The 56,943-nt window shown below is 74.4% G+C and carries 49 protein-coding genes and 3 tRNA genes (2 of these 52 only partly in view); 32 read left to right on the forward strand and 20 right to left on the reverse strand.

The features are described from left to right. The 10 genes from ABIE39_RS09060 to ABIE39_RS09105 form a co-directional block, all read left to right on the forward strand. Nucleotides 1-237, forward strand: the end of a protein-coding gene (locus ABIE39_RS09060; RefSeq protein ID WP_175008364.1) for an acyl-CoA thioester hydrolase/BAAT C-terminal domain-containing protein. 1,362 nt of this gene lie to the left of the window's left edge; the window shows 237 of its 1,599 coding nt (coding positions 1,363-1,599); its start codon lies beyond the left edge, outside the window; it ends in the stop codon at nucleotides 235-237. An 86-nt stretch (nucleotides 238-323) separates the two neighbouring features. Further along, complete coding sequence (locus ABIE39_RS09065) at nucleotides 324-1,982, forward strand: outer membrane protein assembly factor BamB family protein (protein WP_354051419.1); 1,659 nt, start codon at nucleotides 324-326, stop codon at nucleotides 1,980-1,982. Nucleotides 1,983-2,147: 165 nt separating this feature from the next. Next, on the forward strand, nucleotides 2,148-4,364 hold the full coding sequence (locus ABIE39_RS09070; RefSeq protein ID WP_354051421.1) for a DUF7937 domain-containing protein: 2,217 nt from the start codon (nucleotides 2,148-2,150) through the stop codon (nucleotides 4,362-4,364). A gap of 258 nt (nucleotides 4,365-4,622) precedes the next feature. Further along, nucleotides 4,623-6,404: a 2-isopropylmalate synthase gene (gene leuA, locus ABIE39_RS09075; RefSeq protein WP_354051423.1), complete on the forward strand. Its 1,782-nt coding sequence runs from the start codon at nucleotides 4,623-4,625 to the stop codon at nucleotides 6,402-6,404. 120 nt (nucleotides 6,405-6,524) lie between these two features. Further along, the gene (locus ABIE39_RS09080; protein WP_354051425.1) at nucleotides 6,525-7,646 is read left to right on the forward strand and encodes an ABC transporter permease; all 1,122 of its coding nucleotides are present in this window, start codon (nucleotides 6,525-6,527) and stop codon (nucleotides 7,644-7,646) included. Next, complete coding sequence (locus ABIE39_RS09085; RefSeq protein ID WP_175008368.1) at nucleotides 7,643-8,353, forward strand: ATP-binding cassette domain-containing protein; 711 nt, start codon at nucleotides 7,643-7,645, stop codon at nucleotides 8,351-8,353. The genes ABIE39_RS09080 and ABIE39_RS09085 overlap by 4 nt, the downstream gene beginning before the upstream one ends. 120 nt (nucleotides 8,354-8,473) lie before the next feature. Continuing rightward, complete coding sequence (locus ABIE39_RS09090) at nucleotides 8,474-9,046, forward strand: TetR family transcriptional regulator (protein ID WP_175008369.1); 573 nt, start codon at nucleotides 8,474-8,476, stop codon at nucleotides 9,044-9,046. A gap of 57 nt (nucleotides 9,047-9,103) precedes the next feature. Continuing rightward, nucleotides 9,104-9,922, forward strand: a complete 819-nt coding sequence (gene recO, locus ABIE39_RS09095; RefSeq protein WP_354051427.1) for a DNA repair protein RecO — start codon at nucleotides 9,104-9,106, stop codon at nucleotides 9,920-9,922. Next, entirely contained in the window at nucleotides 9,922-10,734 is an 813-nt protein-coding gene (locus tag ABIE39_RS09100) for an isoprenyl transferase (protein WP_175008371.1), read from the forward strand. The genes recO and ABIE39_RS09100 overlap by 1 nt, the downstream gene beginning before the upstream one ends. 68 nt (nucleotides 10,735-10,802) lie before the next feature. Then, complete coding sequence (locus ABIE39_RS09105; RefSeq protein WP_354051429.1) at nucleotides 10,803-11,180, forward strand: VOC family protein; 378 nt, start codon at nucleotides 10,803-10,805, stop codon at nucleotides 11,178-11,180. 29 nt (nucleotides 11,181-11,209) lie between these two features. On the opposite strand, the gene ABIE39_RS09110 is transcribed toward ABIE39_RS09105, so the two are convergent. From ABIE39_RS09110 to ABIE39_RS09135, 6 genes are read right to left on the reverse strand one after another with little or no spacing between them, the layout of a single operon-like run. Then, on the reverse strand, nucleotides 11,210-11,887 hold the full coding sequence (locus ABIE39_RS09110) for an alpha/beta fold hydrolase (protein ID WP_175008373.1): 678 nt from the start codon (nucleotides 11,885-11,887) through the stop codon (nucleotides 11,210-11,212). 30 nt (nucleotides 11,888-11,917) lie between these two features. Then, nucleotides 11,918-12,526 carry a DedA family protein gene (locus tag ABIE39_RS09115; RefSeq protein ID WP_354051431.1) on the reverse strand — a complete coding sequence of 203 codons (609 nt, stop codon included), beginning with the start codon at nucleotides 12,524-12,526 and terminating at the stop codon, nucleotides 11,918-11,920. Nucleotides 12,527-12,529: 3 nt separating this feature from the next. Next, nucleotides 12,530-12,922: a Fur family transcriptional regulator gene (locus ABIE39_RS09120; protein WP_209829688.1), complete on the reverse strand. Its 393-nt coding sequence runs from the start codon at nucleotides 12,920-12,922 to the stop codon at nucleotides 12,530-12,532. Beyond that, nucleotides 12,919-13,887, reverse strand: coding sequence for a metal ABC transporter permease (locus tag ABIE39_RS09125; RefSeq protein WP_209829663.1), 969 nt, complete (start codon nucleotides 13,885-13,887; stop codon nucleotides 12,919-12,921). The genes ABIE39_RS09120 and ABIE39_RS09125 overlap by 4 nt, the downstream gene beginning before the upstream one ends. Then, entirely contained in the window at nucleotides 13,884-14,714 is an 831-nt protein-coding gene (locus ABIE39_RS09130) for a metal ABC transporter ATP-binding protein (RefSeq protein ID WP_209829662.1), read from the reverse strand. Before ABIE39_RS09130 ends, ABIE39_RS09125 begins: the two co-directional genes overlap by 4 nt. Then, a complete protein-coding gene (locus ABIE39_RS09135) occupies nucleotides 14,711-15,700 on the reverse strand; it encodes a metal ABC transporter substrate-binding protein (protein ID WP_354051433.1) in 990 nt (329 codons plus the stop codon). The genes ABIE39_RS09130 and ABIE39_RS09135 overlap by 4 nt, the downstream gene beginning before the upstream one ends. A gap of 155 nt (nucleotides 15,701-15,855) precedes the next feature. Here ABIE39_RS09135 and ABIE39_RS09140 point away from each other — a divergent pair, with 155 nt between their 5' ends. Continuing rightward, entirely contained in the window at nucleotides 15,856-17,259 is a 1,404-nt protein-coding gene (locus ABIE39_RS09140; protein ID WP_085387713.1) for a glycine--tRNA ligase, read from the forward strand. Nucleotides 17,260-17,369: 110 nt separating this feature from the next. Here the strand turns inward: ABIE39_RS09140 and ABIE39_RS09145 are convergent, their stop codons facing one another. After that, a complete protein-coding gene (locus ABIE39_RS09145; RefSeq protein ID WP_021483859.1) occupies nucleotides 17,370-17,528 on the reverse strand; it encodes a hypothetical protein in 159 nt (52 codons plus the stop codon). A 117-nt stretch (nucleotides 17,529-17,645) separates the two neighbouring features. On the opposite strand from ABIE39_RS09145, the gene dusB reads away from it, so the two are divergent. Further along, nucleotides 17,646-18,881, forward strand: a complete 1,236-nt coding sequence (gene dusB / locus ABIE39_RS09150; RefSeq protein ID WP_354051435.1) for a tRNA dihydrouridine synthase DusB — start codon at nucleotides 17,646-17,648, stop codon at nucleotides 18,879-18,881. A 114-nt stretch (nucleotides 18,882-18,995) separates the two neighbouring features. On the opposite strand, the gene ABIE39_RS09155 is transcribed toward dusB, so the two are convergent. Together ABIE39_RS09155 and ABIE39_RS09160 are read right to left on the reverse strand one after the other, a co-directional pair. Then, nucleotides 18,996-20,849, reverse strand: coding sequence for a glycoside hydrolase family 13 protein (locus tag ABIE39_RS09155; RefSeq protein WP_354051437.1), 1,854 nt, complete (start codon nucleotides 20,847-20,849; stop codon nucleotides 18,996-18,998). Between the two features lie 172 nt (nucleotides 20,850-21,021). After that, the gene (locus tag ABIE39_RS09160; RefSeq protein WP_186810386.1) at nucleotides 21,022-22,098 is read right to left on the reverse strand and encodes a substrate-binding domain-containing protein; all 1,077 of its coding nucleotides are present in this window, start codon (nucleotides 22,096-22,098) and stop codon (nucleotides 21,022-21,024) included. A gap of 264 nt (nucleotides 22,099-22,362) precedes the next feature. Between ABIE39_RS09160 and ABIE39_RS09165 the strand changes: the two genes are divergently transcribed. The 4 genes from ABIE39_RS09165 to ABIE39_RS09180 all read left to right on the forward strand — a co-directional run bounded on the left by ABIE39_RS09165 (nucleotide 22,363) and on the right by ABIE39_RS09180 (nucleotide 28,160). Beyond that, entirely contained in the window at nucleotides 22,363-23,595 is a 1,233-nt protein-coding gene (locus ABIE39_RS09165) for an extracellular solute-binding protein (protein ID WP_175008379.1), read from the forward strand. Nucleotides 23,596-23,745: 150 nt separating this feature from the next. Then, nucleotides 23,746-25,392, forward strand: a complete 1,647-nt coding sequence (locus ABIE39_RS09170; RefSeq protein ID WP_074809725.1) for an ABC transporter permease subunit — start codon at nucleotides 23,746-23,748, stop codon at nucleotides 25,390-25,392. Between the two features lies 1 nt (nucleotide 25,393). Next, nucleotides 25,394-26,305, forward strand: coding sequence for a sugar ABC transporter permease (locus tag ABIE39_RS09175; protein ID WP_175008380.1), 912 nt, complete (start codon nucleotides 25,394-25,396; stop codon nucleotides 26,303-26,305). Nucleotides 26,306-26,309: 4 nt separating this feature from the next. Further along, nucleotides 26,310-28,160, forward strand: coding sequence for a glycoside hydrolase family 13 protein (locus ABIE39_RS09180; RefSeq protein ID WP_354051440.1), 1,851 nt, complete (start codon nucleotides 26,310-26,312; stop codon nucleotides 28,158-28,160). 8 nt (nucleotides 28,161-28,168) lie between these two features. On the opposite strand, the gene ABIE39_RS09185 is transcribed toward ABIE39_RS09180, so the two are convergent. Further along, a complete protein-coding gene (locus ABIE39_RS09185; protein ID WP_009862091.1) occupies nucleotides 28,169-28,600 on the reverse strand; it encodes a hypothetical protein in 432 nt (143 codons plus the stop codon). Nucleotides 28,601-28,713: 113 nt separating this feature from the next. Between ABIE39_RS09185 and ABIE39_RS09190 the strand changes: the two genes are divergently transcribed. Next, nucleotides 28,714-30,003: a deoxyguanosinetriphosphate triphosphohydrolase gene (locus ABIE39_RS09190; RefSeq protein WP_255437102.1), complete on the forward strand. Its 1,290-nt coding sequence runs from the start codon at nucleotides 28,714-28,716 to the stop codon at nucleotides 30,001-30,003. Between the two features lie 21 nt (nucleotides 30,004-30,024). On the opposite strand, the gene ABIE39_RS09195 is transcribed toward ABIE39_RS09190, so the two are convergent. Then, nucleotides 30,025-30,477 (reverse strand): VOC family protein, encoded by a 453-nt coding sequence (locus ABIE39_RS09195; protein ID WP_175008383.1) that lies wholly within the window; start codon nucleotides 30,475-30,477, stop codon nucleotides 30,025-30,027. 97 nt (nucleotides 30,478-30,574) lie between these two features. Here ABIE39_RS09195 and ABIE39_RS09200 point away from each other — a divergent pair, with 97 nt between their 5' ends. Then, entirely contained in the window at nucleotides 30,575-31,537 is a 963-nt protein-coding gene (locus ABIE39_RS09200) for an AraC family transcriptional regulator (RefSeq protein WP_354051442.1), read from the forward strand. A gap of 9 nt (nucleotides 31,538-31,546) precedes the next feature. After that, nucleotides 31,547-33,493 carry a DNA primase gene (gene dnaG / locus ABIE39_RS09205; protein WP_257419182.1) on the forward strand — a complete coding sequence of 649 codons (1,947 nt, stop codon included), beginning with the start codon at nucleotides 31,547-31,549 and terminating at the stop codon, nucleotides 33,491-33,493. A 158-nt stretch (nucleotides 33,494-33,651) separates the two neighbouring features. Here the strand turns inward: dnaG and ABIE39_RS09210 are convergent. Further along, nucleotides 33,652-33,724 (reverse strand) — tRNA-Asn (locus ABIE39_RS09210). A 55-nt stretch (nucleotides 33,725-33,779) separates the two neighbouring features. After that, nucleotides 33,780-34,295, reverse strand: coding sequence for a hypothetical protein (locus tag ABIE39_RS09215; protein ID WP_175008386.1), 516 nt, complete (start codon nucleotides 34,293-34,295; stop codon nucleotides 33,780-33,782). Between the two features lie 58 nt (nucleotides 34,296-34,353). On the opposite strand from ABIE39_RS09215, the gene ABIE39_RS09220 reads away from it, so the two are divergent. Continuing rightward, nucleotides 34,354-34,427 (forward strand) — tRNA-Ile (locus tag ABIE39_RS09220). 51 nt (nucleotides 34,428-34,478) lie between these two features. Then, entirely contained in the window at nucleotides 34,479-34,838 is a 360-nt protein-coding gene (locus ABIE39_RS09225; protein ID WP_175008387.1) for a DUF488 family protein, N3 subclade, read from the forward strand. On the opposite strand, the gene ABIE39_RS09230 is transcribed toward ABIE39_RS09225, so the two are convergent. Continuing rightward, nucleotides 34,811-35,932: an acyltransferase family protein gene (locus ABIE39_RS09230; protein WP_354051445.1), complete on the reverse strand. Its 1,122-nt coding sequence runs from the start codon at nucleotides 35,930-35,932 to the stop codon at nucleotides 34,811-34,813. The two genes, ABIE39_RS09225 and ABIE39_RS09230, sit on opposite strands and share 28 nt — an antisense overlap. 142 nt (nucleotides 35,933-36,074) lie before the next feature. Between ABIE39_RS09230 and ABIE39_RS09235 the strand changes: the two genes are divergently transcribed. The 3 genes from ABIE39_RS09235 (at nucleotide 36,075) to ABIE39_RS09245 (ending at nucleotide 38,103) form a co-directional block, all read left to right on the forward strand. Further along, nucleotides 36,075-36,881 (forward strand): DUF1206 domain-containing protein, encoded by an 807-nt coding sequence (locus ABIE39_RS09235; RefSeq protein WP_255437085.1) that lies wholly within the window; start codon nucleotides 36,075-36,077, stop codon nucleotides 36,879-36,881. A gap of 67 nt (nucleotides 36,882-36,948) precedes the next feature. Next, nucleotides 36,949-37,434: a peptide deformylase gene (def, locus tag ABIE39_RS09240; RefSeq protein ID WP_074809896.1), complete on the forward strand. Its 486-nt coding sequence runs from the start codon at nucleotides 36,949-36,951 to the stop codon at nucleotides 37,432-37,434. Between the two features lie 168 nt (nucleotides 37,435-37,602). Continuing rightward, a complete protein-coding gene (locus tag ABIE39_RS09245) occupies nucleotides 37,603-38,103 on the forward strand; it encodes a DUF3145 domain-containing protein (RefSeq protein WP_021481145.1) in 501 nt (166 codons plus the stop codon). A gap of 112 nt (nucleotides 38,104-38,215) precedes the next feature. On the opposite strand, the gene ABIE39_RS09250 is transcribed toward ABIE39_RS09245, so the two are convergent. The 5 genes from ABIE39_RS09250 to ABIE39_RS09270 all read right to left on the reverse strand — a co-directional run bounded on the left by ABIE39_RS09250 (nucleotide 38,216) and on the right by ABIE39_RS09270 (nucleotide 43,292). Then, nucleotides 38,216-39,460: a beta-ketoacyl-[acyl-carrier-protein] synthase family protein gene (locus ABIE39_RS09250; protein WP_354051447.1), complete on the reverse strand. Its 1,245-nt coding sequence runs from the start codon at nucleotides 39,458-39,460 to the stop codon at nucleotides 38,216-38,218. A 98-nt stretch (nucleotides 39,461-39,558) separates the two neighbouring features. Next, nucleotides 39,559-39,807 (reverse strand): acyl carrier protein, encoded by a 249-nt coding sequence (locus tag ABIE39_RS09255; RefSeq protein WP_021482065.1) that lies wholly within the window; start codon nucleotides 39,805-39,807, stop codon nucleotides 39,559-39,561. Between the two features lie 164 nt (nucleotides 39,808-39,971). After that, nucleotides 39,972-40,979, reverse strand: coding sequence for a beta-ketoacyl-ACP synthase 3 (locus ABIE39_RS09260; protein WP_175008390.1), 1,008 nt, complete (start codon nucleotides 40,977-40,979; stop codon nucleotides 39,972-39,974). Further along, entirely contained in the window at nucleotides 40,976-41,962 is a 987-nt protein-coding gene (locus tag ABIE39_RS09265; RefSeq protein ID WP_175008391.1) for an acyltransferase domain-containing protein, read from the reverse strand. The genes ABIE39_RS09260 and ABIE39_RS09265 overlap by 4 nt, the downstream gene beginning before the upstream one ends. Nucleotides 41,963-42,092: 130 nt before the next feature. Then, nucleotides 42,093-43,292: a PucR family transcriptional regulator gene (locus ABIE39_RS09270; RefSeq protein ID WP_074809664.1), complete on the reverse strand. Its 1,200-nt coding sequence runs from the start codon at nucleotides 43,290-43,292 to the stop codon at nucleotides 42,093-42,095. 119 nt (nucleotides 43,293-43,411) lie between these two features. Here ABIE39_RS09270 and ABIE39_RS09275 point away from each other — a divergent pair, with 119 nt between their 5' ends. Next, complete coding sequence (locus ABIE39_RS09275) at nucleotides 43,412-44,098, forward strand: hypothetical protein (protein WP_354051450.1); 687 nt, start codon at nucleotides 43,412-43,414, stop codon at nucleotides 44,096-44,098. Nucleotides 44,099-44,183: 85 nt separating this feature from the next. Here ABIE39_RS09275 and aceE read toward each other — a convergent pair whose 3' ends face one another. Continuing rightward, complete coding sequence (gene aceE / locus ABIE39_RS09280) at nucleotides 44,184-46,946, reverse strand: pyruvate dehydrogenase (acetyl-transferring), homodimeric type (protein WP_354051452.1); 2,763 nt, start codon at nucleotides 46,944-46,946, stop codon at nucleotides 44,184-44,186. A 430-nt stretch (nucleotides 46,947-47,376) separates the two neighbouring features. On the opposite strand from aceE, the gene ABIE39_RS09285 reads away from it, so the two are divergent. The 7 genes from ABIE39_RS09285 to ABIE39_RS09315 all read left to right on the forward strand — a co-directional run. Continuing rightward, entirely contained in the window at nucleotides 47,377-47,790 is a 414-nt protein-coding gene (locus tag ABIE39_RS09285) for a DUF3052 domain-containing protein (protein ID WP_076405501.1), read from the forward strand. Beyond that, the gene (locus ABIE39_RS09290) at nucleotides 47,774-48,271 is read left to right on the forward strand and encodes a redoxin domain-containing protein (protein ID WP_175008392.1); all 498 of its coding nucleotides are present in this window, start codon (nucleotides 47,774-47,776) and stop codon (nucleotides 48,269-48,271) included. Before ABIE39_RS09285 ends, ABIE39_RS09290 begins: the two co-directional genes overlap by 17 nt. Before the next feature lie 69 nt (nucleotides 48,272-48,340). Continuing rightward, nucleotides 48,341-48,417, forward strand: a tRNA-Val gene (locus ABIE39_RS09295). A gap of 139 nt (nucleotides 48,418-48,556) precedes the next feature. After that, nucleotides 48,557-52,285, forward strand: coding sequence for a DUF4132 domain-containing protein (locus ABIE39_RS09300; RefSeq protein WP_354051454.1), 3,729 nt, complete (start codon nucleotides 48,557-48,559; stop codon nucleotides 52,283-52,285). A gap of 36 nt (nucleotides 52,286-52,321) precedes the next feature. Continuing rightward, nucleotides 52,322-53,743 (forward strand): YihY/virulence factor BrkB family protein, encoded by a 1,422-nt coding sequence (locus tag ABIE39_RS09305; RefSeq protein WP_354051456.1) that lies wholly within the window; start codon nucleotides 52,322-52,324, stop codon nucleotides 53,741-53,743. Beyond that, on the forward strand, nucleotides 53,740-54,873 hold the full coding sequence (locus tag ABIE39_RS09310) for an ATP-binding protein (protein ID WP_114554138.1): 1,134 nt from the start codon (nucleotides 53,740-53,742) through the stop codon (nucleotides 54,871-54,873). The genes ABIE39_RS09305 and ABIE39_RS09310 overlap by 4 nt, the downstream gene beginning before the upstream one ends. Beyond that, nucleotides 54,864-56,943 carry the 5' portion of a DUF5682 family protein gene (locus ABIE39_RS09315; protein ID WP_354051458.1) on the forward strand. Its footprint extends 428 nt past the window's final position, so only the first 2,080 of its 2,508 coding nucleotides appear in the window; the start codon lies at nucleotides 54,864-54,866; the stop codon falls past the right edge of the window. Before ABIE39_RS09310 ends, ABIE39_RS09315 begins: the two co-directional genes overlap by 10 nt.

Below are 56,943 nucleotides of genomic sequence, written 5' to 3' on the forward strand. Positions count from 1 at the left end.
GCGACGCTCGTCGCGGGCGCTCTGCTGGTGAACCGGGCGGCCGAGGTCCGCTCCGCACGCCGCGCGCACGACGAGCGCCGGGGCACCGACCAGGTGGTCGCCGCGGAGGAGGGCGCGAGCGCGCTGCAGGTCGCGCGGGGCGTGACCCCGCGCGTCATGCTGTGGTGCGTCGTCGCGGGCGCCACGGTCCTGCTCGTCATCCTCGCGTACTGGGGCGTCTACCAGCTCGGCATCTGACCGCGCCGGTGCGCCGTCGTCCGGGCCGAGGCGGTCGTGCCGCCGCTCGCCCGGCGCGGCCCGGTGGGCGTGCGTATCGTGGACGGGTGAGGCGCCGTCGGCTCGCGCAGGACCGGGCGGCTCGTGCCGGGCACGCCACCCACGAGCCGACGACGGACGGTGCCGGGACGGCGACCGGCGGCTTCGAGCTCCTGCCGGCCGAGCTACGGACCGACGACCGGTTCGACGCCGCCCTCGATGCCGCGCTCGGCGGCTCCGCCGAGGCCCCCTCCCGTCCTGCGCGCGACGAGCCACGACCCCGGGACGACGCCACGACGACCGCCGTCCGGGGACGGCACCCCGGCCGGGCGGCCCGCGACGTGCTGCCGCTGCCGCGCGGAGAGCGCGCGAGCCGAGGCACGCCCGCGGCGTCCGCCGAGCCCCGTCCGCCGCGGTCCGACATCCGCCGGCCGCCCCGGTCCGCCGAGGTCGGCGAGCCCCCGGACGGGCGCGCGACGCGGCGACCCTGGTACCTGCACCCGGTCCCGTGGGTGGCGCTCGCGGTCGCCGTCGCGTTCGCCGGCTCCGTCGCCTTCACCGCGTCGACGGAGGACGCGCGACCCGTCGACGTCACCGCGCTCGCGGGAGGGCTGCGCCCGCTCGACGACTCGCCGGAGCCGCGCTGGACGGTCCCCGTCGAGCCCGGCACCGAGGTCGTCCCCGCGGTCGGCGCCGTCGTGACCGTCGACGGGGCGCTCACCGCGTACTCCGTCGCGGACGGGACGGTCCTCTGGCGGTCCGAGCGCCTCGGCGACCGCGCCACGTGCCTGCCGGCCTCGGGCGAGCCCGCGCGCGAGGTGGTCGTGTGCGCCGTCCCGACGGGGTGGCGCGAGCAGGTGGCCCGGCTCACGACCGTGCGCGCGACGACCGGCGAGGTCGTGGGGGAGCGCACGGCCGAGACGGCCGGGCGCCTGTCCGTGGTGCCGGTCGGCGCGACGGACGTCGTGCGGGCGTGGTGGCGAGGCGACGAGGTGGTGGTCGTGCGCGAGGACGCCGCGACGGGAGAGGTCCGGTGGGAGCGGTCGCTCGCGCACGACGGTCTCGGGAGCGGCGGCGACGTCGTGCTCGACGTGCGCCGCGGCGTCGTGGACGTCCTCGCGCCGGGCGTGGCGGCGGCGCTCACGGAGGACGGCCTGTCGCTCGTCGAGGACGACGTGTGGACCATCGTCCGGCTCCAGGACGGGCGCTACGTCGGCAACGAGTACGGCCGCGGCACCGCCACGGTGTTCACCGCCACGGGCGAGCCTGCGTTCCGGATCTCCGGCCGCGTGCTCGAGGCGCCCCTGTCGGACGGGTCTGCGCCGGGCGTGATCGTCACCAACACGTTCGGGAGCATCGTGGGCGTGGACGCCGCGACCGGCTCGGAGCTCTGGTCGCTGCCGGGCACCGGGATCCGCGCCGTCGCGCGCGTCGACGGGCGCGTCGTCGTCCAGACGGACTCGGCCTACCGCAGCGTCGACGCCCGCACGGGCGCGGAGGCGTGGGCGGTCACGCTCGAGGACGGTGGGCCTGGGCCGGTGCTCACCGACGGCCGGTCCCTGTTCGTCACGGAGCGGCAGCGCCGCCAGCCGGGGCTCGTGTCGATCGCGCTCGACGACGGGGCGGTCGAGTGGCGGTGGACGCTGCCGGAGGGCACGTACGACGTGCTCGCGGTCGAGGGCCGGCTCTTCCTGCTCGGGACCGGCGGGCTGACGGCCGTCTCGTGAGGCGGTGGGGGCGCGACGCCCTGCGCCGCCGTCGGCACCGTCCGGATGGTGGTTCCGGGCCGCGTGGGCGCTTGAGCCGCACGTGATGAACCGGTAGAAACGGTCGGGGCCCCTCGGCCCGGCGTGCGTGCGACCGGCACCGCGCGACAGCGTAGGGAGTGCACGATGACCAACCAGACAGAGCCGGCCGAGGACCCGCAGCCCGGTGCTGCGGGCACCGGGCCGACCCCGGCGCCCCAGGGCGCCGCGGCGGGTGACGGGGACTCCACGGCCGAGCGCGCACCGCACGGTGCGACGGGCTCGGCAGGGTCGGACCCGGACGCGGCGGGCGCCGCGCGGGCCGGGGAGAGCGACCAGGGCTCGGCGCGCGAGACCGCCGGCGCCACGACCGCGACCGCCACGGCGTCGCCCTTCGCCGGGATCCCCGTGAGCGACTACGTGCGCGACGGCGTCGCCGCGCTGCTCCTGCTCGTCTCCCTGGCGCTGCCGTGGGACGTGTCGAGCCGCGCGTCGGACAAGATCGAGGTCGTCCTGCTGACGATCCTCTCGCTGCTGACGCTCGCGCTGCCGTACCTCGCACGCACGGGCGTGCTCCCGACGACGTGGACCGTGCACACCACCCGCAAGGTCCGCCTGCTCGCCAACGCGCCGTACGTGCTGCTCGTGCTCGTCTACCTCGTCGTCGACGTCGTGGGCGGCGGCGACCTCGCCGACGGCTGGGGCGGGATCGGCTCCGCCGCCGCGCTCGGGCTCGCGGGCGCGCTCCTCGCGGCGCAGCCGCGCGAGAGCGAGCTCGGGCCGCAGGACCAGGACCGCGCGGTCACCGACCGGTGGCTCCAGGCGCTCCTCGCGCTCGCGGCGCTCCTCGCCCTCACCGTGCTGCTCACGGTGATCCTCACCGCCGCCGGCACGCGCCTCGGCGGCGCCCTGTTCGTGCTGCTGGTGATCGTGGCCGCGGTGTTCGTCCTCGCGCTCGCCGGGCTGCCGACGTACGGCACGTGGCGCCGGTCCGAGGCCGCGCGCCTCACGCTCGTCGGGCTGGGCGTCATGCTCGCCGTCGGGTTCGTCCTCGGCTCGGGCAACAACGGGCTCGTGACGATCGAGAGCACGCACGGCGGCCGGTTCGGGCTCGTGCTCGTCCCGGCGCTCGCGGCCGTCGCCGCGGCGCCCGCCGTGCACCGCGCGATGGCCGCGGCGGACCCGGTGACCACCTGGGTGCGCGTGGCCGTCAACGTCCTCGACCTCGTGCTCGTCGTCGCGGGCTACGTCGCCGTGAGCGCCGTGCTCACCCTGGCCGACGGCGCACGCGGCGTCCCGGTCGTCCTCGCCGTGATCGTCGGGGTCCTCGCCGCGGCCGTCGCGTTCGTCGCCCGCCGCTCGCTCGTGCGCGACGCCGCGACCGGGCGTCCGCTCGCGCTCGGCGGCGCCGGCGTCGTCGCGCTGCTCGGTATCGTCCTGCTCGTCGTGACGTCGAACCGTGTCGTGCTGGGCGGCGGCGTGGAGCACGTGCTGCTCGCGTTCGGCCTCCCGCTGCTCGTCGTCGGGGCACTGACCGTCCCGCGCGAGGTCCGTGCGTACTTCGCCGAGCACCGTCCCGTGCCTGCGGCGACCGGTGCCGAGGCGGCACGCGCCTACGTGTGGCAGCCGCCCGCGCCGAAGCCGCCCAAGCCGGCCCGGCCCGCGCCCGCCCCGTCGGGTCCGCCGACCGGCGCGCACCCGACGACCGGGCACACGGGTCCCTACCCGGGCGCGGGCGCCTACCCGGCCACCGGACCGACGGGCGCCTACCCGCCGGCCGGGCACACCGGGCCGGTCCCGACGCAGCAGGCCCCGGACCGCCGGTTCGCCGCGGGGTCCGACGCGACCGAGGTGCTGCCGGTCCAGCCGGTCGAGCCGGAGCGCAGCGGGTCCGCCGCGCGTCCCGGTCTCACGCCCGACGAGGGCCCGTCGACCGCGGTGCTGCCCGCCTACCAGGAGGAGCAGCCGGGCACCGGCCCGCAGCCGACCGCCCAGCAGCCCGGACAGGGGTACCAGCAGCAGGGCTACGGCCAGCAGCAGGGGTACCCGACCTCCGGGGCTGGCCAGCAGGGCTACGCGCCGCAGGGCTACGACCAGCAGGGCTACGGTCAGCAGGGGTACGCCCAGCAGCCCGCGGCGCAGCAGCCGTCGTACGCGCCCCCGGCCCAGCCGGCGGGCTTCACCGCGGCGCAGGCGCTCGACCCGGGCACGCCGCTCGAGGTCCTGGCGCAGATCGTCCAGGACGCCCCGCACCTGCGGCCCCAGGTCGCGGCCAACCCGTCGACGTACCCGGCGCTGCTCGAGTGGCTCGGCAACCTCGGCGACCCCGCGGTCGACGCGGCGCTGCGCTCGCGGCGCGGCTGACGCACCCCGACGCCCGGCCGGTCCTCCGCGCGAGGGCCGGCCGGGCGTTCCTCGCCCGCGGCGCGGCCGGGTGCCCCGGACGGCGTGCCCGAGGAGCGGACGTCCCGGGCGCGCCGGCGACGGAGGAGTACAGTGGCGTCGTGCACCTGATGCGGCGGCTCCTCCTTCGTTGCCGCGGCGAGGCCCTCTAGCCGGTTCCTCGTCGCGGTGGTTGGTGTGCCGGCTGACACCGATCAGGACGACCCCGAAGGACCGACGATGAACGCCTCCGCCCCCGCCTCGACGCACACCGCTACGGACCCGAACCCGCAGCAGCCGTCGGGCATGCCGATCCACAAGTACCTGCCGTTCCACCGGCAGATCGACGTCTCCCTGCCCGACCGCACGTGGCCGGACAAGCGCATCGAGACCGCGCCCCGCTGGTGCGCCGTCGACCTGCGCGACGGCAACCAGGCCCTCATCGAGCCCATGAACGCGGAGCGGAAGCTGCGCATGTTCGAGCTGCTCGTCGAGATGGGCTACAAGGAGATCGAGGTCGGTTTCCCCTCGGCCTCGCAGACCGACTTCGACTTCGTGCGGATGCTCATCGAGGAGGACCGCATCCCGGACGACGTCGTCATCCAGGTCCTCACGCAGTCCCGCGAGCACCTCATCGCGCGCACGTACGAGGCGATCAAGGGCGCGAAGCAGGCGATCGTCCACCTCTACAACTCGACGTCCGTCCTGCAGCGCGAGGTCGTGTTCCGCTCGGACGAGGACGGCATCATCGCGATCGCCGTCGACGGCGCGCGGCTGTGCAAGAAGTTCGAGGAGACGGTCCCCGAGACGACGGTCTACTACGAGTACTCGCCCGAGTCGTACACCGGCACGGAGCTCGAGTTCGCGGCCCGCATCTGCAACGAGGTGCTCGAGGTCTTCGAGCCCCGCCCCGACCGCAAGGTCATCATCAACCTGCCCGCCACGGTCGAGATGGCGACGCCGAACGTCTACGCCGACTCGATCGAGTGGATGAACCGGCACCTGCACCACCGCGAGAACGTCGTGCTGTCGCTGCACCCGCACAACGACCGCGGCACGGCGGTCGCGGCCGCCGAGCTCGGCTACCAGGCCGGGGCCGACCGCATCGAGGGCTGCCTGTTCGGCAACGGCGAGCGCACCGGCAACGTCTGCCTCGTCACCCTCGGCATGAACCTGTTCAGCCAGGGCGTGGACCCGCAGATCGACTTCTCCGACATCGACCACGTGCGCCGCACGGTGGAGTACTGCAACCAGCTCGGCGTCCCCGAGCGGCACCCCTACGCGGGCGACCTGGTCTTCACGGCGTTCTCCGGCTCGCACCAGGACGCCATCAAGAAGGGCTTCGACGCGATGGCCGTCCGAGCGGAGGCGGAGGGCGCCACGGTGGACGACATCACGTGGGCCGTCCCGTACCTGCCGATCGACCCCAAGGACGTCGGCCGCTCGTACGAGGCCGTGATCCGCGTCAACTCGCAGTCCGGGAAGGGCGGCATCTCCTACCTGCTGAAGTCCGAGCGCCACCTCGACCTGCCGCGTCGCCTGCAGATCGAGTTCTCGCAGTCCGTGCAGCAGCACACCGACGCGCACGGCACCGAGGTGACGGGCGAGGACATCTGGCGCATCTTCTCGGACGAGTACCTGCCCGTCGAGCCCGGTTCCGGCCTGGAGCCGTGGGGCCGGCTCAAGCTGCGCTCCACGCGCGCGTCGTCGAGCGAGGACGGCCCGGACACCCTGAGCGTCGACGTCGTCGACCGCGGCGAGGAGCTGACGCTCGAGGGCACGGGCAACGGCCCGGTCGCCGCTTTCGTCGACGCGATCGCCCAGGTGGGGGTCGACGTCCGCGTCCTGGACTACGCGGAGCACGCGCTCTCGGAGGGCGGTGACGCGACGGCTGCGGCGTACGTCGAGTGCCAGGTGGGCGACGACGTCCTGTGGGGCGTCGGGATCGACCCGTCGATCACGACGGCCTCGCTCAAGGCCATCGTGTCCGCCGTGAACCGCTCGGAGCGCGCCCAGGGCTGACCGCTGCCACGCCGACCTCGCCGACGGCCCGGACGACCTCGTCGTCCGGGCCGTCGGCGTTTTGTCGACGCAGTGTTGGTAAGATACCGACGCACTGTCGACAACATTGGAAGGCTCCTCATGTTCCTCGCGTTGCGCGAGCTCGTCTTCGCGCGCACCCGCTTCCTGCTCATGGGCGGTGTCGTCGCGCTCGTCGCGGTCCTCGTCGTCCTGCTCTCCGGGCTGTCCGCCGGCCTCGTCAACGACGGCGTCTCCGGCCTCAAGCGCACGCCCGTCACCGACTTCGCGTTCGACGAGGGCACCGGGACCGACGCCGCGTTCACCCGGTCCGTCATCGAGACGGACCAGGTCGGCACCATGGCCGAGCAGCCGGGCGTGCTCGAGGCCGCGCCGTACGGCCTGCTCCTGGCGAACGCGCACCAGGAGGACGGCTCACCTGTCGACCTCACCCTCGTCGGCGTCGAGCCCGGCTCGTTCGTCGCGCCCACCGCCGTGGCGGAGGGGAGCCTGGTCGGTGCGGAGGACGGGATCGTCGTCTCCGCGACCGCCGCCGACGACGGGCTCGCCGTCGGGGACACCGTGGCCCTCGCGCGGCCCGAGCGCACGCTCACGGTCGTGGGCGTCCTCGAGGACCAGCACACGTTCGGCCACGTCGACGTCGCGTACCTCCCGCTCGGCACGTGGCAGGAGCTGCTCGCCGGTGCCGAGGAGCCGGGAGCCGACGTCCCGGACGTCGCCACCGCGGTCGCGCTCCGCACCGATCCCGGCTCGTTCGACCGCGAGGCTGCCGACGCGGCGTCGGGCACGGTGACGCGCACGCTCACCGAGTCCTTCGACGCGTCGCCCGGATACACGGCCGAGACCGCCACCCTCCTGCTCATCCAGGTGTTCCTCTACGCGATCTCCGCGCTCGTCGTGGGCGCGTTCTTCACCGTGTGGGTCATCCAGCGGCGGCACGAGATCGCCGTCATGCGCGCCATGGGGGCGCGGCGTCGCTTCCTGCTCGCCGACTCGCTCGGCCAGGCGGCCGTGCTCCTGCTCGCCTCGATCGGCCTGGGCTTCGCCCTCGGCATCGCGGCGGGCGCGGGCCTCGGTGCCACCCCGATGCCGTTCGCGCTCCAGGCGCCCGACCTCGTCCTGGCCGGCGTCCTGCTCTTCGTCCTCGGGATGGCCGGAGCGGCCGTCGCCGTCGCGCGCATCACCTCCGTCGACCCCCTGACCGCCCTGGGAGGGCAGCGATGAGCACCACCACCCCCGCCACGCCCGTGCTCGAGATCGACCGCGCCACCGTCCGCCACGGCGACGGCGACACCACGGTCGTCGCGCTCGACGAGGTCAGCCTGAGCGTCGCCGCGGGCGAGCTCGTCGGTGTCGTCGGGCCGTCGGGCTCCGGCAAGTCGAGCCTGCTCGCGGTGGCCGGTGCGCTCACGGCGCCGGAGTCCGGGACCGTCCGCCTCGAAGGGGTCGACCTCGGCGCGACGAGCGAGCGTGAGCGTGCGCGCCTGCGGCGCGAGCGCATCGGGTTCGTCTTCCAGTCCGGCAACCTCCTGCCGGCGCTCACGAGCGTCGACCAGCTCCGGCTCGCGCTGCGGATCGCGGGCATCGACGAGCGCGACGCGCGCGCCCGCGACCCCCGAGAGCTCCTGGAGTCCGTGTCCATGAGCCACCGTGCCGACCGTCGTCCGGACCAGCTCTCGGGCGGCGAGCGGCAGCGCGTGGGCATCGCCCGCGCGCTGGTCGCGAGCCCGGCGCTCCTGCTCGTCGACGAGCCCACGGCCGCGCTGGACCGGGCGCGCAGCCACGAGGTCGTGAGCCTCCTGGCCCGCGAGGTCGAGGCCTACGGTGCCGCGGCGCTCATGGTCACGCACGACCACGACGTGCTCGAGCACTGCCACCGGGTCGTCGAGATGGTCGACGGCCGGCTCGGCCTGCCCGCCGTCACGGGCTGACGCCGGTGGGCGGCTCCGGGAGAGCCGCCCACGCGCCCCCGGTCGGGCATGATGGTCCGGCCGGGGGCCGTCGTGCTCCCGGGGGAGTGCTCCGAGAGCGCTCCGGGAAGGAGGACCATCGTGCCCAAGATCGCCGCCCCGACGGTGGCCGAGCACCGCGCCGCGCAGCTCCGGGCCCTGCTCGACGCCGCGCGCGACCTCATCCGCGAGGACGGGAGCGGGCTCACCCTCGCCGCCGTCGCGGCGCGTGCCGGGCTCGCCCGGTCGAGCGTCTACCAGTACTTCCGGTCGCGCGAGGAGCTCCTCGACGCGGTGGTCGCGGACGTCGTGCCGCGCTGGTCGGCGCGCATCACGGCGGCCGTCGCGACGGCCGCGTCCCCGGAGGGCGCGATCGTCGCCTACGCGCGCGAGAACCTGCTCCTCGTCGCCGAGGGCGAGCACGCGGTCGTCGCCGCGCTGCGCGCCGAGGCGAGCCGGGAGGCGCTCGCCGAGCAGAGCGCGGCGATGCACGCGACGATCCTCGTCCCGCTCGTCGAGGCGCTGGAGCAGCTCGGCGTCCCCGACGCCGCGCGCTCCGCGGAGCTCGTCAACGCGGTGGTGCTCGCCGCGGCGCGCCAGGTGGAGGCCGGCGAGGACGCGGAGACGACGCTGGCCCGGGTGCGCGCCGTCCTCGGGTGCCTCGCGCCGGCGTGACCACCGCCGTCGGCGGGTGGTGCGCGCCGTGTCGGCGGCGTGACGGACAATAGGGGCGTGGTGCTGTACCGAGACGACGCGATCGTGCTGCGCGCCCAGAAGCTGGGCGAGGCGGACCGCATCGTCACCCTCCTGACGCGCGAGCACGGGAAGGTGCGCGCCGTCGGCAAGGGCGTGCGCCGCACGTCGTCCCGGTTCGGCGCACGGCTCGAGCCGTTCATGGTCGTGGACGTCCAGCTCTACGCGGGCCGGTCGCTGGACACGGTGACGCAGGCGGAGACGATCGGCCCCTACGCGCGCCGGATCTGCGAGGACTACGGCCTGTACACGGCGGGCGCCGCGATGCTCGAGACCGCGGAGCGCCTCGTCGCCGACGAGCGCGAGCCTGCCGTGCAGCAGTACTGGCTGCTCGCGGGCGCGCTGCGGGCGCTGTCCGAGCACGCGCACGCGCCGGGGCTCGTGCTCGACTCCTACCTCCTGCGCGCGCTCGCCGTCGCGGGCTGGGCGCCGTCGTTCGTCGACTGCGCGCGCTGCGGGGAGCCGGGCCCGCACCACGCCTTCGCCGTCGCGCAGGGCGGGGCCGTGTGCTCGCGCTGCCGCCCGCCGGGCTCGACGGCGCCCGCCCCCCAGACCTTCGCCCTGCTCGCCGCGCTGCTCGCGGGGGAGTGGGACGCGGCCGACACGTCGGACGCCCGGCACCGCAAGGAAGCGAGCGGCCTCGTGGCCGCCTACAGCCAATACCACCTGGAGAGAACGTTGCGATCACTGCGCATGGTGGAGCGGGACGCCCCCGCTCCGCACGTCCCCGCCGCCCCGCACGCCGACGAGGCCGCTGCCTCCACGGACCCGCGCGCCGGTGCCGGGGCGGACGCCTGATGGCGCGGCGCACGTACCAGCCGCCGTTCCCGCACCCCAGCGGTGCCCGGCCCCCGGCGATCCCGGCGCAGTTCGTGCCGAACCACGTGGCCGTCGTCATGGACGGCAACGGCCGCTGGGCCAACGCGCGCGGGCTGCCGCGCACCGCGGGTCACGAGGCCGGCGAGGCGGCGCTGCTCGACGTCGTCGCGGGCGCGATCGAGATCGGCGTCAAGCACGTGTCCGCGTACGCGTTCTCGACCGAGAACTGGAAGCGCTCGCCCGACGAGGTCCGCTTCCTCATGGGCTTCAACCGCGACGTCATCCGGCGTCGCCGCGACGAGATGGACTCGTGGGGCGTGCGCGTGCGGTGGGCGGGGCGCCGTCCGCGGCTGTGGGCGTCCGTGATCAAGGAGCTCGAGGTCGCGGAGGAGCAGACGAGGCAGAACGACGTCTGCACGCTGACGATGTGCGTCAACTACGGGGGTCGGGCCGAGATCGCCGACGCCGCGGCCGCCATCGCGCGCGAGGTCGCCGCCGGGCGGCTCGACCCGCGCAAGGTCACGGAGCGGACCGTCCAGCAGCACCTCGACGAGCCCGACCTGCCGGACGTCGACCTGTTCCTGCGCAGCTCGGGCGAGCAGCGCACGTCGAACTTCATGCTGTGGCAGGCGGCGTACGCGGAGCTCGTGTTCCTCCCGGAGCCCTGGCCCGACGTGGACCGCCGCTCGCTGTGGCGCGCCGTCGAGGAGTACGCGCGCCGCGACCGCCGCTACGGAGGTGCGGTCGACGCGGTGGGCGACGCCGGCGGGACGGCGGGCGGCACTGCCTGACACCCGGCGCGGGGCGGCGCGCGCCTGCCGCCGGGACGCCGTGGGAGGCGGCCGGTAGCGTGCGCGGCATGACTCTGAGCATCGGCATGGTGACCGTCGACTCCACCGACCCGCGACCGCTCGCCCAGTGGTGGGCGCGCCACCTCGGCGGGCGGGTCGTCGACGAGGCGGACGGCTGGTTCCTCGAGGTGGTTCCCGCCGACGGGGTGACGGCTCCGGTCCTGGGGTTCCAGCGCGTCGAGGACCCGACGCCGGGCAAGAACCGGCTGCACCTCGACCTCGGCACGTCCGACCGCACGGCGGACGTCGCGGCGCTCGTGGCGGACGGCGCGACGGTCGTCGGGGAGCACACGATGCCGGGCTTCGGCTGGACCGTGCTCGCCGACCCGCAGGGCAACCAGTTCTGCGTGGGGGAGCCCGAGGCGTCGGCGACGACCGTCGGCTGAGGCGGTGGCCGTCCCGTCAGGGCGGCCCCTCAGCGCGCCAGCGCGTCGAGGCGGGCGGCGAGCTCGGCCGGGCGGCTGAGCGCCACGAGGTGTCCCCCCGGCATCGTCTCGACCTCGGCGCCGAGCCGCTCGCGCGCGACGGCGCGCTGGAAGGGCAGCGGGAAGAGCCGGTCGTCGTCGCCCTGGAGCACGACCGTGGGCACGCCCGGCCAGGCGCGGGCGGGCCACGGCTCGGCGAAGGACCGCTCGGACGGCTGCCGGTCGCTGCGCTGCGCGACGGCCGCGACGTGCTCCGGCACGTCGTGGAAGAAGTCGTCCACGGGGTCGAACGGGCCCAGGCCGGTGGCGGTACGACGCGCGGCGTGGTCGGTCGCGCGCCACCAGTCGCCGCCGCTCTCGCCCGGGCGCGGGATCATCGGGTTGAGCAGCACGAGCAGGCGGACCGGCTCGCGCTCGCACACGAGCGGCCCGACGTACGCGCCCATGGACTGGGCGACGACGACGAGGTCGCCCCGTTCGGCGGGGGCCGCCGCCCGGTGCAGCGTCGTGACCGCGACGTCGGTGAGGTCCGCCCAGCCGTGGCCCTCGTCGTGCTGGGGGAGGTCGACCGCGACGGCTCGGTGACCGAGCCGGTCGAGCTCGGGCACGAGCAGGTCCCAGTACGCGGGGTCGCCGCCGGCGCCGGGCAGCAGGAGGAAGGTCGTCATGGGGGTTCGGACGGCCGGGCGCCCGTCATCTCATCGGTCGGCGCGCGGCGTGTCCTCGTCGCGGGAGAGGCCTGGCCCGGCGCCCTCCCCGGGGCCGTCCCCGACGGAGGCGGCGGTCGGCACGACGGCGGGGTCACCGCCCGGGCGGGCAGCCCGACGCCGGACCGTGAGGACCACCGCCACGACGACCGCGACCACGATCGCGACGAGCACCGCGACCCCCGTCGGCGAGCCCGTCGCGGCGGCGAACGCGGCCGTCCACACCGCCCACCCGACGGTCGCGTAGATCGTCGCGTGCACCATGCATCCGAGGGTCATGGCCGCGAGGTAGCGCCCGAACGGCATGCGCACGACGCCCGCCGCGGCGTTGATCACGGTCTTCGTCCCGGTCGCGAGGAACGACGCGGGCACCGCGAGGACGCCCCACCGCCGCACGGTCTCGATCCCGCGCGCGGCCGAGCGGCCGGACAGCCAGGCGTGGACGCGCGCGACCCAGGGCTTGACGGGGCGCGTGCGGTCGAGCGTCCACGTCGTGACGAGGCGCGCGATCCAGTAGGTCGCCTGCGTCCGGACGAATGCGATCGCGAAGAAGAAAGCGAAGAGCGCGGCGAACGGGGCGCCGTCCAGCGCGTCGGGCACGGCTCAGCCCTGGACGGCGGTGGCCCGCGCGCAGCCCGCGCACGTGCCGAACAGCTCGATGGTGTGCTGGATGTCGACGAACCCGTGCGAGGTGCCGACCTGGTTGGCCCACGCCTCGACCGTCGGGCCGTCGATCTCGACGGTCCGGCCGCACGCCCGGCACACGAGGTGGTGGTGGTGCTCGCGGCGCTCGCACCGGCGGTAGAGGTTCTCGCCCTCCTCGGTGCGCAGCACGTCCACGTCGCCGCCGTCCGCGAGGCTCTGCAGCGTGCGGTAGACGGTCGCGAGCCCCACGTTGTCGCCGCGCGTGCGCAGGATCTCGTGGAGCTGCTGGGCGCTGCGGAAGTCCTCCAGGTCCTCCAGCGCGTCCGAGACGGCGGCGCGCTGGCGGGTCATGCGCTGCACGGGTCACCTCCGGTGGTGCGGTGGGCCGACCCCGAGGGTACGAGGTCGAGCTCGACGTCGTCGGGGATGTCCGGGTGGGGGTCCCGGGCGACGCGCGGCCGCCGTCGGACCCACAGGGGTCGCAGCGCGGCCACGACGAGGTACGTCGCGATCGCGAGGACGACGATCGTCGCACCCGGCGAGACGTTGTTCCAGTACGTGAAGGACAGCCCGACGACGCACACGACCACCCCGACGACCGACGCGACGAGCATCGTGCGGCGGAACGAGCGCGTGACGAGCTGGGCGACCGCGACGGGCACGATCATGAGGGCGCTGACGAGCAGCAGCCCGACGACCCGCATCGACACGGTCACGGTGAGCGCGGCGACGACGGCGACGGCGATGTTCAGCGTGCGCACCGGCAGGCCCGACGCGCGCGCGAACTCCTCGTCGTGGCTCACCGAGAACAGCGCGGCCCGCAGGCCGACGCCGACGAGCAGGATCACCGCGCTGAGCACGACCGTGAGGACGAGGTCCGACGACGTCACCGTCGAGATCGAGCCGAACAGGTACTGCATGAGGCTGCCGGACGAGCCGCCCGCGAGGCCGATGAGCAGGACGCCGCCCGCGATGCCGCCGTAGAAGAGGAGCGCGAGCGCGAGGTCGCCGCTGGTCCGGCCGCGCTCGCGCACGACCTCGATCGCGACGGCGCCGAGCACCGCCGCGACGACCGCGCCGGGGATCGCGAGCGCGTCGTTCGGCACGACACCCATCGCCGCGCCGACGAGCCACCCGAGCGCGACACCGGTGAGCGCGACGTGCCCGATGCCGTCGCCGAGCAGCGAGAGCTTGCGCTGCACGAGGTACGTGCCGACGACGGGGGCGCTGACGCCGACGAGCAGCGCCGCGAGGAGGGCGCGCTGCATGAGCGGGTCGGTGAGCAGCAGGGAGATCTCGGAGAACAGGGTGGTCATGAGGCCGTCCTGGGTGCGTGGCCTGCGGAGAGGTCGGGGTTCAGGGTGTCGGTGAGGCCCGTCTCCGGGCCCGCGGGGCGGTTGTCGCCGTCCACGGGCTCGTGCGGGTGCAGGTGCTGGTGCGTCGCGCCCGCGTGCGTGGACGACGCGCGGGGCGGGGCGCCGTCGTGCACGACGCGCCCGTGCCGCAGGACGACCGCGCGCTCGACGAGCGGGGCGAGCGCCCCGAGCTCGTGGAGCACCACGAGGACGGTGAGGCCGTCGTCCACGAGCCGCGTCATCGTCGCGGCGAACGCCTCCTGGCTCGGCTTGTCGACGCCCGCGACGGGCTCGTCGAGGACGAGCAGGTCGGGCCGACGGACGAGGGCGCGCGCGATGAGCACGCGCTGCTGCTGCCCTCCCGAGAGCTCGGCCGTCGAGTCGTCGGCGCGGTCCGCGAGGCCCACGAGCTCGAGCGCCTCGACCGTGCGGTCGCGCCAGCCGCGCGGGAGCCGGAGGCGGCCCCCGCCGAGGAGCCCGGACGCGACGACCTCCGACGCGGTGGACGGCATCCCCGACGGCGCGCTCACGCGCTGCGGCACGTACCCGAGCCGCCGCCACGGCAGCCGCGGACCGAGCGGCGTGCCGAAGAGGTCGACGGAGCCGCGGGAGAGCGGCACGATCCCGACGAGCGCGCGGACCAGGGTCGACTTGCCCGAGCCGTTCGCGCCGAGGAGCGAGACGACCTCGCCCGCGCGGACCGAGAGGTCGATGCCACGCAGGATCTCGCTCCCGCCGAGCGTCACGTGGACGTCGCGCGCGGCGATCAGCTCCGGTGCGCCGGTCATGCGCACGCGAGGCCGGCCGTGAGCGCCTCGAGGTTGGACTCCATGACCTCACGGTAGTCCGTCGCGCCCTCCGCGAGGCTCTCGAGCGGGTCGAGCAGAGCGGTCCGGACGCCGAGGTCGTCGGCGAGCGTCTGGGTCACCTTCGGGCTGACGAGCGTCTCGAAGAAGAGCGTGGTCACGCCGTTCTCCCGGACGACCTCGCCGACCTCGCGCAGGCGAGCAGGCGAGGGCTCCGCCTCGGGGTCGATCCCGGAGATCCCGACCTGGTGCAGGTCGTAGCGCTCGGCGAGGTAGCCGAAGGCCTCGTGCGAGGTGACGAGCGTCGCGCCCGCGCACGGCGCGAGCGCCGCGGCGAACTCCGCGTCCAGGTCGTCGAGGTCCGCGGTGAGGGCGGCGGCGCCGGCCGCGTAGTCGTCCGCGTGGTCGGGGTCGATCGCGGAGAGCTCGTCGGCGACGGCGTCGCCCACGGCGGCCAGGCGCGTCGGGTCGAGCCAGAAGTGCGGGTCCGTGGGTCCGTGGTCGTGGCCGTCCCCGGACTCGTCCGCGTGCTCGGCGTGCTCCTCCGCGGTCTCGTCGGCGTGGTCGCCCTCGCCGCCGGGGTGCTCCTCGAGCCCGGCCGACGCCGCGGCGTCGACCACGTGCTCGGGCGCCCGCTGCTCGATGCCCTCGTCCACCGCGGGCTGGAACCCCGAGAGGTAGACGACGAGGTCGGCGTCGCCGATCGCGCGGACCTGCGCGGGCGCGAGCTCCAGGTCGTGCGGCTCGGCCGCGGGCGGCGTGAGGTTCGAGACGTCGACGTGCTCCCCGCCGACCTGCTCGACGACGTACTGGAGCGGGTAGAACGACGCGAGCACCTGGAGCCGGCCGTCGTCGCCGCCCCCTCCCGAGCCGCCGGCACCGGGGGAGCACGCCGCGACGAGCGCGGCCGTGGCGAGGGCGGCGGTGGTGGCGAGGGCGCGACGGCGCCGGGCGGGGGAGCGGTGCATGACCACCAGTCTCCGCCTTCTTGAGAATGAATGTCAAAACCGTTCCCGGTGAGCCGGGTCACGGCCGGGTACGCTGGTCGGTCGGCGCCCGTGCGGGCGTCGCCCACCCGTCCAGCCCCCACGAGCCACGTGCGGGGCCGTGAGCACCAGGAGTGATGTCCGTGGCCGCAGCGCCCTCACCCACCGCCCGTCTCGACGCCGTCGTCTCCCTCGCCAAGCGGCGCGGGTTCGTCTTCCCCTCGGGCGAGATCTACGGCGGCACCCGCTCCGCGTGGGACTACGGGCCCCTGGGCACCGAGCTCAAGGAGAACATCAAGAAGCAGTGGTGGCGCGCGATGGTCACGAGTCGTGACGACGTCGTGGGCCTCGACTCGTCCGTGATCCTGCCGCGCCAGGTGTGGGTCGCGTCGGGTCACGTGGGCGTCTTCACCGACCCGCTGACGGAGTGCCTGCACTGCCACAAGCGGTTCCGCGAGGACCAGATGATCGAGGAGTTCGAGGAGAAGAAGGGCCGTGCGCCCGAGGGCGGCCTCGCCGAGATCGTCTGCCCGAACTGCGGCACGCGCGGGCAGTGGACCGAGCCGCGCGACTTCAACATGATGCTCAAGACGCACCTCGGCCCCGTCGAGGACGAGTCGGGCCTGCACTACCTGCGCCCCGAGACCGCGCAGGGCATCTTCGTGAACTTCGCCAACGTCATGGGTGCGAGCCGCAAGAAGCCGCCGTTCGGCATCGGCCAGATCGGCAAGTCGTTCCGCAACGAGATCACGCCGGGCAACTTCATCTTCCGCACGCGCGAGTTCGAGCAGATGGAGATGGAGTTCTTCGTCGAGCCGGGCACGGACGCCGAGTGGCACCAGTACTGGATCGACACGCGCACCGACTGGTACGTCGACCTCGGCATCCAGCGCGACAACCTGCGCCTGTACGAGCACCCGCAGGAGAAGCTCTCGCACTACTCGACCCGCACGGTCGACATCGAGTACCGCTTCGGCTTCTCGGGCTCGGAGTGGGGCGAGCTCGAGGGCATCGCGAACCGCACCGACTTCGACCTCAAGACGCACGCCGAGCACTCCGGCAAGGACCTGTCGTACTTCGACCAGACGAAGAACGAGCGCTGGGTGCCCTACGTCATCGAGCCAGCCGCGGGCCTCACGCGCTCCCTCATGGCGTTCCTCGTCGAGGCGTACACCGAGGACGAGGCGCCGAACGCGAAGGGCGGCGTGGACACGCGCACGGTCCTGCGCCTCGACCACCGGCTCGCGCCGGTCAAGGCCGCCGTGCTCCCGCTGAGCCGCAACGAGCAGCTCTCGCCCAAGGCGAAGGACCTCGCGACCGAGCTCCGCAAGTACTGGAACGTCGACTTCGACGACGCGGGCGCCATCGGCCGCCGGTACCGCCGCCAGGACGAGATCGGCACGCCGTTCTGCATCACGGTCGACTTCGACACGCTCGACGACCAGGCCGTGACGATCCGCCACCGCGACTCGATGAGCCAGGAGCGCGTCGCGCTCGACAAGGTCACCGAGTACCTCGCCGGGCACCTGCTCGGCGCCTGACGCGTCACCGCCCGGCGCGCCGGTGCCGGGCACGCAGGAGGGGCGGGACCGTACGGTCCCGCCCCTCCTGTCGCGTCTCGTCGGGACGCGTCGCCCCCGGCGGCCTCGCGCTAGCGGGCCGCCCCCTTAGCCCTGTTGAGCAGGCCGATCACCAGGCTCACGACGAGCACGATGATGCCGATCCAGATGAGGATCTTCGCGGCCTCGATGGCGACGCCGAGGATGAGGAGCACGGCGCCGACGATGACCAGGATGAGCCAGAGAGGCATGTCGTCCCTTTCGTCCGTGTCCGGCCTGTATTGCCGGACCTCCTCAACACTGCCACGACCGTCCGCTGCTCGCTCGTCGAAACGGGGCTCGCCGTGCAGCGCGTGCCGGGTGGGACAATGGAGCGCGTGACTGCACCCGCTCCTGCCCTCAGCGCGACGACCGACCGCCCCGACCCGGGGACCGGTCCGCTCGTGGCGCCGCTGCGGATCGGCCCGATCGTCGTCCGGACCCCGGTGGTCCTCGCCCCGATGGCCGGCGTCACGAACCGCGCGTTCCGCACGCTGTGCCGCGAGGCCGGCGCGTCCGGCGGCGACGACCCCGGCCTCTACGTCGCCGAGATGGTCACGAGCCGCGCGCTCGTCGAGCGCAACCCCGAGGCGCTGCGCATCGTGACGTTCGGTGCCGACGAGACCCCTCGGTCCGCGCAGGTGTACGGCGTGGACCCGGCGACCGTCCGCGAGGCCGTGCGCATCATCGTCGCCGAGGACCGTGCCGACCACGTCGACCTGAACTTCGGCTGCCCGGTGCCCAAGGTCACGCGCAAGGGCGGGGGAGCGGCGCTGCCCTGGAAGCGCGACCTGTTCACCGCCATCGTGCAGGGCGCGGTCGAGGCCGCCCGCCCGTACGGGGTGCCCGTCACCGTGAAGATGCGCAAGGGCATCGACGACGACCACCTCACCTACCTCGAGGCGGGTCGCATCGCCGAGGGCCTGGGCGTCGCGGCGGTCGCGCTGCACGCCCGCACCGCCGCCGAGCACTACTCCGGCACGGCCGACTGGTCCGCGATCGCGCGTCTCAAGGAGGCCGTGACGAGCGTCCCGGTGCTCGGCAACGGCGACATCTGGTCGGCCGAGGACGCCGTCCGCATGGTCCGTGAGACCGGGTGCGACGGCGTCGTCGTCGGGCGTGGCTGCCAGGGCCGGCCCTGGCTGTTCGCCGACCTCGCCGCGGCGTTCGCGGGCCGCCCCGAGCGCGTGCGCCCGGGCCTGCCCGAGGTGGCGGGCACGATCTACCGCCACGGCGAGCTCATGATCGAGTACTTCGACGGCGACGAGGGCAAGGGCATGCGCGACCTGCGCAAGCACATGGCCTGGTACCTCAAGGGCTACGCCGTGGGCGGGGACGCGCGCCGCGCGCTCGCGATGGTCTCGACGCTCGCGGAGCTGCGCGCGCTGCTCGACGACCTCGACCAGGACGCCCCCTACCCCGGCGAGGCCGCCGAGGGCCAGCGCGGCCGGGCGGGTTCGCCCAAGACGCCGCACCTGCCCTACGGCTGGCTCGACTCGCGCGAGCTCGACGCCGAGCACGAGGAGCGGCTGCGCGAGGCCGAGCTGAGCGTCTCCGGCGGCTGACCGCAGCCGCTTCCTCCTCCTCCGCCCGACCCCGGCCCTGCGCCGACCGGACGAGAAGCACGACGGCCGGGACCCCCGTGGGGGTCCCGGCCGTCGTGGACGCGGCGGCGTCGGTCAGTGCGCGCGCAGCCAGACCGTCGTGTCCGACGGGACGCGGACCTGCGGGTCCGCGGAGCGGTCGGTCAGCACCGGGCCGGAGGCCACGAGAACCTCCGCGCCGCGCGGCAGCAGCACGGGCTCGGTGCCCAGGTTGGCGAGCACGACGACGTCGCGGTTGCGGAAGGCGACGACGTCCGCCGAGCCGGCGAACTCCTCGACCCACGCGAGCGTGCCCGCGCCGAGGCGCTCCGCGCGACGCGTCGCGAGGGCCGTGCGGTACGTCTCGTAGGTCGAGCCCTCGACGCCGCGCTGGACGTCCGCGGCGTAGCGCCCGTACGACTCCGGCTGGGGGAGCCACGTCTTCCCGGACGGGCCGAACCCGAAGCCGTCGGCGTCCGCGGTCCAGGGGAGCGGGATGCGGCAGCCGTCGCGGCCCGCCTCGGCGCCCTGGGTGCGGAAGAACGCCGGGTCCTCGCGGACGTCGTCGGGCAGGGCGGTGTGCTCGGGGAGGCCGAGCTCCTCGCCCTGGTAGAGGTACGACGACCCGGGCAGGCCGAGCATGAGCAGAGAGGCGGCACGGGCGCGGCGCAGGCCGAGCTCCTCGTCGGGCTGCGGGTCGTGGGCGAAGATGCCGTTGGGGCGCAGGCCCGGGTCGGCCAGGCCGAGGCGCGACGCGTGCCGCACGACGTCGTGGTTCGACAGGACCCACGTCGTGGGGGCGCCGACCTCGTCGTTCGCGTGCAGCGACGCCGCGATCACGGTGCGCAGCGGCGCGGCCGCCCACCCGGTGGTGAGGAACGAGAAGTTGAACGCCTGGTGCATCTCGTCCGGGCGGACGTAGCGCGCGAGGCGCGAGAGGGGCTCGACCCAGGCCTCGGCGACGAGGGCGCGGTCGCCGTCGTACTCGGCGAGCACGCGGTGCCACGCGCGGTAGATCTCGTGGACGCCGTCCTGGTCGAACATCGGGCCGGAGTTCCCGGCGCCCGTCGAGCCGTCCTCGGGGGCGCCCGGGTCGGTGCCCTCCTCGCCGGCCTCGGTGCCCTCGACCATCGAGACGGTGCCGTCCCAGTCGGGCAGCCCGTCGGCCTTGATCATGCCGTGCGCGACATCGACGCGGAACCCGTCCACGCCCTTGTCGAGCCAGAAGCGCAGGACCTGCTCGAACTCCTCGCGCACCTCGGGGTTGTCCCACGCGAGGTCCGGCTGGGTCGAGTCGAAGAGGTGCAGGTACCACTGCCCGGGCGTCTCGCCCTCGGCGCCGGTCACGGGGCGCGCGTTCGCGCCGGCCGTCACGCGGGTCCACGCGGGGCCGCCGAAGATCGACTGCCAGTTGTTCGGGGGCAGCTCGCCGTGCTCTCCCTCGCCCTCGCGGAAGATGTAGCGCGCGCGCTCCGGCGAGCCCTCGGGCGACGCGAGCGCCGCCTGGAACCAGGCGTGCTGGTCCGACGTGTGGTTCGGGACGAGGTCGACGATGATGCGGATGCCGCGGGCGTGCGCCTGGGCGAGGAGCTTGTCGAAGTCGGCGAGCGTGCCGAACAGGGGGTCGACGTCGCGGTAGTCGGCGACGTCGTAGCCCGCGTCCTTCTGGGGCGAGCGGTAGAACGGGCTCAGCCAGACGGCGTCGACCCCGAGCTCGGCGAGGTGGTCGAGCTTCGAGGTGATGCCGGGCAGGTCGCCGACGCCGTCGCCGTCGCCGTCCGCGAAGGAGCGCGGGTAGACCTGGTAGATGACGGCGTCGCGCCACCACTCGGGGGCCTCGCCCGGCCCGGTGTGCACGAGCGCGCCCGTGCTGAAGGGAGCCGGGGCGGTGGCCGTTGCCAGTCCGGTGCTGGGCGCGGTGGCGGTCGGCGTCGAATCGATACGAGTCATCGAGCTGTCGGTCCTCACGTACGTGGTGCTGGGGTTTTCAGGGGATCTTCCGGTGATGAACACTCGGCTGGCGGAGCGGGGTGTCGCCGACCCTTCGTCGAGTGTAAGCGCTTGCGGTGCGGTGCCGACAAGGGTCGACGGCCACCCGCAGCGAGGTGGGCGGGTGCCGGTCTCAGGCGGTCGGCGAGCCCGCCGCGGCGGCCGTGCTCGCGTCCGGGGCGGACGTCGCGCGGGCCGGTGCGGCCCCGGTCGAGTCGCGGACGATGAGCTCCGGCTGGAACAGGAGCTCCGTCCGCGGCGCCCGCTCGCCCGCGATCTCCGTGAGCAGCGCGCTCACGGCGGCGTGCGCCATGGCGCTCACCGGCTGGCGCACGGTGGTGAGCGGCGGGTCGGTGAAGGCGATGAGGGGCGAGTCGTCGTAGCCGAGCACCGAGACGTCCTGCGGCACGCGCAGCCCGCGCGAGCGTGCCGCGCGGATGGCGCCGAGCGCCATGAGGTCGGAGCCGCAGACGATCGCGGTGTGACCCGAGTCGATGAGCTCGCCGCCCGCGGCCTGGCCGCCCTCGACCGTGTAGAGCGTCACGACGACGTGCTGCGCCGCCTCCGCCTCGTCGGCCACGAGCCCGTGCCGCACGAGCGACTCGGCGAAGCTCGCGAGCTTGCGCTGCGCCGGGACGAAGCGGTCCGGGCCGATCGCGAGGCCGACGCTGCGGTGCCCGAGCGAGACCAGGTGGCGCACGGACAGCTCGACGCTCGCCACGTCGTCGGGCGAGACGAACGGGGCGTCGATGCCCTCGGCGAAGCCGTTGACCAGGACGATCGGGATGCCCCGGCTGCGCAGGCGCTCGTAGCGCTCGTGGCTCGCCTGGGTGTCCGCGTGCAGGCCGGAGACGAAGACGATGCCGTCGACCGCGTGGTCCATGAGCATGTCGACGTAGTCGTCCTCCGTGGTCCCGCCCGGCGACTGCGTGCACAGCAGCGGCGTGTACCCGTGCTCGGACAGGAGTGACTCGATCGTCTGGGCGAACGCGGGGAAGACGGGGTTCGTCAGCTCCGGGACGACGAGGCCGACGAGGCCGGCGGAGCGGGTGCGCAGCGTCGACGGGCGCTCGTAGCCGAGCACGTCGAGCGCGGCGAGCACCGCCTGGCGGGTCTCGCTCGCGACGCCGGGCTTCCCGTTGAGGACGCGCGAGACCGTCGCCGTGGAGACGCCTGCCTGGGCGGCGAGATCACTGAGACGGGTACGCACATGGGGCAGCGTAGGGGACACCGGACCTCCTCGTCCTGGTCGTCCGGTCGGCGAGCCGCGATCCTCCGGGCGGAGGCGCGCGGACCCGGCGACCGGAGGAGGCGGGTGGGCGCCGGTCGACGCCCTGTAAAGCGTTGCATGAAAGTTACCGCAACGACTTGCACCCGTGCCACCTCCCGCTCTACCGTCGTGCTCATCAGGGTCCGGCGCCGGCGCCAACGCCGGAGCGGGCCGCCCATCACGACACGCTTGGAGTGACCACTGATGCGACGGAGCATCCTTCTTGCCGCCGCGCTGACCACGACGCTGGCGCTGACCGCCTGCTCGTCCGGCGGCTCGGGCGACGAGACCACCGACGAGCCGAGCGCCGAGGGTTCGTCCGCCGGTGGCTCGCTGACCGTCTGGGTCGACGAGACCCGTCAGGACGCCGTGACCGCGGCGGCCGAGTCGTTCGAGACCGAGACGGGCACGACGGTCGACGTCGTGCTCAAGAACTTCGAGGACATCCGGGCGGACTTCCTCGCGCAGGTCCCGACGGGCGAGGGCCCCGACATCACCGTCGGCGCCCACGACTGGCTGGGCGAGCTCACGACGAACGGCGTCGTGGCGCCGCTCGAGCTCGGGGACAAGGCGGCCGAGTTCGAGGACGTCTCCATCGAGGCGTTCACGCAGGACGGCCAGGTCTACGGCCTGCCCTACGCGATCGAGAACATCGCCCTCATCCGCAACACCGCGCTCGCGTCGACCGCCCCCGCCACGTGGGACGAGGCCGTGGCCGCGGGCCAGGCCGCCGGGACGCAGTTCCCGATCCTGGTCCAGTCGGACGGCGACAAGGGTGACCCCTACACCCACTACCCGTTCCAGACGTCCTTCGGCGCTCCGGTCTTCGCGCAGAACGAGGACGGCAGCTACTCGTCCGAGCTCGCGATGGGCGGCCCCGAGGGCCAGGCGTTCGCGCAGTGGCTCGGCGCCCAGGGTGCGGCCGGCGTCCTCAGCCAGGACACCACCTACGACATCGCCGTCGAGGCGTTCAAGAACGGGCAGTCGCCGTTCATCGTGGGCGGTCCGTGGATGATCGACTCGTTCGAGGGCCTCGACCTGTCGATCGACCCGATCCCGACCGCGGGCGGCCAGCCCGCGCAGCCGTTCGTCGGCGTCCAGGGCTTCTACCTGAGCGCGGAGAGCGACAACGCGATCGTCGCGAACGACTTCCTCGTGAACTTCCTGTCCACCGAGGACGCGCAGCTCGCGCTGTACGAGGCGGGCAACCGTCCGCCGGCGCTGACCGCCGCCGCCGACGCCGCGGCCGCCGACGACCCGATCGTCGCGGGCTTCCGCGCCGTGGGTGCCGAGGCCGTGCCGATGCCGTCGATCCCCGAGATGGCTTCCGTGTGGAGCTTCTGGGGCGTCACCGAGGCGGCGATCGTCGCCGGTGCCGACCCGGTCTCGAGCTGGGACAAGATGATCGCCGACATCCAGGGCGCGATCGACGCCTGATCCGGGTGCAGCCCGCCGCCGCGGTGCGCAGGGCTCCTGCGCACCGCGGCGGCGCGTCCCGCCCTCCGGCCCGGAACGGGCCGCGACGCAGCACGACGACACTCCAGAAGACGCAGCACCCGCGCGTCCGACGACCTCGGAGGCACCACGATGTCCGCCCCTCAGACCACGGCCGGCGACGAGCGCGTCGGCACCTCCGGAGCCGACGGCCCGCCGCCGCGGGACGCGCGCCGCCTGCGGGCCCGCGACGCGTCGCACGCGCGCGACTACGGGCCAGGGTTCTTCGTCAAGCTCGCCCTCATGGCGGTCGTGGACGCGCTCGGCGTGTACGTGGTCTGGTCCGCGTGGACGGCGGGCTCGTACGGCATCCTCGCCGCGACGCTCGCGATGCTCGTCGCGGCCAACTGGGTGTACTTCTCCAAGCGGTCCCTGCCGCTGAAGTACATCCTGCCCGGCCTGATCTTCCTGCTCGTCTACCAGATCTTCGTCGTCGGGTACACGGGCTACGTGGCGTTCACCAACTACGGCACGGGCCACAACTCCACGAAGGAGCAGGCGGTCTCCGCGCTGCTCATCCAGAACGAGCGCCGGGTCGAGGGCTCGGCGTCGTCCGCGCTGACCGTCGTCGAGGACGGCGACGCGCTCGGCTTCGCGGTCGTCACCGACGACGGCGAGGTCGAGGCCGGCACCGCCGAGCGGCCGCTGTCGGTCGTCGACGGCGCGACGGTCGAGGACGGCCGCGCGACCGAGGTCCCCGGCTACACGGTCCTGCCACGCGACCAGGTGCTGCAGCGCCAGGCCGAGGTGACCGAGCTGCGCGTCCCCGTCTCGGACGACCCCGAGGACGGCTCGATCCGCACCACCGACGCGCGCACCGGCTACGTGTACACGTCCGCCCTCGAGTGGGACGCGGCGGCCGACACGATGACCGACACGACGACGGGCACGGTCTACACGCCGAACGACGAGGGCCAGTTCCAGGCGCCCGACGGCTCGACCCTCGCGGTCGGCTGGCGCGTCCCGGTCGGCCTCGACAACTTCGTCACCGCGTTCTCGGACGCCCGCTACGCCCAGCCGTTCGTCAAGATCCTGCTGTGGACGTTCGTGTTCGCGATCGGCTCGGTCGCCACGACGTTCCTGCTGGGCCTGTTCCTCGCGATCGTCTTCAACGACACGCGGATGCGCGGGCGCAAGGTCTACCGGACGCTGATGATCCTGCCGTACGCGATCCCGGGCTTCCTCGCGGCGCTGCTGTGGTCCGGGCTGCTCAACACGCGGTTCGGGTTCATCAACGAGGTGATCCTGGGCGGCGCGCACATCCCGTGGCTCACCGACCCCTGGCTGGCCAAGCTGTCCGTGCTCGGCGTGAACCTGTGGCTGGGCTTCCCGTACATGTTCCTCATCTGCACGGGCGCGCTGCAGTCGCTGCCGTCAGACGTCATGGAGGCCGCGAAGATCGACGGCGCCGGCCGCTGGACCACGTGGCGCGCGATCACGCTGCCGCTGCTGCTCATCTCGACGGCGCCGCTGCTCATCTCGTCGTTCGCCTTCAACTTCAACAACTTCACCCTGATCTACATGCTCACCGGGGGCGGGCCACGCTTCGCCGACGCGTCCGTGCCGCTCGGCCACACGGACATCCTCATCTCGATGGTGTACTCGATCTCCGGCGTCGACGGCTCGGCGCAGAAGGACTTCGGGCTCGCGAGCGCCCTGTCGATCGTCATCTTCGTCATCGTGGGGACGATCTCGGCCATCGCCTTCCGCAGCACGCGCAAGTTCGAGGAGATCAGCTGACATGGCGACCACCCAGGCACCCCCCGTCGTCGGCGGCACGGCCGCCCCGGCGCCCCGGAACCGCATGCGCCCGGGGCGCTGGTTCTCCGAGCTGGGCTGGCGGCACGTCGTCGGCGTGATCGCCGTCGTCTACGCCGCGTTCCCGCTCGTGTACGTCCTGTCGGCGTCGCTGTCGGAGAACGGGACGCTCACCGGCTCCAACTCGCTCTTCTCCGACGTGAGCACCGCGAACTACGCCCAGCTCGGCACCACGATGTTCTGGACGTGGATGGGCAACACGCTCGTCATCGCGGTCGCGACGTCGGTCGGGACCGTGCTCATGGGCGCGGCGGCGGCGTACGCGTTCTCCCGGTTCCGCTTCAGCGGCCGGCGCGCCGGACTGACGTCCCTGCTGATCATCCAGATGTTCCCGCAGATGCTCGCGTTCGTCGCGATCTTCCTGCTGCTCATCTCGCTGGGGAACGTCGTGCCGGTCCTCGGCCTCAACAGCAAGATCGCGCTCGTCGCGGTGTACCTCGGTGGCGCCCTGGGCGTGAACACGTTCCTCATGTACGGGTTCTTCAACACCGTGCCGCGCGAGCTCGACGAGGCCGCGAAGATCGACGGCGCGACCCACACGCAGATCTACTGGACGATCATCCTGCGCCTCGTCGCGCCGATCCTCGCCGTCGTCGCGCTGCTGTCGTTCATCAGCACGTTCGGCGAGTTCATCATCGCGCGCATCGTCCTGTCGTCCGAGAGCAACTGGACCCTCGCCGTCGGGCTGTACGGGTGGGTGTCGTCGCTCAAGGAGGCCAACTGGGGCCTCTTCACGGCCGGTGCCGTCATCTCGGCGCTGCCCGTGCTCGCCCTGTTCCTCTACCTGCAGAAGTACATCGTGGGCGGCCTCACGGCCGGCTCCGTGAAGGGCTGACCGCGTGCACGACGTCGTGACCCCCGTCCCGCACCACGACGGCTCGGCGCTGTACGTCCCCGAGGGCGTCCCCGCCCTCGGGGACACGGTCCCCGTCCGCGTGCGCGTGCCCCGGTCGGCCGGCGTGCGCGACGTGTGGCTGCGCACCGTGCGCGACGGCGAGCCGCGCCTCGCCCCGGCGCGCCTCGACCGCTCGGACGAGCACGAGGACTGGTACGTCGCCGAGGTGCTCGTGCACAACCCGGAGACCGGGTACCGGTTCTTCCTCGACGAGGGCGAGCGCGGCTACCGCTGGCTCAACGGCCGCGGGGTGTGGGACCGCGACGTGCCCGACGCCGCGGACTTCCGCCTCACCGTCCACGAGGGCGCGCCCGCGTGGATGCGCGACGGCGTCGTGTACCAGGTCTTCCCGGACCGGTTCGCGCGCTCGGCCGCGGCCGACGGGCGTCCGCTCCCCGAGTGGGCCGTCCCCGCGGCCTGGGACGACGAGCCGCACGGCGCGGGGCCTGACGTCGGCACGCAGTACTACGGGGGCGACCTCGCCGGGGTCGAGGAGCGGCTCGACCACCTCGTGGCGCTCGGCGTCACGACCCTCTACACCACCCCTGTCTTCCCGGGGCGCTCCAACCACCGCTACGACGCGAGCTCGTTCGACCACGTCGACCCGCTGCTCGGCGGTGACGCGGCGTACGCGTCGCTGATCCGCGCCGCGCACGCGCGCGGGCTGCGCGTCATGGGCGACCTCACGACGAACCACACGGGCGCCGGGCACGAGTGGTTCGCGCGGGCGCTCGCGGACCCCGGCGCGCCGGAGCGTGACTTCTACTACTGGACCGACGGCGAGCCCGGGTACGTGGGCTGGCTCGAGCACGCGTCGCTGCCGAAGCTGTCGTACGGCTCGGCCGAGCTCGGGGCGCGCATGATCGACGGGCCCGGGTCCGTCGTCGGGCGCTACCTGCGCGAGCCGTTCGGTCTCGACGGGTGGCGCATCGACGTCGCGAACATGACCGGCCGCTTCGGCGCCGAGGACCGCACGCTCGACGTCGCGCGGCGCCTGCGCACGACGATGCGGAGCGTGAACCCGGAGGCCGCCCTCGTCGCCGAGCACTTCCACGACGCGTCCGGCGACCTCGCGGGCGACGGCTGGCACGCGAACATGAACTACTCGGCGTTCACGCGCCCGGCGTGGACCTGGCTGTCTCCCGCGCACTCGCCCGTGCCCTACCTCGGGCTGCCCGTGCGCACGCCGCGCCGGGCCGGACCGGCGGTCGTGGAGACGATGCGCGAGTTCGACGCCGTGCTGCCCTGGCGCGTGACCGCGTCGCAGTGGAACATGCTCGGCTCGCACGACACCCCGCGGCTGCGCTCGATCGTCGGCTCGCGGGAGATGGTCGAGGTCGCCGCGACGCTCCTGCTCACCTACCCCGGCACGCCCGTCGTCTTCGCGGGCGACGAGGTGGGGCTCACCGGTCTCAACGGCGAGCACGCGCGCGCGACCATGCCGTGGGACGACGGGGGCGCCGCGGGCGCAGGCGGCGCGCGCTGGGACGGCGCGACGTTCGACCTGTACCGGGCGCTGATCGCGGTGCGGCGCGGCTCGGACGCGCTGCGCCGCGGCGGCCTGCGCTGGGTGCACGTCGCCGACGACGCCCTCGTCTACCTCCGGGAGACGCCCGAGGAGCGCGTCCTCGTCGCGCTCGCCCGCGCGCCGTGGGACGGCGTCACGCTGCACCCCGCGCTCGTGGGGCGCGGGGAGCCCGAGCGGCTGCACGGCGCGCTGGACCTCGCCCCGCACGACGGCGGCGCGCGGCTCTCGGGCGACGGTGCGGCCGTCGGGGTGTGGCGGCTGCCCTAGACACGCACCTAGCCGAACAGGTGCGCGACCGCGCGCACCGCGTCGTCGTACTGCGCGCGGTCGAACGTGAACGGGCCGAGCGCGGAGTAGTCCCACTCGGGGCGGAACGGCTGCGTGAGGTCGCGCCACGTGACGGTGGTCGCGTCGGCGGCCACGGCCACCTCGAACGGCCAGCAGCCCGCCTCGTGGCAGTCGCACGCGAGCACCCACGCCCGCCCGCCCGCGGGCACGCGCCCGCGGCCGTACCACTGGTGCGCGGCGTCGCCGTAGCGGAAGAACGCGGGGACCAGCCCGCCGTACGCGCCCGCGGGGGAGTACCCGCGCGCCGACTCGAACCGTCCGACGACGTCCACGAGCGACCGGCCGTCCACGTACGGGACGACCTCGACCAGGCCGTCGACGGTGACGGCCCGCAGCTCGAGCGCACGCGCTGCACCCATACGCGGGAGGGTACGCCCGCGACGGCGCGCACGCCGTCCGCCACGTCGTGACCGGCGTCGTTACGCTGGGGCCCGTGCAGACGTTCGAGCAGCAGGCGTTCGACCCCGCGGTCGTGGGGACCGGCCCGCGCCCGGCGCGCGGCGAGGAGGGCACGGCGTCGTACTCCGACGCCGACACCGAGCGGTGGTTCGTCGAGTCCGCGAAGTCCCGGGCCCGCACACCGTTCGAGCGCGACCGCGCCCGCATCGTGCACTCGTCGGCGCTGCGCCGCCTCGGCGCCAAGACGCAGGTGCTCGGGCCGGGCAGCGACGACTTCGTCCGCACCCGGCTCACGCACACGCTCGAGGTCGCGCAGGTGGGTCGCGAGATCGGCAAGGCGCTCGGCTGCGACCCGGACATCGTCGACACCGCGTGCCTCGCGCACGACCTCGGGCACCCGCCGTTCGGGCACAACGGCGAGCGGGCGCTCGCGGACCTCGCGGTCGACGTCGGCGGGTTCGAGGGCAACGCGCAGACGCTGCGCCTCCTCACGCGGCTCGAGCCCAAGGTCGTGGAGGACGGCCGGTCGTACGGGCTCAACCTCACGCGCGCGAGCCTCGACGCGAGCGTCAAGTACCCGTGGGGCGCGGGGGAGGCGCCGCTGCGCGCGGACGGCCGGCCCACCCACAAGTTCGGCGTCTACGAGGACGACCGCCCGGTGTTCGACTGGCTGCGCGCCGGGGCACCCGCCCAGGTGAAGTGCCTCGAGGCGCAGGTCATGGACCTCGCGGACGACGTGTCGTACTCCGTGCACGACGTCGAGGACGCCGTCGTCGGCGGGCGCATCGAGCTCGCCGTGCTCGACGACCCCGACGAGCGTGCGCGCGTCGTGCGTGCCGTCCACTCCTGGTACGGCACCGCGTACGACGAGGCGGCGCTCGACGCCGCGATCACGCGGCTCCAGGCCACCGGCCACCTGGTGACCGGGTTCGACGGGTCGCGCCGCGCGCTCGCCGCGCTCAAGGACGCGACGAGCCAGCTCATCGGCCGGTTCACGGGTGCGGCCCAGGACGCGACGCGCGCGCTGTTCGGGGACGGCCCGCTGACGCGGTACGCGGCGCGTCTCGTCGTGCCGGACGAGACGGTCGCCGAGATCCTCGTGCTCAAGGGCGTCGCGGTCGCGTACGTCATGGCGCCGCGCGAGCAGGAGCCGCTCTACCAGCGCCAGCGCGAGGTGATCGCCGACCTGGTGCACGTCCTGGGCGACCGAGCGCCCGTCGCGCTCGAGCCGTCGTTCGCGGCGGACTGGGAGGCGGCGCCCGACGACGCCGCCCGCCTGCGCGTGGTGATCGACCAGGTCGCGTCGCTCACCGACGTCTCCGCGATGCAGCTCCACGCGCGGCTCGTGCGCCCGCCCGCCTGACCGACGGGCGCACGGGCCGGGTCAGCCGCGCTCCGCGACCCACGCGTCGCTCGCGCGCTGCACGTCCTCGGCCGTGACGGAGTCCGCGACGGTCGCGAAGTACCAGCGGTGCCCGAACGGGTCGCGCACCGCCGCCTGGCGGAACCCCTCGAACCAGTCCGACGGCTCCGCGAGGCTCGACGCGCCGGCCGCGAGCGCCCGCGCGTACGCGGCGTCGGCGTCCTCGACCGGGACGGTGAACGACGCGTGCGTCGGTGCGCCGGGCTCCGGCGCGACCGAGTCCGGCGGGAACGCCTCCGCGACGGTGAACGTGCTGGTCCCCGCCGGGGAGACGAGCCGCAGGTCGGAGTGGATGACGGCGTCGCCCGCCGTGATCGTGTCGACCACCTCGGCGCCGAGCGCGGCCTCGTAGAACGCGATCGCCTCGCGCGCGCCGCTCACCGTGACGTTGGGGTGCAGTGCCGACATCTCCATGGTGTCCTCCTCCTCGTGGTTCCCCGCCCACCGGGGACGGGCCGTCCCCCCCATGCTCGTGTCGGCGGGCCGTGCCAGTCTTGGAGGAATGCGACAGGTGTTCGAACCCGCCGGTCCCGGTGCCCCCGTGGGGCCCCGGCGCCCGACGACGTCCGTCCGCGGTCTCGTCGACCCGGCAGCCGCGCGCCGCGGCTTCGAACTCGTGCGCGTCGAGCCCGCCCCCGATCTCGCGGACCTGGTGGAGCGGCACTGGGTCGTGCGGTGGGACCTGCCGCCCGGCGCGGAGTTCACGCAGGTCCTCGTGCCCCACCCGGTCGCGAACGTCGTCGCCGAGGAGCCGGGGTACGTCGCGCACGGCATCCCGCCCGGGCTGTTCGAGCGCACCCTGACCGGGTCGGGCGCCGTCGTGGGCACCAAGCTCCGGCCGGGCGCCTTCCGGGTGCTGCTGGGCCACCCGGACGCCGTGCGTTCGGGCGTGCAGGTCCCGGCCGCGGCGCTGCTCGGCCCGACGGCGGAGCGTACCGGCGCCGCGGCCCTCGCCCTCGCGGTCGCGGGCCGCGACGAGGAGGCCGCGCGGACGGTCGAGCCCCTGCTGCGCGCCCGGGCCGAGCGGGTCCGCACACCCCGTGCGACGCGCGACCTCGACCGGGTCGCGCGAGCGTTCGCCGCGCTCGTCGGCGGCGAGCTCGGGCCGGGGGCGGGCGTCGGGGACCTCGCGGAGGTCGTCGGCACGTCCGCGCGCTCGCTGCAGCGGCTGTTCGCCGCGTCCGTCGGCGTGAGCCCCAAGTGGGTGCTCCAGCGGCACCGCGTGCACCTCGCCGCGGACCTCCTGGCGGCGGACCCGGGCCAGGACCTCGCGGCGCTCGCGACCGCCGTCGGCTACTACGACCAGGCCCACCTCGGGGCGGACTTCGCGCGCGCGACGGGCGTCACCCCGGGCGCGTACGCGCGCCGCTGCGCGGCGTCGCGCGCGGCCCTCGTGGGGGCGACGGCGGGGACCGGGACGGAGGTGACGGACGCCGCCGCCGGGGCACCCGCCGGGCCGGTCCGGGGCGCATAGACTCGCCTCGTGGCAGGCCTGATTCGACGCGAGGACGTGGAAGCCGTCCGCGACCGCGCGCGGATCGACGAGATCGTCTCCGCGCACGTCACCCTCAAGACCGCCGGCGTCGGCTCGCTCAAGGGCCTGTGCCCGTTCCACGACGAGCGCTCGCCGTCGTTCCACGTACGCCCCGGCGTCGGGCGCTGGCACTGCTTCGGGTGCGGCGAGGGCGGCGACGTCATCTCGTTCGTGCAGAAGATCGACGGCCTGACCTTCGTCGAGGCCGTCGAGTACCTCGCGGACCGCATCGGCATCCAGCTGCGCTACGAGGACTCCGGCGGCCCGCAGCGCCCGCGCGAGGAGCCCGGCCGCCGCCAGCGGCTGCTGGAGGCGCACCGCGTCGCTGCCCAGTACTTCTCCGAGCAGCTCTTCGCCCCGGGCGCCCAGGCCGCGCGCGCGTTCCTCGCCGAGCGCAGCTTCGAGCGGGCCGACGCCGAGCACTTCGGCGTCGGGTACGCGCCCACCGGCTGGGACAACCTCCAGCGCCACCTCCAGGGCCGCGGCTTCACGCAGGCGGAGCTCGTCGCCTCCGGCCTCATGAGCCAGGGCCAGCGCGGCATCTACGACCGGTTCCGCGGCCGCCTCATGTGGCCCATCCGCGACGTGACGGGCGAGATCATCGGGTTCGGCGCCCGCCGCCTCTACGACGAGGACCAGGGCCCCAAGTACCTCAACACCCCCGAGACCACGCTCTACAAGAAGTCGCACGTGCTCTACGGCATCGACCTGGCTAAGCGCGAGATCGCGAAGCAGAAGCGCGTCGTCGTCGTCGAGGGGTACACGGACGTCATGGCCGCGCACCTGTCCGGCGTGACGACCGCCGTCGCGACGTGCGGTACGGCGTTCGGCTCGGACCATGCGCGCATCGTCCGGCGCCTCCTCGGCGACACGACCGCGGGCGGCGGCATGCAGCTCGCGTCGGGCGCGTCCGTCGGGGGAGAGGTCGTCTTCACGTTCGACGGCGACGCCGCGGGCCAGAAGGCGGCCGTGCGGGCGTTCGGCGAGGACCAGCGCTTCTACGCCCAGACGTTCGTCGCCGTCGAGCCGAGCGGCATGGACCCCTGCGAGCTGCGCATGGCGCGCGGGCCGGACGCGGTGCGTGCGCTCGTCGACGGTCGCCAGCCGCTCTTCGAGTTCGTCATCCGGACCACGCTCGCGTCGTTCGACCTCGACACCGCCGAAGGGCGCGTCGGCGCCCTGCGAGCGGCCGCGCCCGTCGTCGCCGGCATCCGCGACACGGCGCTGCGGCCCGAGTACGCGCGCATGCTCGCCGGTTGGATCGGCACCGACGCGGAGCGCGTCCGGCGCGAGGTCGCCGCGGCCGCCAAGCGCGGCAGCGCACCCGGGCCCGTGCGGACCACGCGGTCCGACGACGCCCGCCCCGGTGCCGAGCCCCGGTCGCCCGAGCCCGAGGTCCCCGCGCTGCCCCTGCCCGACCCGCGCGACCCCGTCGCCCGCCGGGAACGTCTCGCGCTCGCCGCCGTCCTCCAGTACCCCCAGCACGTGCCGCCGATGTTCGACGACCTGGGCGAGGACGCGTTCGCCGTCCCGGCCTGGCGCGCCGTCCACGCCGCGATCCGCGCCGCGGGTGGCGTGCGCGAAGGCAGGTCGCTCGGCGCCGGGCACTGGGTCGAGGCCGTCGTCGAGCAGGCCGCCGAGCCCGTGCGCGGCCTCGTGACCGAGCTCGCCGTCGCACCCCTGCCCGAGGACCGGGAGAACGTCGTCGGCGGCTACGTCGCGGGCGTCGTGCGCGGCCTCGTCGACCTGGGCCTTACTCGCCGCGTCGCCGACGCGAAGAGCCGGCTCCAGCGCCTCGACCCGTCGGTCGACCTCGCCGCGTACCAGGAGGCGTTCGCCGCCCTCCTCGCCGTCGAGGCCGAGCGCCGCACGCTGCGCGAGGGCGAGATCGCCTGACCCCGGCGGACTCGATCAAGCCACCCCGCGCGAGCGGCGCGGACGCGTCGACGCGCGCTCGGAGAAGTTGAACGCTCTCGCGCCGCTGGGAGCTTCGCCTTCGAGAGGCAAGAGGTTCGGCCCCGGACCGCAATGCGATCCGGGGCCGAACTTGAGGGCTCCCGCGGTAGGACTTGAACCTACGACCGTCCGATTAACAGTCGGATGCTCTGCCAGCTGAGCTACGCGGGATCGACCATGGACGTTGCGGTTTGCACCGCAGCGACCGGGGAAAACTCTAGCAGGCTCAGAGGGGTAGTCCGGACGCCGACCGGACCCGACCCTCGGCCGCGTCGACCCGTGCCTCGACCTCCGGGTCCGTCAGGTCCAGTCCGGGGTCGGCGACGACCTGCGAGAAGAGCTCGCCGTCCGCGTCCCGCCGCACGGCGACGCGCGCGGTGAGGCCTGCGGCGAACGTCACGGTCTCCGAGAGCACGACCGACGACTGCACGCGCTCGCGCAGCGTCTGCGCGAGAGACGTGCGGCGCGGGTCGGCGAGGCGCAGGGCCAGGGGAGGGGCGCCGTCGACCCACGTGACGGTGATCGTCGCGCTCTCCGGGTCGTACCCCGCCCGGTCGACGTCCGACCAGAGGTGCCGGTCGACGGTCGTCCCTCCGGCGTCGCTCGTGAGGAGCCCGGCCCGCGTCGCGACGGCCCACGAACCGTCGGCGAGCTCGGCCGACGCGAGGACGCGGTCGGTGGCCGGGAGGTCGAGCGCACGACGGACAGGGTCGGGCAGCGCGGGACGGCGGAACCAGGACACGTCCCCACCGTAGCGGCTCTCCGACCGCCTGCCGCACGGGCGGTATGCTCGCCCGCGCGCCCCGTTAGCTCAGCTGGTCAGAGCAGGAGACTCATAATCTCTCGGTCGCGGGTTCAAGTCCTGCACGGGGCACCCTCCCGCGTCGCGCGTGCGGCGCGAGCGTGCGCGCGGTGTCATGGCCTCATGACGGTACGGACCAAGCGCGTGTACGAGTCGGCCGAGGAGCAGGACGGGTTCCGCGTGCTCGTCGACCGCCTGTGGCCGCGCGGCGTGAGCAAGGAGGCGGCGCACGTCGACCTGTGGCTCAAGGACGTCGCGCCGTCGACGGACCTGCGGCGCTGGTTCCACCACGAGGAAGGGCTGTTCGACGAGTTCGCCGAGCGGTACCGCGCCGAGCTCGACGCCCACGGCGAGGCGGTCGCGGAGCTGCGGGACGTCGTCGGGCAGCACCCGGTGGTGACGTTGGTGTACGGGGCGAAGGACGAGGAGCACAACCAGGCGGTGGTGCTGCGCGACTACCTCGCGGCGACCGGCTCACCCTGAGCGCTCCCGGCGGCGGCGGCGGCGTGGGACGGGCGGTCGAGGTCGCGGCGCAGGTCGCGGTCGAGGGCGTGGCGCAGCCGGGGCCCGAGCGGGCGCTCGACGGCGCGGTGGATCACCCAGGCGAGGGCGAGGCACACCGCGACCGCGACCGCGAGGGTCGCGGCGCGCGAGAGGTACGGGTGCACGGACTCGATGACCCACCGCCCCCAGGACGAGTGCACGAGGTAGAGCGGGTACGTGAGGGCGCCGAGCGCGGTGAGCCAGCCCCAGGAGACGCGGGCGAGCGGCGTGAGCGTCGCCGCGGCGACGAGCGCGAAGCACACGACGATCGCGACCCACCATGCGGTGGGCGAGACGACGACGTCGGTGCTGTTCTCGATGCGCCCGGACTGGATCCGGCCGGAGAGCGCCGCACCGAGGAGCACGTTCAGCGTGAGCGCGAGCCAGAGGACGGGGGACCGGCGCTCGCGGGTCAGCAGGTAGAGCACCATGCCGCCCGCGAAGAGCGGGGCGTCGGGGGCGACGAGCACCGTCGCGAGCAGCTCGGAGCCGGTCTGGGTGGCGATCGCGCCGGCGACGGGCCACAGCACGACGAACGCGAGGACCCGCGCCCGGGTGAGGCCGACGGCGACGAGCACGCCGACAAGGACATAGAACCGCAGCTCGGACCAGAGCGTCCAGTAGACGGCTTCGAGATCGGGGATGCCGAACGCGCGCTGGACCATGGTGAGGTTGGCCGCCGCCTGCGGCAGGTCGACGTCGCGCCGCCCGGGGACGACGAGCGCCAGCAGGACCACGGTGAGCAGCACCGAGGCCCAGTAGGCGGGGAAGAGCCGCCCGGCGCGCGACGCGACGAAGCCGCGCACGTCGCGGCCCCAGGCGGTCATGAGGATGACGAAGCCGCTGACGACGAAGAAGAGCTGGACCCCGAAGGACCCGTAGGCGGTGACAGCCTGCGCGCCGGGGAGGGAGGTGCTCGTGCGCTCGCCCCACGCGTGGTGGTTGACGGCGACGAAGTGGTACACGAGCACCGCGGCCGCGGCGGCGAACCGGAGTCCGTCGAGCACGGCGAGGCGAGGAGTCTGCGTCGGCATCCGGGGCACGTTACCGAATCGTGATCAACGAGGCCCGAGATGGGCGCCCGGCGTGCGCAGCGCCCGCAGTTCTGGCACCGTGTGCGGGCCGGAGAACCCGGCGGCGCGGTGGGGGCGGCGTCCCGACGACCGAGGAGGTCCTGTGGCAGCGAGCATGAGCTCGACCGGCAAGGCGGCAGCACGCGGCGCACGCGGTAGCAAGACCCTGGAGCTCCTGGCCCGCGCGGGCTACGCGGTGAGCGGTCTGCTCCACCTCGTCGTCGGCGTCCTGGCCGTGCAGGTGGCGACCGGCTCGGCCTCCAGCGAGCAGGCCGACCAGACCGGTGCGCTCACGGCCATCGCGCAGACGCCGGGCGGTACCGCGCTGCTCTGGTTCGCCGTCGTCGCGTTCGCGGCGCTCGCCCTGTGGCAGATCACCGTCGCGCTGAGCGGCGCGGGCGAGACGTCCGACCGGCTCAAGGCGGCGGGCAAGGCCGTCCTCTACCTGGCGCTCGGGGTGATCGCCCTCCAGGTCGTGACCGGGTCCGCCGGTGGCTCCGGCCAGGAGGAGAGCATGACCGCGACCCTCATGGAGAAGCCCGGCGGTGTGCTCCTCGTCGGTGCGGTCGGCGTCGGCATCGTCGCCGGTGGCGTCTACCACGTCCTCAAGGGATGGCGGAAGAAGTTCCTCGAGGACCTCGAGGGCGGGACCGGCGGGCACCTGGGACGCGCCGTCGTGACGCTCGGGCAGGTCGGGTACATCGCCAAGGGCGTCGCGCTCGGCGTGCTGGGGGTGCTGTTCGTCGTCGCCGCCGTCCAGCACGACCCGGAGCAGGCGGGCGGTCTCGACAGCGCGTTCGCCACGCTCGCGGCGCAGCCGTTCGGGGTCGTCCTCCTCGTCGCCGTCGGCCTGGGGTTCGCGGCCTACGGGCTCTACTCGTTCGCGCGGGCGCGGTACGCGCGGATGTGACACGCGCCCTGGTGCGGGGCTGGGGACGACGGCCGGACGACGCCGCGCGCATGGAAGAATGGTGACCATGGCGATGAGAGAGATCCGGACCATCCCGGACCCCGTGCTCCGCACCCCTTGCGACGAGATCACCACCATCGACGACCGGGTGCGCTCTCTCGTCGCCGACCTCGTCGAGACGGTCGACCACGAGGGCCGCGCGGGGCTCGCCGCCAACCAGATCGGCGTCAACCTCCGGGCGTTCTCGTGGAACATCGACGACGAGATCGGGTACGTGCTCAATCCCCGCATCGTCGAGCTGTCCGACGACTACCAGGACGGCGACGAGGGCTGCCTCTCGGTCCCCGACCTCTGGTACCCGACGCGCCGCGCCTGGTACGCGCGCGTGGTGGGCACCGACCTCGACGGCAACGAGGTCGTGGTCGAGGGCACCGAGCTCATGGCCCGGTGCCTCCAGCACGAGTGCGACCACCTCGACGGCATGCTCTACCTGGACCGCCTCGACCGGGCCGTGCGCAAGAAGGCGATGCGCGAGCTGCGCGAGCACCTCTGACACGGGTGTGCCCGGTCGGTCCCGGGCACGCCCGCCCGATCTCTCGCGCGCACGCGCGATGTCGTGCAAGATGAGCACGAGACACGCCGCGACACCTGTGCGAGCGCTGTGGACCCGCCCTGGGTGAGGACGTTGGGGAAGACGAAACCTCGACCTAGGGAGGCAGACATGGCCGGTGCCATCACCCGCGGTGTTCTTTACGTGCACTCAGCACCGCGTGCTCTGTGCCCGCACATGGAGTGGGCCGCGGGCAACGTCCTCGGCGTGCGCGTGTCGCTCGACTGGACCGAGCAGCCCGCCGCGCGCGGCCTCTACCGGGCCGAGTACTCGTGGCAGGGGCCGCAGGGGACGGGCGCCAGGCTGGCCTCCGCGCTGCGCGGATGGTCCCACCTGCGGTACGAGGTCACCGAGGAGCCCAGCCACGGCGTCGACGGCGGTCGCTGGTCCCACACGCCCGACCTCGGCATCTTCTACGCCCAGACGGACGTGCACGGGAACATCGTCGTGCCCGAGGACCGGATCCGCGCCGCGCTCGAGCAGGTGAGCGAGCCGTGGGCGATGCGCGACGCTCTCCACCTCGCACTCGGCAAGGCCTGGGACGACGAGCTCGAGCCGTTCCGCTACGCCGGTGCCGGCGCGCCGGTGCGCTGGCTGCACCGCGTCGGCTGACGCCCACCGACGCCGCGCCGCGGGGACTGCTCACGCACGCCCGTCGGCAGGGACCACGAAGGGCGCCTCCCGGAGACCCGGGAGGCGCCCTTCGCGTCGTCGTGGCGCCTGGTCAGACGCTGGCCACGGCGAGGGCGACGTTGTGGCCCCCGAAGCCGAACGAGTTGTTGATCGCGACCACGTCGCCGCCCGGCAGCGGCGCGGGCGTGTCGCGCACGAGCGGCACCTGGAGCTCCGGGTCGGGGTTCGCGACGTTGATCGTCGGGGGAGCGAGGAGCTCGGCGACGGCCTTGATCGTGAAGATCGACTCGAGCGCGCCGGCACCGCCGAGGAGGTGGCCGGTCATCGACTTCGTGGCCGAGAGCAGCACGTGGTCGGCGTCGTCGCCCAGGAGCGAGCGGATGGAGCGCGTCTCGGTGAGGTCGCCCACCTTGGTCGAGGTCGCATGCGCGTTGACGTGCACGACGTCCCGACCGGTGACCCCGGCCTCCTCGAGCGCGCGGCGCATCGCCGCGACCTGGCCCCGGCCCTCCGGGTCGGGCGAGGTGATGTGGTAGGCGTCGGAGGACAGCCCGACGCCGGCGAGCCGCGCGTAGACGCGGGCCCCGCGGGCCGCGGCGTGCTCCGCGCTCTCGAGGACGACGACGCCCGAGCCCTCGCCGATGACGAAGCCGTCGCGGTCGACGTCGTACGGGCGCGACGCACCCTGCGGGTCGTCGTTGCGCAGCGAGAGCGTGCGCGAGGCGGCGAAGGCCGCCATCGGCATCGGGTGGATCGTGGCCTCGGTGCCGCCGGCGACGACGACGTCCGCACGGCCCGCGCGGATCATGTCGACGCCGTAGCCGATCGCCTCGGCGCCGGACGCGCACGCGGAGACGAGGGCGTGGGCACCAGCCCGCGCACCGAGCTCGAGCGAGACGTACGCGGTGGGGGAGTTCGGCATGAGCATGGGCACCGTCATGGGCAGCATGCGGCGCGCGCCGCGCTCCCGCAGCGTGTCCCAGCCGTCGAGCGTGGTCCAGATGCCGCCGATGCCGGACGACACGACCGTGCCGAGCCGGTCGCCGTCGACCTCGGGGCTGCCCGCGTCCGCCCACGCCTCGCGCGCGGCGATGATCGCGTACTGCGTGGAGGGGTCCATGCGCTTGATCTCGGGGCGTGCGAGGACCTCGGCCGGGTCGACCTTGATCGTCGCGGCGAACGTCACCGGGATCTCGTAGCGCTCCGCCCAGTCGTTCTCGAGCGTGCGCGCGCCGGACTCGCCGGCCAGTGCCGCGGCCCAGGTGGAGGGCACGTCGCCGCCGAGCGGCGTGGTGGCGCCGAGGCCGGTGACGACGACTTCAGTAGCGGCGGACATGGTGCTCCTCGGGGGTTGCGGCGGGGGCGGGGAGGACGGGCGGGCCGGCGTGGGTGACGCCGGCCCGCCCGCAGGCCTGCGAGGCAGGCGGGGCGTGCTCAGGCCTGGGCGCCCGTGATGAAGGACACGGCGTCGCCGACCGTCGTGAGGTTCTTGACCTCGTCGTCCGGGATGCGGACCCCGAACTTGTCCTCGGCGTGGGTGACGATCGTCATCATCGACAGCGAGTCGATGTCGAGGTCGTCGGTGAAGGACTTCTCGAGCGCGACGGCGTCGGTCGGCAGACCCGTCTCCTCGGCGACGATCTCCGCGAGGCCGGCGAGGACTTCCTGCTCGGTGTAGGCCATGGTTTCTCCTTGTCGTGGGGCCGGCGGCGACCGGTCCCGGTGGCGGTGCCCGGTGGGTGTGCCGGGCGGTACTTCGTCAGACGGGTGCGCGCGACGGACGGGTCCGCCGACGGCGTGGGTCCTCCCCGCGAGGAGGGCGGCCGTCCGTCCAGGGTGATTCTCCCCTACGGCAGGACGACCACCTGCGCCGCGTAGACGAGCCCGGCGCCGAACCCGATCTGGAGGGCGAGGTCGCCGGAGCGGACCTGCCCCTCGTCGAGCAGGCGCCGGGTCGCGAGGGGGATCGAGGCGGCCGACGTGTTGCCGGTCTCCGCGATGTCCCGGGCGACCGCGACGGACGCGGGGAGCTCGAGCTGCTTGATCATCTGGTCGATGATCCGCATGTTCGCCTGGTGCGGCACGAACGCGCCGATGTCGGCCGGGGCGACCCCGGCCTCGGCCATCGCCTTGGCGGCGACGGGGGCCATCTGGAACGCGGCCCACTTGAACACGCTCTGACCGTCCTGGCGCAGCGTGGGCCACCCGAGCGAGGGGTCCTCGCGCAGGTCCGACCACGCGTGCGTCTGGCGGATCGCCTGCGCCTTGCCGCCGTCGGAGCCCCACACCGTCGGGCCGATGCCCGGGGTGTCGGACGGCCCGACGATCGCGGCGCCGGCGCCGTCGCCCAGGAGGAACGAGATCGAGCGGTCGGTCGGGTCGATGAAGTCGCTCATCTTCTCCGCCCCGACCACGAGCACGTGGGTCGCGATGCCGGCGCGCACGAGGGCGTCGGCCTGCGCGATGGCGTAGGCGTAGCCCGCGCACGCGGCGGACACGTCGAACGCGGCGGCGGGCGTCGCGCCGAGGCGCTCGGCGAGCACCGCCGCGGCGGCGGGGGTCTGGTGGAAGTACGTGACCGTCGAGACGATCACCGCGTCGACGTCGGCGCCCTGCAGGCCCGCCCGGGCGAGCGCGTCGCGCGCCGCGGCCTCGGAGAGGTCGAGGACGTCCACGTCGGCGCCCGCACGACGGCGCGTGACGATCCCGGTGCGCTGGCGGATCCACTCGTCGGAGGAGTCGATCGGGCCGGCGATGTCGTCGTTCGTCACGATGTTCTCGCCGCGCACCCCGCCGATCGCGAGGATGCGCGAGTGCGCCGGGCCCGTGGCCTGGCGCAGGGTCGCGCCGCTCACGCGTCGACGCCCGGGGCCGCGCCGGCCGCCACCGAGTGCCGGGCGACGAGGTCGCGGGCCGCCTCGACGTCGTCGGGCGACTTCACGGCCACCGCCTCCACACCCTTGAGCGAGCGGCGGGCGAGGCCCGTGAGGACGCCCCCGGGCGCGAGCTCGAGCAGCGCGGTGACGCCGAGCTCCGCGAGGGTCTCCTGGCACAGGTCCCAGCGCACGGGTGCCGCGATCTGCGCGGTGAGGCGGCGGACGACGTCCCGCGCCTTGCCGTAGGTGCTGCCCTCGATGTCGATCGTCCCGTAGGACTCGCCGTCCGCGTTCGAGAGGAACGGCAGGCGCGGGTCGGTGACGTCCCACGACGCGGCGACCGGCTCGAACTCCTCGAGCGCCGGCTGCATGAAGGGCGTGTGGAACGCACCTGCGACCTGGAGCGGGATGACGCGCGCCTTCGCCGGCGGGTTCTCCGCGAGCGCGGCGAGGTGGTCGAGGGCGCCGGCGGCGACGACCTGCCCCCCGCCGTTGACGTTCGCGGGCCACAGGTGGGCCGCCTCGATCGCGGCGAGGACCTCCTCGGGGTCGCCCCCGACGACGGCGCTCATGCCGGTCGGGGTCGCGGCGGCGGCCGCGGCCATGGCGCGCGCGCGGTGCGCGACGAGCCCGACCGCGCCGGTGTCCGTCAGCGCCCCCGCGACGGCCGCGGCGGCGAGCTCGCCGACCGAGTGCCCGGCGGTCACGTCGACGACGTCGGCGGTGTCGCGCCCGTCGAGGATCACGCGGAGCGCGACGAGCGACGACGCGACGATGAGCGGCTGCGCGACAGCCGTGTCACGGATCGTGTCGGCGTCCGACTCCGTCCCGTGCGCACGCAGGTCGAGGCCCGCGGCCTCGCCGAACGCGGAGACCTGGTCGGCGACGCCGGGCAGCTCGAGCCAGGGGGCGAGCATTCCGGGGGACTGGGAGCCCTGTCCAGGGCACAAGACGGCGAGCACCCGTCAACTGTGCCAACGCCAGGCCCGTGCGCCACGTCACGACGCGCACCAACCTTGCGGAGGGTGGTTGTGCCGAACCTACAAGGCGACACGGCGGAGTGCCCCGGAGGCGTCGGACGGGCCCGGCCCCTCAGCGGACCGTCGAGAGCTGTCCGAGCGCGAGCGCGACCTGGAGCACGAACGACTCGCGGGCGTCGAGCGGGTCCCAGCCGGTGATCTCGGAGACCTTGCGCAGGCGGTAGCGCACGGTGTTCGGGTGCACGTACAGGGACCGGGCCGCCGCCTCGAGCGACCGGCCCGTGCCGAGGTAGGCGGACAGCGTCTCGAGCACCGAGCCCGTCGCCTCGGCGAGCGGGCGGTACGCCTGGGCGACGAGCGTGCGCCGCGCCGTGGTGTCGCCGGTGAGGACGCGCTCGGGGAGCAGGTCGTCGGCGAGCACCGGGCGCGGGGCCTGCGGCCACGCGGGCGCGGCCCGCAGCCCCGCGAGCGCGGCCTGCGCCGAGCGCGCGGCCTCCTCGAGCCCGGGGACCGTCGGCCCGATGACGACCGGGCCCGGCCCGAAGCGCGGCAGGAGCGACGCCGCCGCGGCCTGGAGGTCGCCCTCGCCGCCGAGCACGAGCACGAGCCGGTCGCCGTGGATGCCCACGAGCGCGTCGCCCGCCGCCCGGCGCGTCGCGCGGCGCAGCTCCGCCGTCCGGACCTCGTCGAGCGTCGCGGCGATCGTCCCCGCCATGACGAGGGTCGAGCCGTGGCCGCCCCAGCCGAGCGCCGAGACGCGCGACCGCAGGGAGTCGTCGCCGTCGCCGCGGATGAGCGCGTCCACGACGAGGGCCTCCAGGCGCGCGTCCCACGCGCCGCGGACCTCCGCGGCGCGGGCGTAGACCTCGGCCGCGGAGAACGCCACCTCCCGGGAGTAGCGCAGCACGGCCTCGCGCAGGTCGCGCTCCCCGCCCGGCGCCGCGAGCTGGTCGGAGTACGCCTCGACGACCTCGACGACGATGCGGACGAGCTGGAGCGTGTTCTGGAGCGAGATCGAGCGCGTGAGCTCGGGCGGGGCCGCGGCGAAGATGTCGCTCACGCCGTGCGGCGGGGCCTGCGGGTCCGCGTACCACGTGACGAACGCCGTGATGCCGGACTGCGCGACGAGACCCACGTAGGAGCGGTCCTCGGCCGGGAGCTCGCGGTACCAGCGGATCTCGTCGTCGAGGCGGCGCAGCGCGGCGGACATGAGCAGGCCGCTGCCGTCGCGCAGGCGCTGGAGGTTGTCCGCGTTGCCGGCCGGGCTCGTCGGGGCCGGCGCGGTCGCCGGGGTCCTGGGGGTGGCCGTCACGCGCCGAGCATACGGCCGGTGTTGTGGACAGTCCACAAAGCGCGCGCCGCGACGGCCGGCGCGTCGTCGGGGGACCGGGTCGCTGGGTGAGCACCCGGACGACCCGCTAGGGTCGGGGAATGGCACTCATGCCCCGACTTCGACAGCTCATGCGTCGGCCGACGTCCGCGTCGACCGTCGGCACGCGCCGCCCACGGTCCGGGGAGAAGCGTGGCGACACGGTCCACGAGGACGCGCTGCGGGCGATGCTCGTCGACGACCCGAACGACGAGCGGGCCTTCCGCGCGCTGGCCGAGCTGGTCCGTCGTCGGGCCGCCGAGGGACCGACCACGGACGACCCCCTGGCCGCCCCGGCGGACGAGACCGAGAAGCAGCGCGCCGCCGACCTCGCGGTCTGGGCGCTCGCCGAGGAGCTCGCGGGGCACCCCCGCGGGTGGTACCCGCTCGTGGAGCTCGGCCGTCTCTCCCTCGACGACGACCCGGAGGCGGCCCTGCGCCGCTTCGCGACGGCCGCCGAGCGCGACCCCTCGGGGCACGCGCTCGCGCAGTCCATGGAGGTGCTGCGCACCGCTGGTCTGCCGGTCGAGGCGCTGGGCCTCGGCGTCGGCCACTGGCGCGCCCGCGAGCACGAGGCCGAGGTCGGGCGCCAGCTCGTCCTCGCCGCCATCGAGGCCGACCGGCCTCTCGACGCCCGCCACCACCTCGAGTCGCTCGTCGAGTACGGCGACCCCCGGGGCGTCGCGCCGCTGCGCGCCGACCTCGAGCGCGTCGTCGCCCAGGCCGAGCAGCACCGCGCCGGGACCTGACCCGCGGCGTCGGGCACCTCCGGAGACGACGACGGCCGGTCACCCCGCAGGGTGACCGGCCGTCGTCGTCTTCAGGCGGTGAGGGTCAGGCCTCGCCGCCCGTGTTGCCGGACGTGCCGGCGGTGACGTCCATCAGGCGGTACTTCTCGATCGCGCGCGCCGACGCGTCCGCGGGGACCTTGCCCTGCTTGGCGAGCGCCTGGAGCGTGCGCACGACGACGGACGGGCCGTCGATCTTGAAGTGCCGGCGGGCCGCCGCGCGCGTGTCCGAGAACCCGAAGCCGTCGGCGCCGAGCACCTCGTAGTCACCCGGGACCCACTTGCGGATCTGGTCGGGGACCAGGTGGTCGTAGTCGCTCGTCGCGACGAACGGCCCCTCGGCGCCGGAGAGCTTCTCCGTGACGAACGGGACGCGCGCGGGCGCGGCCGGGTCGAGGAACGCGGCCTGGTCGGCGGCGAGCGCGTCGCGCCGCAGCTCGTTCCAGCTCGTCACGCTCCACACGTCCGCCGCGACGCCCCAGTCCTCCCGCAGGAGCTGTTGCGCCTCGAGTGCCCACGGCACGCCGACGCCCGACGCGAGGATCTGGGCGCGCGGCCCGTCGCCCTCGCCCACGGCGATGCGGTGGATGCCCTTGAGGATGCCCTCGACGTCCACGTCCTCCGGCTCGGCCGGCTGGACCATCGGCTCGTTGTACACCGTGAGGTAGTACATGACGTTCTGGTCGCGGCCGTCCGCGCCCACGCCGTGCTCGCCGGGGCCGAACATGCGCTCGATGCCGTCGCGCACGATGTGCCGGATCTCGTAGCCGAACGCCGGGTCGTACTGGACGATCGCGGTGTTCGTGCCCGCGAGGAGCGGGGAGTGGCCGTCGGCGTGCTGCAGGCCCTCGCCCGTGAGCGTGGTGCGGCCCGCGGTCGCGCCGATGATGAAGCCGCGCGTGAGCTGGTCGCCCGCCGCCCAGAACTGGTCGCCGGTGCGCTGGAAGCCGAACATCGAGTAGAAGATGTAGAACGGCACCATGATCTCGCCCTGCGTGGCGTAGGACGTGCCGACCGACTGGAAGGCGGCCGCGGAGCCCGCCTCGTTGATGCCGGTGTGCATGATCTGCCCGGCCTCGGACTCCTTGTAGCTCAGCATGAGCTCACGGTCCACGGCGAGGTAGTGCTGGCCCTGGGTGTTGAAGATCTTCGCCGACGGGAAGATCGAGTCCAGGCCGAACGTGCGGGCCTCGTCGGGGATGATCGGCACGACGCGCTTGCCGAACTCCTTGTCCTTGATGAGGTCCTTGAGCAGGCGGACGAACGCCATCGTCGTGGCGATCTCCTGCTGGCCCGAGCCCTTCTTGAGGATCTCGTAGGACTTGTCGCCGGGCAGGGTGATCGGCTTCGGCGACGAGCGGCGCTCGGGCACGAACCCGCCGAGCTGCTGGCGACGGTTCAGCAGGTACTGGATCTCCGGCGCGTCCGGGCCCGGGTGGAAGTACGGGGGCTCGTACGGGTTGGCGTCGAGCTCCTCGTCCGTGATCGGGATCCGCAGCGAGTCGCGCAGCGCCTTGAGGTCGGCCAGGCCGACCTTCTTCATCTGGTGCGTCGCGTTGCGGCCCGCGAACGACGGCCCGAGCGCGTAGCCCTTGACCGTGTGCGCGAGGATCACGGTCGGCTGGCCCGTGTGGGCGCGCGCCGCCGCGTAGGCCGCGTAGATCTTGCGGTAGTCGTGGCCGCCGCGCTTGAGGTTCCAGATGTCGTCGTCGGTCATGTTCTCGACGAGCGCCTTCGTCCGCGGGTCGCGGCCGAAGAAGTGCTCGCGGATGAACGCGCCGGACTCCGCACGGTACGTCTGGTAGTCGCCGTCGGGCGTGACGTTCATGAGGTTGACCAGGGCACGGTCCTTGTCCGCGTTGAGCAGGACGTCCCACTCGCGGCCCCAGATGACCTTGATGACGTTCCAGCCCGCACCGCGGAACTGCGCCTCGAGCTCCTGGATGATCTTGCCGTTGCCGCGCACCGGGCCGTCGAGGCGCTGCAGGTTGCAGTTCACGACGAACGTCAGGTTGTCGAGCTGCTGCTGCGCCGCGAGCTGGAGCATGCCGCGCGACTCGGGCTCGTCCATCTCGCCGTCGCCGAGGAAAGCCCACACGTCCTGCTGCTCCGTGTCGCGGATCCCGCGGTTGTGCAGGTACTTGTCCGTCCACGCCTGGTAGATCGCGCTCGCCGGGCCGAGACCCATGGAGACGGTCGGGTACTCCCAGAAGTCGGGCATGAGCCGCGGGTGCGGGTACGACGGCAGGCCGCCGCCCGGGTGCGACTTCTCCTGGCGGAACCCGTCGAGCTGGTCCGCGGAGAGCCGGCCCTCGAGGAACGCGCGCGCGTACACGCCGGGGGAGGCGTGGCCCTGGAAGTAGACCTGGTCGCCGCCGCCCGGGTGGTCCTTGCCGCGGAAGAAGTGGTTCAGGCCCACCTCGTACAGCGTCGCCACCGACGCGTAGGAGGAGATGTGGCCACCGACGCCGATGCCGGGCCGCTGCGCCCGCGTCACCATGACGGCGGCGTTCCAGCGGATCCACGAGCGGTAGCGACGCTCCAGCGCCTCGTCGCCGGGGAAGTAGGGCTCCTCGTGCACACCGATGGTGTTCACGTAGGGGGTCGTCAGGGAGGTCGGGACGGCGACGTTGCGCTCCCGGGCCCTCTTGAGCAGGTTCAGCAGGACGTAGCGGGCGCGCGGGCCCCCGCGGTCGTCGATCAGGCCGTCGAGGGCCTCGACCCACTCGCCGGTCTCGGCGGGGTCGAAGTCCGGAACCTGGCTGAGCAGACCGTTGATCAGCGGTCCGGTCTCGTCGTACGAAGCCACCAGCAACCTCATATCTCGTCGGATGCCGGGCACTCGGCCGCGCGGTACACGGCCGACACCCGTCTCGGGCCCACTCCGGGCACGCGGCCGCGGCCGCTGGTGGCGACCGCGCCTCTTCACGAGACCAGGGTGGTCTACCCATTGTGTTCACAACGCGCGCGTAAGTCACACCATCGGGTGGTCAAGAGGGCGTGATTTCGGCGACACGGGCCGGACGGCGTGCGCGCCGCCGTCGTAGGGCGGCCCGGCCGTGCCCGACCACGGCGAACGACCCGCGGGACGGCTGTCCGTGGGCGGTGCCTTGCCAAGCACCGCACCCTGCGGTGGGCTACCTTTGCCAGACACGGCAGGTCGTCGTGCGCGCGGGCGCCCGCCCGGGTGCGCGCGACGGCCACCGCACGGACAGGACGAGGAAAGGAACGACACGACAGTGACCGACACCGTAGGGCCCAGCGGGGCGGACCGACTGGGGTTCGCGCCCGGCAACGTGGTCCAGGAGTTCGGCTGGGCGGACGACGTCGACGACGACCTGCGCGGTGAGCTCGAGGAGCTCGTCGGCGGCGAGCTCGTCGACGAGGACTACGACGACGTCACGGACGGCGTGGTCGTGTGGTTCCGCCAGGACGACGGCGACCTCACCGACCTGCTCGTGGACGTCCAGACCGTGCTCGACGACGGCGGCCTCATCTGGGTGCTCACCCCCAAGCCCGGGCGGCCGGGACACGTGGGTCACAACGACATCCAGGAGGCCGCGAACACGGCCGGGCTGCACGCGACGAGCACGTTCGCCATCGCGCCCGACTGGTCCGCGACGAAGCTCGGGACCCGTGGCCGCGGTCGCTGACGACGCCTCGACGACCGGGCGCACCACGCCGCCCGGTCCGGGCGACCCGGCGCCCGACTTCACGCTGCCGGACACCCACGGCACCCCCGTCCACCTCGCGGACCTGCGCGGAGGGCCGGTGCTCCTCGTGTTCTACCCGTTCGCGTTCTCGGGGATCTGCACGGGCGAGCTGTGCGAGCTGCGCGACAACCTCGAGGAGTTCGAGGCGGCCGGCGTCACGCTGCTCGGCATCTCGTGCGACTCGGTGTTCGCGCAGAAGGCGTGGGCCGCGCAGGAGGGCTTCGAGTTCGACCTGCTCTCCGACTTCTGGCCGCACGGCGACGTCGCGCGGGCCTACGGCGTCCTCGACGAGGACAACGGCCTCGCGCTGCGCGGCTCGTTCCTGCTCGACGCCGACGGGATCGTCCGGTGGTCGGTCGTCAACCCGCGCGGGCAGCGCCGTGACCTCGACGGTTACCGGCGGGCGCTGGAACAGCTCTGAGCCCCGGGAGCCCGGCGGTCGTGGCAGGTGGCGGGGTACCGACCCGGTAGGCTGTGCTCCGCCGTTCCAGGGCCTGTAGCTCAGCTGGTTAGAGCGCCACGCTTACACCGTGGATGTCGGGGGTTCGAGTCCCTCCGGGCCCACCACCCCTCCCTTGCCCGCCGGGCACGCCCGTGCCTCGCCCGGACGGGGCGCGCGTCGCCCGGAGGCGGGCAGCGCGCCATGTCGGCGGCCACCCCTAGCATCGGGCCCACCAGCAGCGACGACGTGACGGTGAGGTAGAGGGTGCTCGAGAAGGTCAAGGGTCTGTTCCGGCGTGACGAGGGGCAGACGGGAGTCGACCGCCCGAGCGCTCGGCTCGTCGACGCCTTGAAGGTGCTCGCTGTCGCGTCGCCGGAGCTCGCGGACCGTGCGGTCGCGTACGTGCACCGGGGCGAGGGGCCGGAGGTGCTGCTCGAGCTGGAGACGCTGCGGGGCGGCGACGTCGAGGCCCTCCTCGGCCGTCCCGGCCAGTCCGGGGTCTACTCGTGGACGACCCCTACCCAGGACGACCGGTTGAAGGCCGCCGTACCGGGGTGGACGTCCGCCAAGGCGGTCACCGCGCGCTCCAACCTCTACACGCTGTCGGACTCCGTCACCGTCCCGGAGCTCGTGCGCCTCGGCAGGGTGCTCAGCGCGGTCTCGTCCGAGGTGGACCGTGAGCGGTCGTCGGACCCGCGCTGGCTCACGACGCTCGTCAACGACATGTCGCGGCGCGCGAACGAGCGCCGCCACGGCAAGAACGGCAAGGGCGCGCCCGACCGCTGGACGCCGGACCTGCTCGTGACCCTCGCGGTCGAGGGCGGCGTGCCGGAGGCGGACGCGCCGGCGGTCGTGCTGCGCGAGCTGTTCGAGCGGCCGGCGTCGGCCGGCTGGGCGTCGCGGCACCTGGGCCCGGCGCTGCTGGGCGACCCGGCGCGAGAGTTCGTCGTCGCGCACCTGGACCTCGCGACGCAGGTGCTGCCGGGGGTGAGCGCCGCGGGGCGCGGCGAGCTCGTGGCCCTCGTCGCGGCGGACCCGGCGGCGACGGAGTCGCTCGCCCCGCTGCTCGCCGTGCTCGCCGCGGACACGAGCAAGACGGTGCGCGAGGCGGCGGTCGCCGCGCTCGTCCCGCTCCCCGCGGCGCAGCAGCGCGAGCTCCTCGCCCCTCTCCTCACGTCGCTCCCGGCCTCGCGGCTCGGTGCCGTGGTCACGCGGCTCGCCCAGGTCGACGGCGGCCTGGCCGCCCTGGAGGACGCGGCCGAGCGGTCGACGGGCGCCCGGGCGACGCTGCTGCGCGACACCGTCGAGCGAGCCCGTGTGCTCGACGCCGCACAGGAGGACGAGCCGGAGATCGACGTACCGCCCTTCGAGCCGCTGCCGGAGACCGTGCTCGGCGACGAGGTCGTGCGGGCTGCGCGGTCCGCGATCGACACCGTCCTCGAGCGCGCCCGCGCCGACCAGGCGGCGCACGCAGGGAAGAAGGACGACGACGGGTGGCCGCGGTGGCGCCGCTTGACCGTCGAGCAGGACCTCAAGGAGCTGCCGGGCATCACCGACGAGGACATCCGGGCCTTCGCGGCGTTCCTCTCCGGGACGAGCACCCGGCGCCCCGGCGGCGTCGCGATGCGGCGGCTGTCCGCGCCGGGCGTCTTCTCGCGCCTCCCGGACATCACGCTCCTGCACCGGCTGCGGCTGCATGGCAACGAGGGGCGCGGTCGCAACGAGCGGTTCGGCTGGTACCGGCTCCACGAGGGCGACCTGCTCGACGTCGACCTGCGCGTCCTCGACGAGGCGTTGCGGCGCGTCGGGCGCGACGACGCCGGGGCGCTGGTCGACGAGCTGTACTTCTCGACCTGGTGGGCGACCGACACGGTGACGCCCGAGAACGCGTGGCCCTACTACGCGGGGCACCTCGACCGCCTCGCCGCGGCGCTCGACGACCGCGAGCGCACGTACGGCAGCGCCAAGACCGCCCGGGCGCTCGCGGTGCTCGCGCAGCTCCCGCACGTCCCGCGCCGGTTCCTGCCGCGCCTGACCGAGCTCGCGCTCGGCGAGGGGCGTACCTATCGCGCGACGGCGCAGGCGGCCCTGAGCACGCACCCCGGAGTGCGAGGACTGGCGGAGCAAGGCCTGGGCAACGGCCGGTCCGAGGTGCGCCGCAGCGCGGCGGAGTGGCTCGCCCGGCTCGGCGACGTCGAGGCGGTTCCCGCGTTGCGCGCCGCGCTGGGCAAGGAGCGCAGCGAGGTCGTGCGCGCCGCGCTCCTCACGGCGCTGGAGGTGCTCGGCGAGGACATCTCCGCCGACCTCGCGCCCGACGCGCTGCTCGCGGAGGCGACCAAGGGGCTGCGCGCGAAGAAGCCCGTCAGCATGGCCTGGTTCGACCTCGACGCGCTGCCCGCGGCCCGCTGGGCGGCGGACGGCTCGCCCGTGGACCCGACGGTCCTGCGCTGGTGGGTCGTGCTCGCGGTCAAGCTCAAGGACCCGAGCGGTGCCGGGCTGCTGGAGCGGTACCTGTCGCTGCTCCAGGAGGAGGACCGCGCCCGGCTCGGCAGCCACGTGCTCGCGGCGTGGGTCGCGCAGGACACGCGCAACCCCTCGCCGCAGGAGAGCGACGCGTACGCGACGGCCGGTGCCCAGCTGCGGTACGACCAGTACCAGGCGTGGGCCAAGCGCTCGCCCGAGCACTACTCGGTCGAGGCGTCCAAGACGGTCGAGGACCACCATCGCGACCTCTACCGCGAGCACCAGGCCACGTACGTCGGCTCGGCGGTCAAGGACAAGGGTCTGCTCGCCCTGACGGTCGCGATGCCCGGCGCCGAGCTCGCCGCGACGTTCCAGCGCTACGCGAAGGCGCACGTCGGGCGCCGCGCGCAGACCGAGGCGCTCGTGCACGCGCTCGCCGCCAACGGGCAGCCGGCCGCGATCCAGGAGCTCCTCGCCGTCTCGCGGCGGTTCCGCCAGGCCACGGTCCAGGAGACCGCGCAGCGGCTCGCGGGCGAGCTCGCGGAGCGGCGCGGCTGGACGGCGGACCAGCTCGCCGACCGCACCGTCCAGACCGCCGGCTTCGAGGACGACGGGCTGCTCCACCTCGACCTCGGCTCCCGGGAGTACGTCGGGCGCATCACCCCCGCGTTCACGCTCGAGCTCACGAGCGACGCCGGGAAGGTGGTCAAGGCGCTCCCGGCACCCCGGGCGCAGGACGACCCCGAGCTCGTCGCGGCCGCCAAGAAGCAGCTCACCGCGAGTCGCAAGGAGCTCAAGGCCGTCGTCGCCCTGCAGACCCAGCGGCTCTACGAGGCGATGTGCGTGGGCCGCACGTGGACGGCCTCGGAGTGGCAGGAGTACCTCCTCGGTCACCCCGTGATGTCGCGGCTCGTCGAGCGGCTCGTCTGGGTCGAGAACCCCGGGACGGAGGGTGCCCGCCCGTTCCGGCCCGACGGCGGCGCGCTCGTGGACGCCGACGACGAGGACGTGGAGCTCGGGGAGGGGTCGACGGTCGGGCTCGCGCACGCCGTCCTGCTCGGTCCGGAGGCGACGGCCGCCTGGACGGCCCACCTGTCGGACTACGAGGTCGCCCCGCTCTTCGCGCAGCTCGACGTCGCGACGCCCGACGTCCCCGCGGGAGCGACGGCGATCGACGACCACAAGGGTTGGTTCTCCGACAGCTTCTCCATCCGCGGGCGTGCGACGAAGCGCGGCTACTCCCGCTCGCAGGCCGAGGACGCCGGGTGGTTCAGCGCGTACACCAAGGCTTTCACGAGCGCGGGGATCGTCGTGCAGATCGAGTTCACGGGGTCGTTCGTCCCCGAGGAGAACATCCCGGCCGCGGTGACGGCGCTGACGTTCGAGCGGACGGGTCGCGGCTCCGGGCGGGGGACCGCGCGGATCGCGGACCTGCCGCCCGTCCTCGTCGCGGAGGCGTACCGCGACTACGTGGCGGTGGCCGGGGCGGGGTCGTTCGACCCCGACTGGGAGCGGAAGAGCCAGTGGTGACCCGGCGGACGCTCCCGTGAGCGACGGCGCCGCCCCGTGATCGTCGTCGCGACGCTCGCCTGGCTGCTCGTGGCCGTGCTCGCGCGCCGGTCGCCGACAGTCCGGTCCACGGTGAGCACGGCGACGTCGACGCTGCTCGCCCTCGCGGGCGTCGGGGCGGTCGTCGTCGTGGTGGCCGTCGCCGCGGACGACGGCGGGGCGCGGGCGCTCGGCGCGCTCGCGAGCGTGCCCGCCGCGGCCGGCGCGGTCGCGGCGGGGACGTGGTGCGCGCGCGCGGTGGTCCGCCCGTGGATGGTGCGGCGGCGCGAGCGCGCGGCGGGCCGCGTGCCGTGGCAGGACCGCGTGCTCGCGGCCGCGGCGCGCACCGGACCGCGCGTGCGGGGCGTGCGCGTCGCCGACGTCGCCGCCCGCTCGGCGTTCCGCGTCGCCGGGGTCCGCGTCACGGGTCTCGCCGCCGAGATGTCGTACTACGGGCTCATCTCGCTCATCCCGCTGACGACCGCGGTCGGGTCCAGCCTCGGATTCCTGCGCCCGCTCCTCGGCGACGACACCGTCGACTCGATCCGCTCGTCGATCGTCGGCGGGCTCACCACGGTGTTCGCCGAGCACGTGTCGACCTCCGTCGTCGCGCCGCTCGTCGACAGCCTGCTCGACGAGCAGCGCACCGGGTTCGCCGTCGGGTCCTTCCTCGTGGCGCTCTGGCTCGCGAGCCGCGTCTTCCGCGCCGCGGTCCGTGCGCTGGACGACGCGTACGGCGTCGAGCGGCGCCGCGGGGTCGTGGCGCAGTACGTGCTCGGGGTCGCGCTCGCCCTCGGCGCGATCGTCACGGCGGTGTCCGTCGTCGCGCTCGTCGTGGTCGGCCCGCTCCTGGGCGACGGGACCGACCTGGCCGAGCGGCTCGGTCTCGACGCCGCGTTCCGGCAGACGTGGGACGTGCTGCGCTGGCCGACGGTGGTGCTCGTGTGCGGCGCGTACCTCACGCTGCTCTACCGGTACGCACCGAACGTCGACACGTCGTGGCGGCGGTGCCTGCCGGGCGCGGCCGTCGGGACGGGCGGCGTCCTGCTCGTGTCGTGGGGGTTCGGGCTCTACGTCCGGCTCGCGGGACCGGCGGCGCCGGGCACGGAGGCCGGGGCGACGGCGGTCGTCCAGGCGGCCGGGCAGATGCTCGGCCTCGTCCTCGCCGGGGTCCTGTGGGGCTGGCTCACGAGCATCGTCGTGCTCGTGGGCGGCGTCGTGAACGCGGAGGCCGACCCGCACCGCGTGGTCCCGGCGGGTCGGGCCACGGGCGGGTCGTGGGCCGGCGGCCAGGGCGCCACGACGTCGGCCGCGCCCGCCGGACCCGTCGACGACCGTCCCCGGCGCACCGGCGCCGGCCGTGTGGGACGCGGCTCCTACGCTGACCTGCAGGACCACGGGCACGGTGCCCGCGACCGGACCGAGGAGGAGCCCGGGTGACGAGCACGACCACCGGTGACGAGCAGGCGCCCCCGGCGCTCGCGGAGCTGCGACCGCCGGCGGAGGTCCGGTACGCCGACGAGCTCGCGGCGCTCGCGGACGCCGACGCCCGGCGCGGGGCCGACGTCCCGCCGGGCTGGCGCCTGAGCCCGCGCGCCGTGCGGGCGTTCGTCGTGGGCGACCGGGAGCTGGGCGTGAGCCGCAAGTTCTTCGGCGACGACCCGCTCGTCGACCGCGCGGTCGTGTCGCTGCTCGGCCGGCAGGGCCTCATGCTCGTCGGCGAGCCCGGCACGGCGAAGTCCCTGCTGTCCGAGCTGCTCGCGGCGGCCGCGAGCGGCACGTCGACCCTCACGGTGCAGGGCACCGCGGGCACGAGCGAGGACCACGTGCGGTACTCGTGGAACTACGCGCTCCTCATCGCGGAGGGGCCCAGCGAGCGCTCGCTCGTCCCGTCGCCCGTCTACCGCGCGATGGAGAGCGGGCGCGTCGCGCGGTTCGAGGAGATCACGCGCTGCGCCCCGGAGATCCAGGACACGCTCGTGTCCGTGCTCTCCGAGAAGCAGCTCATGGTCCCCGAGCTCGGCGCCGACGCCCGCGTCGCGGCGCGGCCCGGGTTCAACGTGCTCGCCACCGCGAACCTCCGCGACCGCGGGGTCCACGAGATGTCGGCCGCGCTCAAGCGGCGCTTCAACTTCGAGACGGTCGCGCCGATCCGCGACCGCGCGTTCGAGATCGAGCTCGTCGAGACGCGCCTCACCGCGGAGCTCGGGCCCGCCGCAGAGCGGCCCGTGCTCGACCGCGACGTGCTCGAGGTGCTCGTCACCGTGTTCCAGGACCTGCGCACCGGCACGACGGCGAGCGGAGCACCGGTCAAGCGCCCCGAGACCGTCATGTCGACGGCGGAGGCGGTGAACGTCGCGATCGCGGCGTCGCTCGAGGCGCGCTACCTCGGCGACGGCACGGTCACGGCGGGGCAGGTCGCTCGCCAGGTGGGCGGCGTCGCGCTCAAGGGCGACGAGGAGGACGCACGGCGGCTGCGGCACTACGTGGACAACGTCGTGCGGGAACGTGCGCGGTCGGACGCGCGCTGGAAGGACTTCCTCACGGCGGCGGGCGACCTGTGGCGGTAGCCCTGCGCGCCGCGTGGGACGCCGCGCCGCCGCGGCTGCGCCAGGCGGCCCACGACCTCGCGCTGCTGCGTGAGCGCGACGGCGTGCACCTCGTCGGGGTGCGCCACCACAGCCCTGCGTGCGCGGTCGCGGTGGCCGCGCTCGTCGCCGAGGTCCGGCCGTCCGTCGTGCTCGTCGAGGGACCCGAGGAGTACACGCGCCTGCTGCCCGCGCTGCTCGACGAGCGGACGGTCCCGCCCGTCGCGGTCCTCAGCCTCGCGGGCGATCCCGCGGACGCCGCGGGAGGCGGCGCGCGGGCCGCGGGCTTCTACCCGCTCGCGCGGTACTCGCCGGAGTGGGTCGCGCTGCGCGCGGGCCACGCGGCGGGGGCGGAGCTCGCGTTCGTCGACTCCCCGTGGGGGGAGCGGGCGGCCGAGGAGGACGACGAGCGGGAGGCCGCCGCGCGCACCGTCCTCGCGGAGCGCCACCTCGCGTACTCGCGCACGGTCGCCCGGCTCGCGGAGCGGCTCGGGTGCCGCGACCACGACGAGCTGTGGGACCACCTCTTCGAGGCGCGCGAGACGGCGCGCCTGCAGGACTGGCGCGAGCTCGTCGACGACGTGTTCGCGTGGGCCGCGCTCGCACGGCTCGACTACGAGGAGGAGGCGCTCGCCGCCGACGGCTCGCTCGACCGCGAGGCGCGCATGTCCGCGCGCGTCGCGGAGCACGCGGCGCGCGCGGACGGGCCGGTCGTCGTCGTCACGGGGGCGTTCCACACGCTCGCCCTCGTGGAGGCGCTCGTCGGGAGCGAGCACGGCGCGGCGGTCGTGGCGCGGCGCCCCGCGGACGGGTACGGCGCGCTCGCCGAGGCCCCCGCGTGGCTCGTCCGCTACGACGACGAGCGGCTCGACGCCCTGCGGGGGTACGGCGCAGGCATGCCCGCGCCGGGCTACTACGACCGCCTCTGGTCCGCGCACCACGACGCGGCCGGGCCCGCTGCCGCCGCGACCGGGGTGCTCGTCGACGTCGGGCGTGGGGCGTCGGAGCGCGGGGCGCTCGGGAGCGTCGCGCAGTCCCAGGCCGCCGTCGAGCACGCGCACCGGCTCGCGGTCCTGCGCGAACGGCCCTGGCCGTGCCGCACCGACCTGCTCGACGCGATCACCTCCTGCTACGTGAAGGACCCGGACGACCTGGACGCCGCGGGCGACCGCCCGCTCGGCCTCGCGGTCGCCGAGATCTTCGCCGGGCGCGCGCTCGGGGACGTCGCCCCGGGCGGCGCGGCCCCGCCGCTCGTCGAGGAGGCACGGGCACGCGCGCGGGCGCTGCGCCTCGACGTGTCCGACGCCGTGCCGCGCACCGTGCGGCTCGACGCCCGCCGTCGTGCCGCGCACCGCGACCGGCGCCGGTTCCTCGCGCTGTGCGCGTTCCTCGACCTGGGGCTCGCCCGCCGGGTGTCCGGCCCCGACCACGTCGCGGGCCGCGGGCTGGGCCTCGTGCTGGAGGAGTGGACGTACGCCTGGACACCGCTCGTCGAGGCGCGCCTCGTCGAGCTCTCCCACCGTGGCGCGACGCTCGAGGCGGTCGCGGTCGCGCTGCTCGACGACGCGCGCGACCGGGCGCGCGAGGAGCGCTCGAGCGACGCCGTCGCACGCCTCGTCGCGCAGTGCGTCGTCGTCGGGCTGCCGGATCGTCTGCCCCCGCTCGTCGCGCTCGTGCGGTCGACGCTCGACGTGGACCCGTCGCTCGCGTCGGTCGTCGCCGGCATGCGGCGGCTCGTGGGGCTGTGGCGGGCACGCGTCGAGCTCGAGCTGGGCGACCACGCGGAGGCCCTGCTCGACCTCGCGGAGCAAGGGCTGGCCACGGCCGCGTACCTGGTCCCGGACCTCGCGGCGGCTGACGCGACGACGCAGGACGACGCGCTGGCGTGCCTCGTCGCGCTGCGGTCTCTGGTGCGCGACGTGCGCGGCGCGGGCCGGGACGGTCCGGGCTCGGCGCCCACCGCGGTGGGGCAGGCGCTCGCGCGCGTGCGCGAGGACGCCGACGCCTCCCCGGCGGTGCGCGGTGCGCTCACCGCGTTCGCCGCCGTCGACG

Origin of the sequence: Cellulosimicrobium sp. 4261, assembly GCF_040546915.1 — a bacterium.
Classification (GTDB): domain Bacteria; phylum Actinomycetota; class Actinomycetes; order Actinomycetales; family Cellulomonadaceae; genus Cellulosimicrobium; species Cellulosimicrobium cinnabarinum.

Bases quoted from the DNA above. Each gene is read 5' to 3' on its own strand.
- dusB (WP_354051435.1), top strand. From the start codon at position 17,646: ATGGAGCGCGTGACTGCACCCGCTCCTGCCCTCAGCGCGACGACCGAC.
- ABIE39_RS09140 (WP_085387713.1), top strand. From the start codon at position 15,856: ATGTCCGTGGCCGCAGCGCCCTCACCCACCGCCCGTCTCGACGCCGTC.
- ABIE39_RS09070 (WP_354051421.1), top strand. From the start codon at position 2,148: ATGACCAACCAGACAGAGCCGGCCGAGGACCCGCAGCCCGGTGCTGCG.
- ABIE39_RS09230 (WP_354051445.1), bottom strand. From the start codon at position 35,932: ATGCCGACGCAGACTCCTCGCCTCGCCGTGCTCGACGGACTCCGGTTC.
- ABIE39_RS09185 (WP_009862091.1), bottom strand. From the start codon at position 28,600: ATGGGTGCAGCGCGTGCGCTCGAGCTGCGGGCCGTCACCGTCGACGGC.
- ABIE39_RS09105 (WP_354051429.1), top strand. From the start codon at position 10,803: ATGACTCTGAGCATCGGCATGGTGACCGTCGACTCCACCGACCCGCGA.
- ABIE39_RS09080 (WP_354051425.1), top strand. From the start codon at position 6,525: ATGTTCCTCGCGTTGCGCGAGCTCGTCTTCGCGCGCACCCGCTTCCTG.
- ABIE39_RS09165 (WP_175008379.1), top strand. From the start codon at position 22,363: ATGCGACGGAGCATCCTTCTTGCCGCCGCGCTGACCACGACGCTGGCG.
- ABIE39_RS09170 (WP_074809725.1), top strand. From the start codon at position 23,746: ATGTCCGCCCCTCAGACCACGGCCGGCGACGAGCGCGTCGGCACCTCC.
- ABIE39_RS09155 (WP_354051437.1), bottom strand. From the start codon at position 20,849: ATGACTCGTATCGATTCGACGCCGACCGCCACCGCGCCCAGCACCGGA.
- ABIE39_RS09255 (WP_021482065.1), bottom strand. From the start codon at position 39,807: ATGGCCTACACCGAGCAGGAAGTCCTCGCCGGCCTCGCGGAGATCGTC.
- ABIE39_RS09175 (WP_175008380.1), top strand. From the start codon at position 25,394: ATGGCGACCACCCAGGCACCCCCCGTCGTCGGCGGCACGGCCGCCCCG.
- ABIE39_RS09100 (WP_175008371.1), top strand. From the start codon at position 9,922: ATGGCGCGGCGCACGTACCAGCCGCCGTTCCCGCACCCCAGCGGTGCC.
- ABIE39_RS09195 (WP_175008383.1), bottom strand. From the start codon at position 30,477: ATGGAGATGTCGGCACTGCACCCCAACGTCACGGTGAGCGGCGCGCGC.
- ABIE39_RS09110 (WP_175008373.1), bottom strand. From the start codon at position 11,887: ATGACGACCTTCCTCCTGCTGCCCGGCGCCGGCGGCGACCCCGCGTAC.
- ABIE39_RS09145 (WP_021483859.1), bottom strand. From the start codon at position 17,528: ATGCCTCTCTGGCTCATCCTGGTCATCGTCGGCGCCGTGCTCCTCATC.
- ABIE39_RS09225 (WP_175008387.1), top strand. From the start codon at position 34,479: ATGACGGTACGGACCAAGCGCGTGTACGAGTCGGCCGAGGAGCAGGAC.
- ABIE39_RS09130 (WP_209829662.1), bottom strand. From the start codon at position 14,714: ATGACCGGCGCACCGGAGCTGATCGCCGCGCGCGACGTCCACGTGACG.
- ABIE39_RS09245 (WP_021481145.1), top strand. From the start codon at position 37,603: ATGGCCGGTGCCATCACCCGCGGTGTTCTTTACGTGCACTCAGCACCG.
- ABIE39_RS09135 (WP_354051433.1), bottom strand. From the start codon at position 15,700: ATGCACCGCTCCCCCGCCCGGCGCCGTCGCGCCCTCGCCACCACCGCC.
- ABIE39_RS09275 (WP_354051450.1), top strand. From the start codon at position 43,412: ATGGCACTCATGCCCCGACTTCGACAGCTCATGCGTCGGCCGACGTCC.
- def (WP_074809896.1), top strand. From the start codon at position 36,949: ATGGCGATGAGAGAGATCCGGACCATCCCGGACCCCGTGCTCCGCACC.
- leuA (WP_354051423.1), top strand. From the start codon at position 4,623: ATGAACGCCTCCGCCCCCGCCTCGACGCACACCGCTACGGACCCGAAC.
- ABIE39_RS09085 (WP_175008368.1), top strand. From the start codon at position 7,643: ATGAGCACCACCACCCCCGCCACGCCCGTGCTCGAGATCGACCGCGCC.
- ABIE39_RS09250 (WP_354051447.1), bottom strand. From the start codon at position 39,460: ATGTCCGCCGCTACTGAAGTCGTCGTCACCGGCCTCGGCGCCACCACG.
- ABIE39_RS09120 (WP_209829688.1), bottom strand. From the start codon at position 12,922: ATGACCCGCCAGCGCGCCGCCGTCTCGGACGCGCTGGAGGACCTGGAG.
- ABIE39_RS09125 (WP_209829663.1), bottom strand. From the start codon at position 13,887: ATGACCACCCTGTTCTCCGAGATCTCCCTGCTGCTCACCGACCCGCTC.